The organism is Streptomyces sp. PL-25, from assembly GCF_058344915.1.
In genome coordinates this window covers 3,871,457-3,929,127 of the sequence record NZ_CP136997.1, presented here as the reverse complement: position 1 = coordinate 3,929,127, position 57,671 = coordinate 3,871,457, and the positions used below count along the sequence as shown (strand labels likewise).

Here is a 57,671-nt window from a genome sequence, read left to right as displayed (position 1 = left end):
AGGCGTCGCCCTTGCGGACCCGCAGCAGGGTGGGGATGACGTAGGCGATGTAGAGGCCGATCACCGCGATCGACGTCACGGCGGCGTACGCGGTCTCGTTGATCAGGTAGGGCAGGCCGAGGACGAGGGCGCCGAGCGCGGCCAGCCACACCGCGGCGACGGGGGTGCGGGTGCGCGGGCCCACGGTGTGCCACAGGCGGGAGAAGGGCAGCGCGCCGTCGCGGGAGAAGGCGTAGATCATGCGGCTGTTGGCCGTCACGGACGCCATGCCGCAGAACAGCTGGGCGCCGATCACCACGAGCAGCAGCAGCTTGCCCGCGCTCGCGCCGAGGGCGTCCAGCAGGATCTGGGCGGGCGGGGCGCCGGTCGGGGAGTCCAGGGCGCGGCCGTAGTCCTGAATGGCGTAGGTGAAGCCGAGCAGCAGGACAAGCCCGGCGATCCAGGAGGTCCAGATGGAGCGGACGATGCCCTTGGGGCCGGCCGTGGCCGCGTCGTGGGTCTCCTCGGTCATGTGGGCGGAGGCGTCGTAGCCGGTGAAGGTGTACTGGGCCATCAGCAGGCCGAGCAGGACGACGTAGACGCCGCTGCCCCAGCCGGTGTTGTTCACGAAGTGGGTGAGGACGAACGACGTCGAGCGGTGGTGGTCGGGGACCAGGGCGAGCGCGGCCACGATCCCCGCGACGCCGAGCACGTGCCACCACACGCTGACGCTGTTGAGGAAGGCGACGATGCGCACGCCGAAGGTGTTCAGCAGGCCGTGCAGCAGCAGGATCGCCGAGAAGAGGAGGACGGTGCGGCCGGGGGTGACCCCGAAGCCGAACTGGAGGTTCAGATACGCGCCGAGGAAGGACGCGGCGCCGAAGTCGATGCCCGCCGTCACCGCCACCTGGCCCAGCACGTTGAACCAGCCCGTGAACCACGCCCAGGCGGCGGCCGAGCGCGGCGGCGCCAGCCGGTGGGCCCAGAAGTACAGGCCGGCCGAGGTCGGGTACGCCGAGCAGATCTCGGCCATCGACAGGCCGACGAACAGCGTCATCAGACCCACGCCCACCCAGCCCCAGGTGATCACGGCGGGGCCGCCGGTGTTCATCCCGAAGAGGTACAGCGTGAGGCAGCCGGAGAGGACGGAGATGATCGTGAAGGAGACCGCGTAGTTGGCAAAGGCCGACATGCGGCGGGCGAGGACCTGCGTGTAGCCGAGCTGGGCCAGCCGTTCCTCGTCCGACGGCCCGGTGGTGCCGTGCACACTGGCGTCATCATCTGTCATGACCCCAGCAATTCCCTCCCCGAGGGTGTGACATGCCTCACGCGGGGGTCGCACGGGGATACGGAAGGGCCCGTACGACTCGATGTCGTACGGGCCCTTCCGGACAGTCGGCTCACACGGTGTCAGCCGTTGCGCTTCCAGCGCGGCTTGTCCTCGCGGCGGCCGAAGGAGCCGCCGCCGCGGTGGTCGTCACGGCGGCCGTAGGGGCGCTCGTGACCGCCGGTGCGGAAGCCGGGGCGGTCGCCGCCCTGGCGGTCGCGGTTGAACGGACGGTCGCTGCCGCGGTGCCCGCCGCGCTCGTCACGGCGGGCCGGACGGTCGTCACGGCGGAAGCCGCCGCGGTCGTCACGCCGGTCGAAGGAACGGGGGGCGCGGTCGCCGCCGCGCTCACCGCGGTCACGGTCGTCGCGGCGGAAGCCGCCACGGTCGCCCCGGTCGTCCCGGCGCTCGAACGAACGGCCGCCACGGTCACGGTCACGGTCGAAGGAACGGTCCCGGTCGTCCCGGCGGAACCCGCCACGGTCACCACCGCGGTCGTTGCGGTCGTTGCGGTCGTTGCGGTCGAAGGAACGGCCGCCGCGGTCGTCCCGGCGGAAGCCGCCACGGTCACCGCGGTCACGGTCGTCGCGGCGGAAGCCGCCACGGTCGCCCCGGTCGTCCCGGCGCTCGAACGAACGGCCGCCACGGTCACGGTCACGGTCGAAGGAACGGTCCCGGTCGTCCCGGCGGAACCCGCCACGGTCACCACCGCGGTCGTCACGCCGCTCCCGGCGGTCGTACGACGGCGCCGAGGAGGCCGAGGAAGAGGACGGGGAGGAGTAGGACGACGCGGGCGCCGTGCGCTCCTCGCGCTCCGCGCGGTCGACGTCCTGCGCCGCGGGCTGCTCCGGCACCGACACCTCGGCGATCCGCTCGGCCTCGGCCTGCGCCTCGGCCACCGCCGCCTCGGGGTCCTCGCCGCGCTCGCGGGCGACCCGGGCGACCAGCCGGTCGGCCTCCTCGCGCAGCTCGGAGGCGCGCCGCTGCGCGCGCTCCAGCTGCTTGGTGAGGTGGGCGACCTCGCGCTCGGCCTGCTGCGCGGCGTTGCCCGCGGACTCGGCCTGCACCTCGGTCATCGAACGGGCGCCGGTGATCTCGGCGACCTCCGGCTCGAAGGCCGCGCCGCCCTGGATGATGTGGCGCGTGGCGTCGACGCCCGCGTCCTCCATGAGACGGAAGATCTGACGGCGCTGGTGCGGCAGGGAGAGCGAGACGACCGTGCCGGTGCGGCCCGCGCGGGCGGTGCGGCCGGCCCGGTGCAGGTAGTCCTTGTGGTCGCCGGCCGGGTCGACGTTCAGCACGAGGTCGATGCCGTCGACGTGGATGCCGCGGGCGGCGACGTCGGTGGCGACCAGGACGTTGACGTAACCGTCCTTGAAGTCGGCCAGGGTGCGGGTGCGCGCGCCCTGGGTCATGCCGCCGTGCAGCGCGTCGGACTTCACCCCGGCGTCGCGCAGCTGCTCGGCCACGCGGTCCGCGCCGAGCTGGGTGCGCACGAAGATGATGGTGCGGCCCTTGCGGGAGGCGATGGCCGCGGTGACCGGCGCCTTGTCCTTGGGCTTCACGACCAGGATGTGGTGCGACATGGTCGTCACCGCGCCCTGGGCGGCGTCGACCTCGTGGCTCACCGGGTCGGTGAGGTAGCGGTCGACGAGGGTCTTGATCTCGTTCTCCATGGTGGCGGAGAACAGCATCCGCTGGCCGCCCGCCGGGATCTGGTCGAGCAGCTCGGTGACCTCGGGCAGGAAGCCCAGGTCGGACATCTGGTCGGCCTCGTCGAGGACGGCGATCCGCACGTCCTCCAGGGAGCAGGCGCCGCGGTTGATGATGTCGCGCAGCCGGCCCGGGGTGGCGACCAGGACGTCGACGCCCTTCTCCAGGGCGTAGATCTGGTTGCCCATGGAGGTGCCGCCGCAGACGACCTTCATCTTGAGGCCGAGGACGTCGCCGTAGGGCTGGAGCGCGTCGGCGACCTGCATCGCCAGCTCGCGGGTCGGGGTGAGGATGACGGCGCGCGGCTTGTGCTTCTGGGTGCGCCCGCCGGCCAGGGTGGCCAGGGTGGGCAGACCGAAGGAGAGGGTCTTGCCGGAGCCGGTGCGGCCGCGGCCGAGGATGTCCTTGCCGGCCAGGGCGTCCGGGATGGACGCGGCCTGGATCGGGAAGGGGGTGGTCACGCCGTTCTGCGCGAGCTTGCGCACGACACCCTCGGGCAGGCCGAGGTCGGCGAAGGTGATCTCGGGGGCCCGCTCCTCGGTGCCCTCGGGAGCCTCGGCGCCGGCCTGGTCGTCCAGGAGCTGCGGGTTCTCGGGGGCGTCCTCGGTGCTCTCGGGCACGACGACGTGATCAGTACTGGCAATGGACATGCGAATGCGAAACCTTCCGGAGTCTCGTCGGCACGCGCCCGTCAACTCCGTGTTTCGCACCACGACCGCCTCGATGCGGTCCGCCACGGCAAGGGAGAGTACGCGCCACACGGCGCGCTCTTCATGGGCGCCGGGCAAATGGGATCAAACGATCTACTAGCATACGCACCTTCCTCCCCTTGAGGCAAACCGAGCCCGAGGGCGGACGAAGCCGCAGGTCAGACGTGTGCCCGGCCGGGGCGGCGCAGGCTGCCCGGCGCGGGCGCCGGTTCCCGCTGCGCCAGCTGGGTCCCGGTGCCCTCGTGCGCCGAGGACGACGGCTCGGCGACCGTCGGGTCGGGCGAGGCGGGCGGCGACGGCGACGCGGGCGGCTGCTCCGGCGGCGGCGCGGAGGTCTGCGGCGGCTCCGGCACCACCTCGGTGGGCGCCGGGTCGCCCGCGGGCGGCGGACCGCCGGGCCGGCCGGGCGCCGGGGCCGACGCGCTCGGGGCGCCGGTGGCCGGGGCCGGACCGGACGGCTCCCCGCTCGGCGAGCCCTTCTCCTTCTTCCCGTGCCCGTGCTTGCCGTCGCCGGCCCCGGCCCGGTCCGCGGCGGCGCCGGACACCGCCGCCGCGCCGCCGGACACCTCACCGCCGCCATGCGCGGCGGAGTGCGAGGGCCGGGCCCCGCCACCGGCCTCCTCTCCCACGCTCACACAGCCGGTGGCGGCGGCGAGTGCGGCGAGCGCGGCGGCGAGACGGACGGATACGGGCAAGGGGCGCACGGAAGCCACCTCCGGGAGGGAGAAGTCGCCGTGCCCAACTCCCGGCGCCCCGGCGAGGACACGCCGGAGCACCGGACGGACCTCAGCCGTAGCCCAGGGCGTGCAGCCGGGCGTCGTCGATGCCGAAGTGGTGCGCGATCTCGTGCACGCACAACTGCCCGATCGACACAGGTCCGCTTCCGGCTTAGCCTGAGGGGGCCCAAGGGAGAGCACGTGGTGCCACTATCTGAGTTTGCGGAGCGGTTGCTCCGCGCGATCCTCTATCTGCGGATCTCTGACCTGACGGACACTTCAACGTCCATCGAGCGGCAGGAGAAGGCTGGCCGCCGAAAGGCCGACGACCTGTCGGCCACCGTCGTGAAGGTGTTCAAGGATGAGGACAAGTCCGGGTACCTGACCTACGTGCAGCGCCCCGGGTGGGATGCTGCGCTGGACAGGCTCCGGCAGCGCCTGGCGGACATCCTGATCGTCTTCAAGGTCGACCGTGCGACACGCCAGGGCATCCCCCAGGCAGCAGAGATCATCCAAGTCGTCTATCAGACTGGCTGTCGGTTCATCTCCATCGCCGACGGGATCGACAGCAACAACGAGGGCTGGGAACTCCAGCTCACGTTGGCCGCGCACCAGGCGCACACGGAATCCAAGAACACGTCCACGCGTGTCACCGATCTCCGCGCAGACGAGCGGGACGCGGGCCGGTGGATGGGGTCCCGTCCGTACGGGTTCGAGGTCACACCAGAGCGGAAGCTCGCTGTACTCGACGACGAGGCCGACGTTATCCGTGCCGTCGTCGAGCGCCTCCTCCACGCAGACCCCCCGGCTACGCTGCGCGGCGTAGCCAAATGGTTGAACGAACAGAACTTCGACTGCCCCAGGTGGGCGGGACGCAAGCACCGCATCGCCCACCTGGAGGCCAAGGGCGAGCCCCTGAAGGCGCAACGGCTGCGTGAGAAGCCGCTGAAGACGCCGAACTCGTGGTCGTGGCCGACGGTTCGGCAACTCGTCACGTCCGTTGTCATGACGGGGTATCTGCCCCACAAGGGGGAGATCTACCGGCACAGCGAGACAGGCGAGATGGTTCGGATCGGACCTGAGATCATCACCATGACAGACTCCACCCGTCTCCGCGCGTTGTACGGGGCCCGGACGCCGGTTCATTGGACGCGAGGCGCTGTACCGGCCGCGCGCTCCCGGGAAACCAAGAGGCCGGCAACAGGGCTGCTCGTCGACTTCCTGTACTGCGGGGAGTGCGGGGCGCGGGAGGCATACGACGCCTATTGGGTTCGGAACGGGAAGCCGTGGCCACGCTACCGGTGCAGCCGCCGCCACTTCTCCGGACGGTGCCCCGGCACCCTCATGAAGGGCCCGTTCGCGGACGATCTGGTCACCCATGCCCTGTTTGAGAAGTTGGCCAGCATGGACGACAGCGATCCCGGGGCGTTGGCTGTTGCAGCGCGTTGGGCGGAACTCCACCACCCAGACCGGGTGCTCCGTCGCAGGGATCTTGAGGCACGCATCTCCGAAGAGGAACAGTTCCTCTCCCGCCTCGAAGACGAGAAGCTGTCGGGGCTCTTCAAGGGCACGCGCGGCGAAGCCCGGTTCCGAAGCCGGTACGACGCCAGTCAGACCCGCCTGGACCAGTACGAGGCGGAGCTAGACAGCATCCCTCACGCCGCGACGCTGGACGTCACGCCCTTTCACGAGATCGAACTCTTCCAAGATGCCTGGGAGCGGTACGACCTGACGGAGAAGCGGGAAACTCTGGGGCTCGTCCTCAACCGCGCGTGGCTCTTCAAGGCGCCGGCGTCAGGGGTCAAGCCCACGATTGATCGCTTCCGGTTCTGGTGGGTGGGCGAGCCAGAGCCTCAGGGCATCGGCGCGTCGCTGCGGATCACAGACGAGTAGCCGCCCTCCGGTACAGCAGACCCCCGTCTACGTGGCGGGGGTCTGCTGCGTTTCCTCGGTGGTCACTCTTCCTTTGGCGTGCTCCACGGGCCTTTTGGCGGTCTGCTGACGGGCTTCGCTCCGAGGCGTGAGCAGTACCACGCCACAAAGCGTCGGAGGACGTCTGAGCGGTCCGTTTCGTCGGGGACCGCCTCACCGAACGCTGCCCATAGCTCTGCCTCGATGCGGAAGCGACTGATGGGGGTCTTTGGTTGGTTGGGCATGGGGAAACCGTAACAGAGGTGTAGCTACACCAGAAGGGTTGCGGTGTAGCCACACCCATGCCTAAGGTGTAGCCACACCCCGACGCACCAACGACAAAGGGCCCGCGGAATCTTGGCGGATCGACGGGCCCGATGTCTCCATCACTGGAGGACCCCATGGTCGCACACAACCTCACCCCTGCTCAGCCCAACGGCATCCTTCTCGTCGTCGGAGCGACGGAGACCCCTGTCGACTTCGACGACACCCGAGCCTTCGCGTTCGACGCCGCGGACCGCCTCCGCCTCCCCGCCACCGTCGCAGTCGGCACGGACTACGACGTCGCGGAGTGGGAGGCCGTTGTCCTCTGCCAAGGCTGGGAGGAGAGCGCGGACGCCCGGACTCTCGCCGCCCGCACGCTCACCGTCGACATGGCGGTGCTGACGTCGGCCGACGTCTACGCCTACCCGCTCGTCCTTGAGTGCACCCATTGCTGGACCCCAGACGACTCCGTCCGCCCCGCCCTCGTCGACGACCGGACATGGTCCGCCCCGCGCTGCCAGCCGTGCGTACTGGAGGCGGCTCGCCTCGCGGCGACAGGGGAAGCGCACCTCATCTAGGTCACACACAGTGACCAAGGCCCGCGCTGGCTTCGGCTGGAGGCGGGCCTTCGTGTCTTCCTCGACGTCGACGGACGGGATGGTTTGACACCGTCGCGGACCGCCGGACCCAAGGTGCGTGCACAGTGCACCTAGTTAGCCGCTACGCAGCGTGCCCACTTCCGCCGTGATCGTCACCCTGCGTCCATTGTCCCGCCAAACTCAGTGCCAAAGTGTCGAACTAACCCCCTTCTCCAACTTCTCCTTAACGCGCGTTAGAAGAAATTGAGAATGGGGGTTAGTTCGACACTTTGGCCTCCAGTCTGTCCGGTGGACGTCGAGCCGCCCCCTGACGGAGGCCGACGAGGGAGCCGACGGAGGCGGTGCGGGACGAGGGACGCCCGAGAAGGCCCGTAAACGGCCCTCTGGGGTCGCAGGGTGCCTCTCTGGTCCCCGAACTGCCGGAAGCCTCGCGAGTGGGCGTCAGAGGGCTACAGGGGCTTTCCCGCCCCGTAGCCCCATCTCCGGGGCGAGGCGACAGCCAACGCCGCTGATATTACGCAGCGTGAACGCTTCGCGGTCTTAGACCCGCCGGGCGACGGCAGGGCATCCGCGCATCCCGCATTCTGAGACGTCTGCATCGCTTAGGTAACGATAAGGCGTGCTCTATCGCATTTGCCCAGGTCACGCACGCTTTGGACCATCACATGCGCCCCACTACCTATGTAGGAGGGGCGCTCTGTGAGCATCGGCCACAGGCACCCTCCGTCTGCTGCGCCCCCGTAGATGCCTCTCCGGGTGGCGCTAGGTCCGGCACCGTTCGAGCCGGCTGTGTCGACGCGGAGTTCTCTCCTCCTTCGCCGCTCCACGGCCCCGCGCTCCGGTGCCGGACCTTCAAACGATCACAGGCGCTGCCTCCGGGCGGCGCCTCTCTTTTTGCCCCCTTCAGGGAGAAGGACGCCACCGACACCAACGCGGAGACCCCATGGCCCACCTTGACATTCAGCCCGCCGGTTCACGGCCCTGCCCGGAGTGCGGGCTGACGCTTCCCCGTACCCGTGTGTACTTCCACGCCGACCCGAGCTGTGCTGACTTCCTGCGCCGGGTCTGCCGCGACTGCATAAACGCACAGCGGCGCAGGCGGTACCGACGCAACCCAGAGCCCGTCAGAACGCGCGAGAGGCAGCGACGAGCCGCGCGTACGGAGCTGATGAAGAACTCTCCCCAGTGGCAGCCCACAGAGCGCCACACGGCGACTGCCCGGCTCGGGTCGGTCGCCTCTTTCATGCCCCCAGAGAGGCACTGATGACCAATCCCACCCTCGACGCAGCCCGTGCGTCGGTCCTCGCCATCGCAGCCGCAGAGAAGCGGCTCCAGGACGCTCGCAAGCTCCTTGACGACTGCCCGTTCTCCCCGACGCCCGAACAGGCTCGTGAAGCCGTCATGGACGAGGCGGCGGAGGCGTTCACGTCCGGCGGCGCCTGGCCGACGAACGTCGGGAAGCGTGCCGCGAAGGCGTACGACGAGGCGGAGGCGGCGGGCCTGGAGCGCCAGGCACGGCAGCAGACCGTCAGGAGCGCTGAGCACGCCGTGTACGAGGCCGTGACGGACCACACCGAAGAGGCGCTTGCGTTCCTCGGGACGAGGCTGGGGACGCTCCTCGACGACGCCAGGACGGCCCTGGAGACCGTCGGCGGCGCCCAGAGCGCTCAGGACGCGATCGACGCTGGGCCGGACGCTGTAGCGGCCTGGAGCAAGCTGCGGGAGCTGACGCGGCAGATAGCCGAGTTGCGCGGAGCGCAATGGGATCTCCTGAAGGGTCCGCGGATGCCCGGGGCGCCCGCGGGCGGAGACTGGCAGGGCCGGGAGTGGCGTCTCCAGGGGTTCGGCCACGTGAAGAGCACGCACCCCGACGAGGCGCCCGACGATGTCCGTCAGGTCATGCGGGATGTGTCCGGACGCGTGACGCTCGCTTACGTCCGCTGGCTCTGTGGGCGCGACGACGCCTACGTCCCGGCGTCGGCGGAGGAGCTGGAGGCCGACTATCAGGTGCTGACAACTCCCGTCTTCCATGACGACAGTGATCGTCCCCTCGTGCGGGACGTCAGCCCCGTAGAGCTTCCGACACCTGAGGGCCGGCCGTCGAAGATCTTCGAGCACAGCAGGGCGCCGCACCTCGACGCGTCGCAGCCAGAGCTGGCGAAGCCGAAGCCAAACGCGACGGTCGGCGACCCCGTGCCGCGCGTCCCCACCTACTGAGAGGAACAGTCATGGAACAGAACCCTGAGCAGCAGAGCGCCGAGGATCTCCTCAACCTTGCCCGGATCAGCGTCGGCCACGCGGCCGGACTGACGGCGGAGCAGAGCAAGTACCTGCGCGGCAGCACGCCCGAGGAACTCGCGGCCGACGCGAAGGCACTCCTGGCGGAGTTCGGCATCTCGACGACCCGTCAGCCGTCCGGCTCCGGTCCTGACGTCGGCAGTGCGCACGGCAGCATGAACGCCGGGGCGGAGCGGTACCGAGCGAGGCACGGCGACGGACAGAAGTTCGCGCACGCCTCGTACACCGTGGAGAGCGCGTGACGGACCGGGACTAGTGCCGACGTCGGGAAGTCAGCCACTGGCGCAGGCGACGCCAGAAGGTGTCAGCGGCAAGCTGACCAAGGGGCGCCAGCAACGCGGTTATGAGCGCACTGACGATGGTTAGAACGAAGGAAGTCATCGAGGACCCTCGCGGAACGCTGCGGGAGGTCGTTCGACGTGGACCCACCGCAAGAACGAATACGGGTGCGGCGCACTGCGTGTGCGCGTCCACGTGGGTCCCGGCGTGGTCCGGATGAACGGGCAGAGAACTCCCGTTCCGATGAGCCGTCAACATGCATACGGCGCTTACACGGTAGCACAGGAAAGGAGGCAACATGGTTGCCCCGGGTCCCCGAAGAGACCCCACGCGGCAGTTCAGCCGCGCGCACAGGGACGACAGGAAGCAGCCTCGCGCCGGCGTCGTCGTCCTCCCGCTGTCAGGCTGCGACCTCCCCGTCCCACCGATGCCGCCAGGGCGAGCGTGGACAGAGGCGGAGGAGGTCATGTGGGTCGACCTGTGGGAGAGCCCGCAGGCGACGCAGTGGTACGACGCGTACGTCCCTATCGTCGCGACGTACGTGCAGATCGTGTGCCAGTCGCTCAGCGGCAGGGCGACGGCCGGACTGGCGCAGGAGGCGCGGCACCTGGCCGACCACTTGGGCCTGTCGCCCGCGGGCATGCGCACGCTGGGGTGGCAGATGGAGCAGGTCGACGCACACGGGGCTGAGCTGCACGCGCTACCCGCACCCACGTTGGACATCGACGAGCGGCGGACAAGGCTGACGTCGTGAGTGAGCGCATGCGCGCCATGCTCGCGCGACGGACAGCAGCGCGGACGCACAGCACGGACGGACCGTCCTGCCCGCGGGAGCTACGCACACCGTGCGTCGTGTGGGACTGGCTGGAGCCCGACGAGGCGCCTGACGTCCAGCGTCACGGCATGAACTCCATCTTGGTCATTCGCGCTTGGCGACGTTGGCAGGCCGCTCGACGCACGTACGCGGAGGGTCTGGGGTTGAGCGAGGCAGCAGCGTGCGGACCGGCAGGTCGTCCGACGCTCGGTGACCGCTAGCAAATTCAGACATACCCACCCATACCCCCCGTCTGGGGTCCCTTTTCGCACCGTCTAGGTGCTGGGCGGCGCTGTCTGGCAACCGGTTAGAGGTCTAAGCGGCAGCCCTCAAAACCCCCTCTCGGCGGCCTCTGGCGTTCCGCTGTGTGCCCCGCCAGAGGGCGGACGAGGTGGATCGTGTCCGCCGAATGATCAAGCCGCAGGCGTGATGAGCAATCTCGTCAACTAAAAACCACAGGTCAGAGCGCATCTAAGTGTGACGCCGTCAATAAGAGCCCCGGAGGAATCGCCCTCCGGGGCTTTGTCATTCCCGGAATGAGATCTCATGAGCGGTACAGAAGATATCTGCGCGAGGGAAGGCTGTTCCTTCCACGCAGAAATAGGGATGGCCGGTGATGCGCCGTTGTCCCTTGTTTACTGCGGTGATGCATGCGCCGACTTCGAATGGCTCCGAAGAAAGCTGGAGGCGGCGGAACTAACGCCCGACGTTGCGGACTGTTTTATGCATCTAAACGCCCTCGAACGGCTACTAAACGCGCGTTGTGAGCCGTTTGAAGTGGGCACTCTGCTGGGAGCGTTCTATGCCGGATCTTGACATTGTCGGAACCGTCGCGGTCGACGTCATACCGATTGCCCCGAACCTGCACAACAAGCTCAAGGCCATCGTCCTCCCGGCCGCCGACCGGATAGGCGAAGAAGCAGGTCAGAGGCTCGGAGATGCGATCTCCCGCAATATCGTCGTAGCCATCCCCGACGCTGTGACAACTGGCGGGCGGGTCGCCCGCACGGCCGCGACGCGGCAGGGGAACGACGTTGGCGGCGCGTTTAGCCGGTCGTTGAAGGCCAAGTTGGAAGTTGCATTCCGGTCGATGCCACGGCTCAACATCCGACTTGGCGATACCGGGGTGGATGCCGAACTCGCACGCCTCCGTTCTCGCCTGGAACAGCTCTCCAACAAGCGCATCGGCGTTGACGTGGACGCCGGGGCAGCGTTGGCAGAGGTCAATAACATCGACCGGGAGCTTGAAAGGCTCGGCGCCAACCACCCGAATATCGCGGTGCGGGTTGACACGGCTGCTGCACGGGCGGCACTCGACGAATTCCGTCAGGAGATCAACCGCGCCGACCACGACGATATCGACGTCAAGGTGCGCGTCGACACAGGGAACGCCCGCGCCGAACTGATGGCGCTCGGTATCGCCCTGGCGGCAGTCGCAGCTATCCCGGTTGTGCCCGTGGCTGCGTCGGGGCTCGGAAGCATCACAGCAGCCGCACTCGCGGCCGGCGCAGGAGTGGGCGCCCTTGCCCTCGTCGCCATCCCGGCAATCAAGGGAATCACGGAAGCGCTCCAGGCCAAGACTGCTGCGGAGAACGAGTCGAGCGCCGCGACGGACAACGGGGCCGCTAGCGCCGTGAAGGGCGCTCAGCGTGCCCTACAGATGGCGTCAGCTCAGCAGGCACTTGCCTCCGCGCACCGGCAGGCATCGAAATCCATCGAAGCCGCGAACCGCGCGGTAGAAGACGCCGAACGCGCCCTCGGTACGGCTGCCGCCCGCGCCATGGACCAGCGGCGCCAGGCCGCGGAGAACGTCGAGCGAGCCGAACGGTCCCTCACCGACGCCAAGCGCGCCGCACTCCAGGCAGAGCAAGACCTCACACGGGCCCGCAAGGACGCTGCGGCGCAACTCGCGGCGCTGGACGACAAGCTCACTGACGGCAAGCTGTCCCAGCGTGACGCCGCTCTCCGCGTCGAGGAAGCGGAGGCACAGCTCAACAAGACGCGGCTTGACTTCGCGGCCGGCAAGGCATCCGCGCTCGACGTCGAGCGCGCTCAGCTTGGCTACGACCAAGCTGTCCAAGCTCAGAAGGAACAGGCGCAGGCGTACGCCGACCTCCAGAAGCAGGCGGAGGCGGCCCGCAAAGTCGGCGTCAACGGCAACGACGCAGTCAAGGCAGCGGCGGAACGGCTCTCTGACGCCCAACAGAAGGTCAAGGACGAAACCAAGTCTGTTGCCGACGAGCAGCGCAAGGCGGCTCAGGCACAGGTGGACGCCGCGCAGTCGGTCCAGGACGCTCAGCGTCGAGTGGCTGACGCCGTGGCGAACGTCGCTGACGTACAGCAGCAAGCGGCCGACTCCATCGCCTCCGCAGAGAGGGGTGTTCAGTCGGCCCGACTCTCGTCGGTCGACACGACGGCGCAGGCAGTCACGGCCACCGATCGGTACAGGGCGGCCCTGGCCAAGCTGACGCCCGAACAACGGGACCTGTACAACGCACTCGCCGGCCCCAAGGGGCTGACGTCAGCGTTCAAGGACTGGTCGGCGTCCCTGTCCCCGTACGTCTTGCCCTTGTTCACGCGGTCCGTCAACGGTGCGAAGGCTGCCCTCCCGGGGCTCTCGCCTCTCGTTCGTGAGGCGGCCGACGGTGTCTCAGCGCTCCAGGACGCAGCGTCGAAGGAACTCAAAGAGCCCTTCTGGCGGCGCTTCAAGCGGGATATTGAAGGCACCGCGGAACCCTCGATCATCGGGCTCGGTACGACGATCGGTAACACGCTGAAGGGCGCCGCAGGTGTCATCGACGCGTTCCTTCCGTCGATCGACCGGATAACGGATCGGTGGGTCCGCTCGTCCGGCCGGTTCGCAAAGTGGGGAGCGAATCTCCAGGGCTCTCCTGCCTTCGAGAAGTTCATGGCCTTCGCGGACGAGCACGGGCCGAAACTCTCGCGCCTGTTCACCGGGGTCGCTGACGCTCTCCTCCAGATAGGCGAAGCGCTCTCCCCGATATCCGGCCCGGTCCTCGACTTCCTGTCGGGACTGGCGGAGGGAATAGCACTAGTAGCGGATCACGCACCGTGGTTGGTCCAGGCTCTATGGGGCGTCATCGTTGCAACGAAGGTCTTCAATCTGACCCTGCTTGCAACGAACGCGCTTATGAACGCAAACCCAGCCGTGCGCATCGTGACGCTGCTATTCCTTGTGGGCGCAGCAGTCGTCTACCTCTACAACAAGTACGACTGGTTCCGCACCGGGGTTCAGGCGACGTGGCACGGTATCCAAACGGCCGCAACCGTCGCGTGGAGCAGTGGCCTCAAGCCGACGTTCGACTTCATATGGGGCGGCCTCCAGGCCATCGGAAACGGCGCCCTGTGGCTGTGGCGGAGTGCGGTCAGGCCTGCCTTCGACGGCATCGTCCTCGTCGGGAAGTACACCTTCGCCATTCTCTCGACGGTGCTGTTTGTGCCGCTCTACCTGGCGTTCAAGATCGTGGCCGGTCTGGCTACGTGGCTGTACACCGACAGCATCAAGCCGACGTTCAACCTGATAGCCGGGCTGGCTACGTGGCTGTGGGCGAAGATCCTCAACCCGGTGTTCGGATGGATCGGAGCGCGGATCAAGTGGGGCGCAGACCTGTTCCTCTGGCTCTATCGCGGAGCGGTGCAGCCGTCGTTCAACTGGATTGCCAGCAAAGCGGATTGGGTCTGGGCGAAGATCCTTCGCCCCATTCTCGGCTGGATCTACGACAAGCTCAAGTGGCTTGGTTCAGGATTCGTCTGGCTGTATGCCCAGGCAGTGAAGCCGGTCTTTAACTGGATCGGCGACAAGGCTTCCTGGCTGTACGACAAGGGAATCCGTCCCGCGTTCCAGAAGATCCGGGAGGCTGTGGACCTTGTCGTCGACGGCTTCAGGCTGGCGAAGAAGGAAACCAAGATCGCATGGGATGCGGTGGCCGGGATTCTGGCGCGTCCTATCAACTGGATTATCGACTTCGTCTACACCAAAGGCATCAAGGCAGTATGGGACACGGTCGGCGGATTCGTCGGGCTGGACCCGCTGCCGAAGGCGCCTAAGCTCCTCAGCGCCCCGGAGAAATTCGCCCGGGGCGGGCGGACGAGTGGCGGCATCCCGGGCAAGGACTCCATCCCTGCGCTGCTTATGGCGGACGAATTCGTCATGAAGCGCGATTCCGCGCGGAAGATTGGCTTCGACGTCCTCCACCGCATGAACGAGACAGGCGAGATCCCGGGCGTTCAGAAGTTTGCCGGTGGCGGAATCGTCGGTGCGCTGGGATCAGTCTGGGGCGGAATTACGGACACCGTGGGCGGAGCCCTCGGCGGCATCAACGACCTGGCGAAGTTCAACGTCGACCTCGTCCTCCACCCGGGGCAGACGTGGGACAAGCTGGTCAAACCCGTTCTCAGGGCTGCCGCCGAACACCTCGGCGTTTCCGACATGGGGAAGGTACTGGCCAAGTACCCCGTCAAGATGGCGTCCTCCCTGCGCGACATGCTTACGGGGGCCGGGACGGGGACGCTGTCCTACATCGACCGCGGAGGCAACGGCGGGTCCGGCGTGGCTCGATGGAGGCCGACCGTCCTCCAGGCGCTGAAGCTGACGGACAACCCTGCGTCGTACGCCGACCTGACGTTGCGACGGATGAATCAGGAGTCCGGGGGCAACCCGACGATCGTCAACAGGTGGGACAGCAACTGGCAGGCAGGGCACCCGTCAGTGGGTCTGATGCAGGTAATCGGACCCACCTTCCAGGCCTACGCGGGCAAGATGCGCAACGTCGGTCCGTTCTCCTACGGCGTCTCGACGAACCCGCTCGCGAACATCTACTCGTCGATGCGGTACGCGATGTCGGCGTACGGCTCCCTGCCGCGCGCCTACAACCGCCCTGGCGGCTATTTCGCGGGCGGCTTCCCGGCGGCCGGCGAACTGGCGATGGTCGGCGAGCACGGGCCCGAGCTGGTCCGCTTCCTCTCGCCGGCGCAGGTCTACAGCAACGGCGACACCCGCGCGATGGCGCGCCAGGCCGCGAGCCTGACGAGCCTGCACGCAGGCGGCCAGGGGCCGACGGAGCTGCACGCCGACGTGCATGTCTACGTCGGTGACCGCGAGATCACGGACATCGTCGACACACGTATCGAGCTGCGCGACGCAGCAACAGCAGCCGACATCAACAACGGAAGGTGGGTCTGACGTACACCGCACGCACACGGGGCGCTCGTCGACATGGCGGGCGCCCCTTCCCGCAGACCATGACTCCTGAGGAGCAACACATGATGGGCCAGCCGGCGAAGAGCCATGACGTCACCTGCCCGCACTGCAACGCCCTCGTCCCACAGGTACCGGGCGCCGGGCGGGTACGGCTCTACTGCAACGCGGATCACGGCCGTGCCTGGCGCCGTCGCATGCGCCATGCCGGATGGCTATAGGCACTCTTGACGATGCCGCCCCCTCGGCGTGATGGTGCGTAGAACATTGCGCAATCTACGTGACGTTGGAGGTCACCATGACGCTACGGTTCTTCGGGAAGGACCCCACCACGAACGGTGATCACTGCCCGACGGTGTGGCTCGACGAGGAGAAGCAGGAGATCGTGCTCCAGGGGTGGAAGGCGGACGACGTTCTCCAGGCAGAATGCCTTGCGACGGGACCCATTCCCGACCACGAGGCAGTAGTCCGGCTGCCCGTTCGCATGGCACAGCAGATCAGGGAGGCGCTCGATGCGGCAGACGGTTCCGCCGTTCGCTGAGCTACTCGCCGGCTGCACGCGATCCGCGGTCCATCTGGAGACGCGCGACGTCTACGGAGTGGCGGAGGAAGATGCCGACTTCGCGTCCTGGCGTGACGGCTGGAGGTACAACCTCGACGACCGCTCGTCGTGGTGGAACGGCTTCCACCAGTCGGTAGCCGACGCTGTCTCCCGCGGGGTCTCGGTGCGGCGGGCCCGGGTCGTCTCGGAACCGGTGAGCGACTACATCCGCTACGAGCACTCGTGTACCCCGCAGAACCTTGCGGCAGGCGAAGAGGTCCGGTGGCTTCCGCGCCGCCTGGCGTCGGACCTGCTCCTCCCGGGCAACGATCTGTGGATCTTCGACGCACGGTTGATCCGGTTCAGCCTGTTCGCAGGCGACGGGCGGTTCGTTGCTGACGTCCTGGAGGACGCGGCCGACATCGTGAAGCGCCACGTCGAAGCCTTCGATGTCCTCTGGGAGCGCGCCGTCCCGCACGCGGACTACCGGATCTAAGCGACAGGCGCAGATGCAGTCTCCCTACCCGTCCTCGGCGCTGGACGCCGCCCGGCGAGCCATCGCGGACAAGCTCCGCGAGATGCGCCGAGACGCCGGGTTGACGGGTAGGGAGGTTGCAGCGCGGACGGGGTGGCAGCCGTCGAAGGTGTCGCGTCTTCAGAGCGCGACAACGCCACCGTCGGACGACGACATCCGCACATGGTGTCGAGCGTGCGACGCAGAGGACGCGATCCCTGATCTCCTTGCGGCCAACCGGACGGCCGACTCCATGTATCTGGAGTGGCGCCGAGTGCAGCGCACAGGGCTGCGCCGACTGCAAGAGTCCCGGGTCCCGCTGTACGAGCGCACCCGGTCGTTCCGTGTCTACAGCTCCACCGTCGTCCCGGGGTTCCTCCAGACCTACGAGTACGCGGCGGCGCTGCTGAAGGACATCGCGCGCTTCCACGGGACGCCGGACGACGTCGCGGACGCTGCGGAGGCCCGCGTCGAGCGCTCGCACATCATCCGTGAGGGCGGTCACCGGTTCGCGGTCGTCCTGGAGGAGTCCGTCCTCCGCCACGTGGTCGGGGACGCCACGACCATGGCGGGCCAACTGGGCTACGTCCTGTCAGTGATGGCGCTGCCATCCGTTTCCGTCGGGGTCGTGCCCGCGGGAAAGGCACGGGGCATGTGGCCGCTGGAGACTTTCACGGTGTTCGACGAAGACAGGGTGCACGTCGAGCTGCTGACGGCGGCTGTCACCGTGACCACGCCCGGAGAGATTTCTCAGTACGCCGATGCCTTCGACGAGATGTCCTCGTTGGCTGTCTACGGTTCGCGGGCACGGTCCATCATCTCTGCCACCATTGATGCGCTGGACTGAAGTTGCGTAGAACCTCATAGAACTCCGTGGAATCCCGCCGCACCCCGCACCTAGTTTCGAGACATCGGAGCTTGGTGGAGGTGGCGAAATGGCGTTACAGGTGACGCGACGGGACTTCGACATGGGCAGGGCGCAGCCGAAGCCTGTGTCCGGGTGCGACACGTGCACAGCGCTGTTCAAGCAATGGCGCCAGGCAACGGAAGTGGGCGGACCGGCCTACAACCCGTCGCACGCAACGGACCTTGCCGTCGAGATCAGCCGGCACCCGCACGACTGGAAGCTGTCGCGCGACGGACGGCGGGTGCCGAAGTGAAAAGCGACCCGGTCAACCCGTTCCCGGTCGTCTCGTCGACGGAGGAGCTGGAGCAGCTCCATACCGTCCGGTTCGTCGAGTGCTCCGGGTGCATCGACATGCACCGCCTTGACGGCCCGGACCATCTGGACCCGGTCGAGTGGGCGAAGGAGCATCAGCGTCAGCGGCCCTGGTGCTGGCGCTTCCGTGTCTTCGCCCGAACGACCTTCGGTGTGCCGGCCGACGAGACGGCACCCGCGGCCCCCTAGACCCGCGTCCTGGGCGTCCGTGCGCCCGGTACGCGGTGGGGCAGGTGGGGACCACGGTCGGCATACCGGCCCCGCCTGCTCCTGCCCCGCCCCCTCTGCTGCCCCCGTGATGGGGGGGCGGGCTCATGCCCACCCCAGTTCGTGTAGCCGGTCGTCCGGGATGCCGAAGTGGTGGGCCACCTCGTGCACCACAGTCACGGCCACTTCGTCCCGAACCCGCTCCTTAAAGATGGCTTCCGGGGTATCGTGCACCACGGTCACCTCGGTCTCCGCGACGACGTCCTCGCGGGTGTCGCACATGCGCAGCGTCGGCCCCCGGTAGACGGTGATCCGGTCGGGCAGCACGCCCGCGTACCACTCGCCGCGCTCGGTCAGCGGGGTGCCCTCGTAGAGCCCGAGCAGGTCGGGGTCGTCGGCGGGCGGCTCGTCCTCGACGAACACCGCGACGTTGTCCATCAGCCGCGTCAGCTCCGGCGGGATCCGGTCGAGCGCCTCGGCGACCAGTTCCTCGAACTCCTCGCGCGTCATCTCCAGCACACTCCCATTGTCCGGTACGGCGGGGCCGGCGCGGGGTCCGCTGCGCCGGGAACCCGCGTCCGGAGCGGGGCCCGGCCGGTGTCCGCCCGGCGCGCATATCCGCCGACGCGGCCGGGCATACGCGCCCAATGGCTCGCGTCCGCCTCGCAGACCTGGACCTCCCGTACCGCCGCGGCGCCCGGCGCGGCGCCGCCCGTCCCCTGACCGCCAACGCGCCGCATCCCTGGCTCCGGGCCCTGGGCCTGGTGACCGTCGTGATCGCCGGTGCCTGGCTGGGGCTGCTGACCGTCGGCGACGTACGCGTCCCGGTCGGCCCCGTCAACACGACGATGACGCTGCGCCCCTCCCTGAGCGGCGGCACGAAGATCAATGTCTCGCCGCTGGGCGCTCTGCGCCTGGACAGCCACACCGCCCCGGTCCGGCTGGACGTGAACGTCGACCAGCTCGACCCGGAGCGCGCCCAGGCCCTCGTCGACCATCCCGAGCGGCTCTCCGGGCTCCAGGACGAGGTCGCGCACGACGTGGAGCACGGCACCTTCGACCTGGCCCTGCGCTCCACGGTGGCGGTGGTCGCCGGGGCCACCGCCCTGGGCCTGGCCGTCTACCGCCGGCCGCGCCGGGCACTGGCGGCCGGGGGACTGGCCCTGGCCCTGCTCGCCGCGTCCGGGGCGGGCGCGTACGCCACCTGGAACCCGAAGTCGGTGCTGGAGCCGCGGTTCTCCGGGCTGCTCTCCTCGGCGCCCTCGCTGGTGGGCGACGCGCGCAGCATCGTCACCGAGTTCGACGTCTACCAGCGGGAGCTGGCCCGTCTGGTGACGAACGTGACCAAGCTGTACGACGTCACCTCGACGCTCCCCGCCTACCAGCCGGACCCGACGACCATCCGGGTGCTGCACGTCTCCGACATCCATCTCAACCCGGCGAGCTGGAAGATCATCGCCTCGCTGGTGGAGCAGTACAAGGTGGACGTGATCGTCGACTCCGGCGACACGATGGACCACGGCACGGCGGCGGAGAACGGCTTCCTCGACCCGGTGGCCGATCTGGGCGTGCCCTACGTCTGGGTGCGCGGCAACCACGACTCGCTGACCACACAGCACCGCCTGGAGCGGATGAAGAACGTGCACGTGCTGGACGACGGCCGCGCCGAGACGGTGGCGGGACTGCGCTTCGCCGGGATCGGCGACCCGCAGTTCACCCCGGACCGCTCGGCGGCGACGGGCGGTGACGCGGCGGAGCGGCTGGCGGGCGCCCGGCTGGCGTCGGCGCTGCGGGACCAGCGGGCCGCCGGCACCCCGGTCGACATCGCCGTCGCCCATGAACCACTGGCGGCCCGGGAGACGGACGGCGCGGTGCCGCTGGTGCTGTGCGGGCATCTGCACCACGAGGGCACGGAGATCCTCCCCTACGGCACCCGGCTGCGCAGGGAGGGCTCGACGGGCGGCAGCGGACTGCGCGCGGTCGAGCAGGAGCATCCCGCCCCCGTGGAGGCCTCGGTCCTCTACGTCGACCGGGACAGCCGCCGCCTCCAGGCGTGGGACGCGATCAAGCTGGGCGGACTGGGTCTGACGACCGCGGAGGTGAGCCGCCATCTGCCCGAGGAGAACCGGCCGGGCGCCGCCCCCACGCCCTCGGCGCCCTCCTCGTCACCGACCTCGCCGCCACCCTCTTCACCGCCCTCGCCACCGGCTTCGGCACCCTCCCGGGCCGCCTCCCCGCCGGGCTCGTCAACGGTTTTGGCGATACCCCCCGGCATCCCATATGCTTCTCACGTCCCCGACGCGCTGAGAAGCGCCCAGGCGGGCCGATAGCCCTCATCGTCTAGCGGCCTAGGACGCCGCCCTTTCAAGGCGGTAGCACGGGTTCGAATCCCGTTGGGGGCACGCAGTACGGTGTGCGAGACTGATCCCGGTCAGTTCACACACTGCCATATGGTCCTGTGGAGCAGCTTGGAGTGCTCGCCACCCTGTCAAGGTGGAGGCCGCGGGTTCAAATCCCGTCAGGACCGCTGAGGTTTCACGTGAAACCTCGTGGCTGGGTAGCTCAGTTGGTACGAGCGTCCGCCTGAAAAGCGGAAGGTCGCCGGTTCGACCCCGGCCCCAGCCACCGCAGCCCTTCAGGGCATCGAGCCCCTCTCCGAAGTCCTCGGAGAGGGGCTCGTTCGTGTGTGAGAAGGGGACCGGCGTGAAAGCTCTGCACCCCATCGACCCGGTGCGGCCGACCGACCCGAGCCCGCAGCAGGTCTGGTACACCTCCTACGGCTCGAACATGCAGTTGGACCGGCTCGCCTTCTATCTGCGCGGCGGCCGTCCGCCGGGGGCCGGGCGGGACTGCCCGGGGTGCCGTGATCCGCGACTGCCCGCGCGGTCCCTCGCCGTCGAACTCACCGGCGCCCTCTACTTCGCCACCGAGTCGCCGGTGTGGGGCGGGGGCCGGGCCTTCTACGACCCACGGGCCCAGGGGCGCGTCCTGGCCAGGGCGCACCTGCTGTCGGCCGAGCAGTTCTCCGACATCGCCGCCCAGGAGATGTACCGGGAGCCCGGCGGACGCCTCGACCTGGCCGATGTGCTCGCCCACGGCCGGTCCGTGCTGGGCCGGGGCCGCTACGAGACCCTGGTCTGCGCGGGGCGGCTGGAAGGGCTGCCCGTCCTCACGTTCACCGCGCCCTGGGCGATGGACGAGGTGCCCTGGAACACGCCGTCCGCCGCCTATCTCCGGCTCCTGGCCACCGGACTGCTGTCGGCCGGCGCCTGGGACACCGACGCGGTCGCCTCGTACCTCGCCGCCTGTCCGGGCGCGGCGGGGCAGTGGTCCGAGCGAGCCGTCCGCCGACTGCTGCGCCCCGCGCCGTAGCGGGGGCCGCTGCCGCGGTTGCGCCGTCCCCACAACGGACTAGCGTGAAACGTGAGAAAGGCCACACAGGCCACTCATCGATCCCCCGCCCCACCGACCCTAGGGGGCACTCATGTTCGCCACGCACCGGCGAAGGGCCGTCGTCCTGGGCTCGGCCCTCATCGCCACATCGGTCGTTCTCGGTCCGGTGAGCTTCCAGCAGGCAGCCGCCGCGGCACCGGTCGAGACCCACGCCAGTACCAGCGCCAAGGTCCCCCGGTCCGACCGGGACTACCAGCGCGGCTTCAAGGACGGCTTCAAGGACGGCTTCAAACAGGGCCACCGCGGCTGCGACCACAACGGACGCGGCGACCACGACGGGCGCTCGTTCCCCGGCGACCACATGAAGCCCGCCGCCCTCCAGCAGGACCTGCACAAGGACCTGAAGCAGGACGCCAGGAAGGACCTCAAGAAGGACTCCGGGAAGGACTACAACCGCGGTTACAAGGACGGCTTCAAGTCCGGGTTCAAGCAGGGCCACCGCACCTGCTGACCCCGGCCGCCCGCGTCCGGCCCCGGCCGGTCTCCTCCCCGTCCGCCGCGGCCGGACAAATCATTCGCGACAAATCATTCGCGCGAGATTTCCCCGAGGTGAGATCCTGGGATGCGTATGTCTACGCATCCCGCCCCCGCCCTCGGCGCCCTCGCCACCCGTCTGACCGAGCTGACGCTGCGTGACGCGCACCGGCTCGGGCGCAGGCTCGAAGGCGCGCGCAAGATCCGCAAGCCCGAGGCGCGCGCCGCCGTCCTGGCCGAGATCGACGCCGAGGCCGACAAGGCCGCGCGGCGCATGGCCGAGCGGCGCTCGCGCGTGCCCGCCGTCACCTATCCCGCGCAACTGCCGGTCAGCCAGAAGAAGGACGAGATCGCCACGGCGATCCGCGACCACCAGGTCGTCATCGTCGCCGGTGAGACCGGGTCCGGGAAGACCACGCAGATCCCGAAGATCTGCATGGAGCTGGGCCGGGGCGTGCGCGGCATGATCGGGCACACCCAGCCCCGCCGGATCGCCGCCCGCACGGTCGCCGAGCGGGTCGCCGAGGAGCTGGACACACCGCTCGGCGAGGCCGTCGGCTGGAAGGTGCGGTTCACCGACCAGGTCGACCCGGACGCCACCTTCGTCAAGCTGATGACGGACGGCATCCTGCTCGCCGAGATCCAGACCGACCGCGAGCTGCGCGCCTACGACACGATCATCATCGACGAGGCCCACGAGCGGTCCCTCAACATCGACTTCCTGCTGGGCTATCTCGCCCAGCTGCTGCCGAAGCGACCCGATCTGAAGGTCGTCATCACCTCGGCGACCATCGACCCGGAGCGGTTCTCCCGGCACTTCGGCGACGCCCCGATCGTCGAGGTCAGCGGGCGGACGTACCCGGTGGAGGTGCGCTACCGGCCGCTCCTGGAGGAGGACTCCGAGGACGCCGACCGGGACCAGATCACCGCGATCACCGACGCCGTCGAGGAGCTGATGGCCGAGGGCTCCGGCGACATCCTGGTCTTCCTCTCCGGCGAGCGGGAGATCCGCGACACCGCCGACGCGCTCACCAAGAAGCAGTACCGCTCCACGGAGGTGCTGCCGCTGTACGCGCGCCTCTCGCACGCCGAGCAGCACCGCGTCTTCCAGCAGCACACCGGCCGCCGGATCGTGCTCGCCACCAACGTCGCCGAGACCTCCCTGACCGTCCCCGGCATCAAGTACGTCATCGACCCCGGCTTCGCCCGGATCTCCCGCTACAGCCATCGCACCAAGGTGCAGCGGCTGCCCATCGAGCCGGTCTCGCAGGCCAGCGCCAACCAGCGCAAGGGCCGCTGCGGGCGTACGTCCGACGGCATCTGCATCCGGCTCTACGGCGAGGACGACTTCCTGGCCCGCCCGGAGTTCACCGACGCGGAGATCCTGCGCACCAACCTCGCCTCCGTCATCCTCCAGATGACCGCGGCCGGCCTCGGCGACATCGAGAAGTTCCCGTTCATCGACCCGCCGGACCACCGCAACATCCGCGACGGCGTGCAGCTCCTCCAGGAGCTGGGCGCGCTCGACCCGGCGCAGAAGGACCCGCGCAAGCGGCTCACCCAGACCGGCCGCAAGCTGGCCCAGCTCCCCGTCGACCCGCGTCTTGCCCGGATGGTCCTGGAGGCCGACAAGAACGGCTGCGCGCGCGAGGTCATGGTGATCGCCGCCGCGCTGTCCATCCAGGACCCGCGCGAGCGCCCCGCCGACAAGCAGGCCCAAGCCGACCAGCAGCACGCCCGCTTCCGGGACGAGTCCAGCGACTTCCTCGCCTTCCTCAACCTCTGGCGCTATCTGCGCGAGCAGCAGAAGGAGCGCGGCTCGTCGTCCTTCCGCCGGATGTGCAAGCAGGAGTACCTCAACTTCCTGCGCATCCGCGAATGGCAGGACATCTACTCCCAGCTGCGCACGGTCGCCAAGCAGATGGGCATCCACCTCAACGAGGAGGACGCCCCCGGCGACCGCGTCCATGTCTCCCTGCTGGCCGGTCTGCTCTCGCACATCGGCATGAAGGACGTGAAGGAGTCCAAGGACTCCGCACCGCAGCAGGGCCGCAGGGACGGCGGCCGGGGCGAGTACCTGGGCGCTCGCAACGCCAAGTTCGCGATCTTCCCCGGCTCCGCGCTGTTCAGGAAGCCGCCGCGGTTCGTGATGTCCGCCGAGCTGGTCGAGACCTCCCGCCTGTGGGCGCGGGTCAACGCGAAGATCGAGCCCGAGTGGGTCGAGCCGCTGGCCGGCCACCTGCTGAAGCGGACGTACAGCGAACCGCACTGGGAGAAGGACCAGGCCGCGGTGATGGCGTACGAGAAGGTGACGCTGTACGGCGTGCCGATCGTGGCCCAGCGGAAGGTCAACTACGGCCGGATCGACGCGGAGGCCAGCCGTGAGCTGTTCATCCGCAACGCCCTGGTGGAGGGTGACTGGCGCACCCACCACAAGTTCTTCGCCGACAACCGCAGACTGCTCAGCGAGGTCGAGGAGCTGGAGCACCGCGCCCGGCGCCGGGACATCGTCGTCGACGACGAGACGCTGTACGACTTCTACGACCAGCGGGTGCCCGAGCACGTCGTCTCCGGCGCCCACTTCGACTCCTGGTGGAAGCACAAGCGGCACGAGCAGCCCGACTTCCTGGACTTCGAGCGGGAGATGCTCGTCCGGGAGTCGGCCCAGGCGGTCACCAAGGCCGACTATCCGGACTCCTGGCGCCAGGGCGCGCTGAAGTTCCGGGTGACCTACCAGTTCGAGCCGGGCGCGGACGCGGACGGGGTGACCGTCCACATCCCGCTCCAGGTGCTCAACCAGGTCACGGACGAGGGCTTCGACTGGCAGATCCCGGGCCTGCGCGAAGAGGTCGTCACCGAGCTGATCCGCTCGCTGCCCAAGCCGATCCGCCGCCACTACGTCCCCGCGCCCAACCACGCGAAGGCGTTCCTGGAGCAGGCGGTGCCCCTCCAGGAGCCGCTGACCGAGACCATGGCGCGCGAGCTGAAGCGCCGGGTCGGGGTGCCGTTCGAGGCCGAGGACTTCGACTGGGCCAAGGTCCCCGACCATCTGAAGATCACCTTCCGGATCGTCGACGAGCGGCGCCGCAAGCTGGCCGAGGACAAGGACCTCGAAGCGCTCAAGCTGAAGCTCCGGCCGAAGGCGCGCCAGGCCCTGTCCCAGGCCGCCGCGGCGACCGCGGAGCGCAGCGGCGGCGAGTCGCTGGAGCGCTCGGGGCTGACCGACTGGACGATCGGCTCGCTCACCCGGGTCTTCGAGACCCGCCGGGCCGGCCAGCCGGTGAAGGCGTACCCGGCGCTGGTGGACGACGGCCCTGCGGCGGGCACCGTCTCGGTGCGGCTCTTCGACACCGAGGCGGAGCAGGCCGAGGCCATGTGGCGGGGCACGCGCCGGCTGATCCTGCGCAACATCCCGGTGAACCCGGCGAAGTTCGCGTCCGAGAAGCTGACCAACCAGCAGAAGATCGGGCTGTCGGCCAATCCGCACGGGTCGATCCAGGCCCTGTTCGACGACTGCGCCACGGCGGCGGCGGACCGGCTGATCGCCGACTTCGGCGGACCGGCCTGGGACGAGGAGTCGTACCGCAAGCTCTACGACAAAGTACGGTCCGAGATCGTGGACCTGACCGTACGGACCGTGGGCCAGGTGCAGCAGGTGCTGGCCGCCTGGCAGGCGTGCGAACGCCGCCTCAAGGCGGTCCGCAGCCCCGCGCTGCTGGCCAATCTGACGGACGTACGGCAGCAGTTGGACGCCCTCGTGAAGCCCGGCTTCGTCACCGAGGCGGGGATACGGCGGCTGCCCGACCTGATGCGCTATCTGGTCGCGGCGGACCGGCGGCTCCAGCAGATGCCGGCCAACGTCCAGCGGGACACCACGCGCATGGAGAAGGTCCGGGAGATGCGCGACGAGTACGCGTGGCTGCTGGAACAGCTGCCGCAGGGCCGCCCGGTGCCGCAGCAGGTGCGCGACATCCGCTGGATGCTGGAGGAGCTGCGGGTCAGCTACTTCGCGCACGCGCTGGGCACGGCGTACCCCGTCTCCGACAAACGGATCGTGAAGGCGATCGACGCGGCGGCACCGTGACGCCACCGGCACCCTGAGTGAGTTCGACCAGGCGGCCGGCCTCCTGTAGAGTCTCTTCTCGCAGCGCAACGCGAGTTCGGCGCCGCGAACAAGGTCCTGTGGAGCAGCTTGGAGTGCTCGCCACCCTGTCAAGGTGGAGGCCGCGGGTTCAAATCCCGTCAGGACCGCAAGTAGGGCCCGTATCCCCGGTGGATGCGGGCCTTCTTCGTATCCGGGCACACGCCCCCCGCAGGCCGCGCCCGCGCCGCGCTCCGCGCCTTACGTGCCCTACGCGGCCCGCTCCGCGGTCTCTTGACGGGGTCACATTCCCTCGGTACCCCAGAGGCAGGGTCCGTTGCGGCACGGCCCGCTGGAGGTGGCGTATGGCGGCGTCGGCCAGGCACGAGACCCGGGCGCTCCTCCGCGCGCACCTCGCGGCCGCGTCCTCGTACGGCCATCTCACCAGTCGCTGCCCCGCCTGCCACCGGCTGCTGCGGCTGGCGATGGAGAGCGCGCCACGGCCCCCGGCCGCCGCGGCGAGGGCCCCGCGGTTCCCCGACACCCGACAGAAGCCCCTGAGCGGCACCCTGACGCCCCGGGAGGCGGTCGGGGTGCTGGAACCGCCGGAGACGCCCGGCGCGCCTGAGGCCGTGGAACCCGGCCACCCCTCGACCGCGTGAGCGAACGCCCCGGCTCCCGAACTCCCGCCCGCGCAGGGCGCGATGAGACCGGAGGCTTCTTTAACGCACGGCGGCGGCCGGCAACAAGCGCCTTGCGATGTGACGGGTGTCACCGCACGAGTTTTTGAAAGTCCTGTCCTTACACCCCGCCTACAAGCAGTCAATTTAATATGTGCAATTGCACCGCACTCCAGGGCTCCCCACCAGGGATCCGACACGCCTCCCCAGCCTCGGACAAGGCCGCTCACCGGCCCGGCCCGCGCCCCCGCCGACCGCACAAAAAAGATCGCGCTGGACCCGGCGGAGTCCAGCGCGATCGACGACGCACCCTGTTCACTTGCCCGACAAAGCTCTGAAGGCTTGGGCGTGGGACCTGTTGGGGCAGGACCCGCGTCGCTTGGAGCTGTTGGTCCCGGACGCGACGACTGGTTGGGGGACCAGCCGGTTTGCCCGGTTATGAAGTTGTTCAGGCCTCGCTGCGCTGCTGCGGGATGCCCGCGAGCAGAGCGCGGACCTCGGCCTCGCGGTAGCGGCGGTGCCCGCCGAGCGTGCGGATCGACGTGAGCTTGCCGGCCTTCGCCCAGCGCGTGACCGTCTTGGGGTCGACGCGGAACATGGTGGCGACCTCAGCCGGGGTCAGCAGCGGCTCGGCATCAGGGGTGCGAGCGGTCATGAGCGGCCTCCTCGGGAGAACCGAACCTTCTCGGTTCTTTCCTCTAAATTCTGCACCTTGACCCGCGGTGCCCGAAATGGCGGACGCGAGTCGAGTCGGTTATAGGACGAACGGCTTGTCCTCGGCACTACAACTACACCATCTGTCCAGCCGCGTCGGCCAAACCGATGGAATTGCCCTCCCAGGTGTTCATCAGCGACGGATGCCGATGGACCATGCCATAGCGGACAGTCACACCACTGTGACGATCAGTCACAGGGCGATCAGGAAGTCACCAGACCCCCCAAAGCGTGCAATGCTGAGATCCCACCCAAGACGGAGCATAAGCGGGCGGAAGGAGCCCTCCCCGGACTCCTTGTCCTATTTTGGCATGAGGAGGGGCAACCTAGGCAAGGGTCAGGTAAGTGCGGTCCATCACCCTTGACACATACGCCCGGATCGTGCCGTACGTCCCGTCAGCTCCGCTAAAGACCCTTGACCGTACGCTGTTCGACGCCTTTCGAGCCGTGATGCAGGTCACTTGCTGACACGGCGTCAGTTGGCCGACCGCCGGTCGCGCACCGCGCGCCACCGCTCCACGAGCCGTCCGTACGCCTCCGCGGCCGCCGCCCCGTCCCCCCGGCGCAGCGCCTCGACGCCCTCGGCCACGTCCGCGGCCGAGTGGTCGCCCTCCAGCTCGCCGGCCGGCAGCACATGCACCAGACCGCCGTAGTCCAGCTCCACCAGCGAGCGCGGGTGGAACTCCTCCAGCCAGCGGCCCACGTCCACCAGCCCGTCGATCAGCGGCCCCTCGTCGACGGCCTCGCGCAGCGCCCGCAGCGCCCGCGCCACCCGCCGCCGGGCCTGCACCATCGGTGTCCGGTAGCGCAGCGAGGGCTGCTCGTCCCCGAAGGCGGCCGCCGCGTCCCGCGCCCCGGCCGCCGCGCCGCCCACCCCCTTGACGTACTCCCGCTCCTCGTCGGAGACCAGCACGAACCAGTTGATCGGCACCTGCCAGGTGGAGGTGCGGATCCAGGGGCGGGCGTCCGGGTTCCGGGCCAGCCAGCGCTCGTAGTCCTGGGCGGCCTGGCGGCGCACGAGCGGGGGCAGCACCGCGTCCAGGACCACAGCGGGAAGGTCCTCGGCCAGACCGTCCAGGGCCTGCCAGCCGCGCAGCCGGGTCCGCCAGGGGCAGACGCACACCACCCCGTCGACGTCGAGCACGAACGCGTCCCCGCTCTCGTGCACCGGCACCGCCACCGGCGGGGTGGGCAGCAGATCGGCCAGCGAGCGGCGCAGTTCGTCCTGGTAGGAGGGCCGGCCGGGGCGGCGGGCGTAGCGCGCCCAGTGGCTGCGCTCCGGCTCCGGGAAGGCGGCCAGCGGCTCGTAGACGCGCAGATAGGTCGCGTACGGGACGACCACGGACGACACCTTGGGCACGCCTGCTCCCTCCCCAGCCCGCCGGGCGCGAAACCCGCCCGGACCGCGCCCGGACGGACGGAAAACCACGGCAAATCGTCCCACGCCCGGGTGGGACGGTACCCCTAGGGAGGGTGATCCCGACCACTGCGCCGGTGGCGGGGGCGGCCAGGGTCTAATCTCCTGCCACGGCCCCGCCACCCGCACGGGACCGCGACACCACCCGCCGCTACTTACCTGGGAGTCACCACCGTGACCGACGTAACCGGCGCGCACGCTGACGTACTGCACACCCTGTTCCACTCGGAGCAGGGGGGCCACGAACAGGTCGTGCTCTGTCAGGACCGTGCCAGCGGCCTCAAGGCCGTCATCGCCATCCACTCCACCGCCCTCGGACCCGCGCTCGGCGGTACCCGCTTCTACCCGTACGCGAGCGAGGGCGAGGCCGTCGCCGACGCGCTGAACCTCGCCCGCGGCATGTCGTACAAGAACGCCATGGCCGGTCTCGGCCACGGTGGCGGCAAGGCCGTGATCATCGGCGACCCGGAGCTGGTCAAGACCGAGGAGCTGCTGCTCGCCTACGGGCGCTGCGTGGCCTCGCTCGGCGGGCGCTACGTCACCGCGTGCGACGTCGGCACGTACGTCGCCGACATGGACGTGGTGGCGCGCGAGTGCCGCTGGACCACCGGCCGCTCCCCGGAGAACGGCGGCGCGGGCGACTCCTCCGTGCTCACCGCCTTCGGTGTCTACCAGGGCATGCGGGCCAGCGCCCAGCACCTGTGGGGCGACCCGACGCTGCGCGGCCGCAAGGTGGGCGTGGCGGGCGTGGGCAAGGTCGGGCACCACCTGGTGCGGCACCTGCTGGACGAGGGCGCCGAGGTCGTGATCACGGACGTACGGGCCGAGGCCGTGGACCGGATCGTCGCCGCGCACCCCGAGGTGGCACGCGCCGCCGACACCGACGCCCTGATCCGCACCGAGGGGCTCGACATCTACGCCCCCTGCGCGCTCGGCGGCGCCCTGAACGACGACTCGGTGCCGGCGCTGACCGCCGCGGTGGTGTGCGGGGCGGCCAACAACCAGCTCGCGCACCCCGGCGTCGAGAAGGACCTCGCCGACCGCGGCATCCTCTACGCGCCGGACTACGTGGTGAACGCGGGCGGGGTCATCCAGGTGGCCGACGAGCTGCATGGCTTCGACTTCGACCGGTGCCGGGCGCAGGCCGCGAAGATCTTCGACACCACGCTCGCGATCTTCGCACGTGCAAAGGAGGACGGCATTCCGCCGGCCGCGGCGGCCGACCGGATCGCCGAGCAGCGGATGGCGGACGCGCGCGCCGCGCGGTGACCGCGGGCCCTTCGACGGGCCGTGTCCGGGCGGTACCTGCCGGTGGCCGGGTGGAGAGAACTGTCACTTCCACCGGCGGGTCGCTCCCCGATAAGTGGTTAAAATCGCCACTGACCAGCGAGGACGGGGCTCCTCGAAGGTTCTGCGCACACGCGCGTCCTGCGGGCGACGTACCGTATGGCCGCGGGCTCAGGTACCGTGGAAGCCCTACGGACCGGTCTCTCTGCGGAGAGCCCGTTCCAGATCATGAACGCGTGTCAGACTCTGGGGCCGTTGAGCCCCGTCGTTGAGGGGGTCGAGCCATGGGGCGCGGCCGGGCCAAGGCCAAGCAGACGAAGGTCGCCCGCCAGCTGAAGTACAACAGCGGTGGGACTGACCTCTCACGCCTGGCCGAGGAGCTGGGCGCATCGACGTCGAATCCGGCGCCGCCGACTAACGGCGACCGTTTCGAGGACGATGAGCAAGACGACGACCTGTACGCACGGTACGCCGACCTCTATGAGGACGACGACGAGGACGAGCGCGGCGACTCCTCACAACACCGTCGCGGCGCCTGACATCCGCGGTCGGTTCTGCCGTCCCACGCGCGTCGCCAGGGTCCTTCACTCACCCGGTCCGGTGCTTCCAGCGCCGGACCGGGTTTTGTGCTGCCCGCACCGGCCGCTCAGGCGTGGTCGCCCACCAGGGCCGCACCCGTGGTGTGCTCGCCCCGGGCGGTGATCTCACCGGCGACCCAGGCGTCGACCCCGCGGTCGGCCAGCGTGGTCAGAGCGGCGTCGGCCGACTCCTGCGGCACGACCGCGATCATGCCCACGCCCATGTTCAGGGTCTTCTCCAGCTCCAGCCGCTCCACGTCACCGCTCCGGCCGACCAGGTCGAAGACCGGGGCCGGGGTCCAGGTGGAGCGGTCGACCACGGCGTGCAGTGTGTCCGGGATCACCCGGGCCAGGTTGGCGGCCAGCCCGCCGCCGGTGATGTGGCTGAAGGCGTGCACCTCGGTGGTCCGGGTCAGCGCCAGGCAGTCCAGCGAGTAGATCTTGGTCGGCTCCAGCAGCTCCTCGCCGAGGGTGCGGCCGAAGTCCTCGATGTGCGCGTCCAGGGACAGACCCGCCCGATCGAGCAGCACGTGCCGCACCAGCGAGTACCCGTTGGAGTGAAGTCCGGAGGCCGCCAGGGCGATCACCGCGTCGCCCTCGCGGATGCGGTCGGGGCCGAGCAGCCGGTCGGCCTCCACCACGCCCGTACCGGCGCCGGCGACGTCGAAGTCGTCCTCGCCGAGCAGGCCGGGGTGCTCGGCCGTCTCGCCGCCCACCAGGGCGCAGCCGGCCAGCACACAGCCCTCCGCGATGCCCTTGACGATGGCGGCGACCCGCTCGGGATGGACCTTGCCGACGCAGATGTAGTCGGTCATGAACAGCGGTTCGGCGCCGCAGACCACGATGTCGTCCATGACCATGGCGACCAGGTCGTGGCCGATGGTGTCGTACACGCCCAGGCGCCGGGCGAGGTCGACCTTGGTGCCGACGCCGTCGGTGGCGGAGGCGAGCAGGGGGCGCTCGTAGCGCTTGAGGGCGGAGGCGTCGAAGAGGCCGGCGAAGCCGCCGAGGCCGCCGAGGACCTCGGGGCGCCGCGTCTTCCTCACCCACTCCTTCATCAGCTCGACGGCGCGGTCGCCCGCTTCGATGTCGACGCCCGCCGCTGCGTAGCTGGCCCCGGTGGTCTCAGACATGACGATGAGAACTTTCGTGTCGTACTGCGGGTGTGACGGGCTGACTACGGGCGACGGATGGCGTCGGCCGCGGCCGTGGCGGCGGGCCCTGCGGCCAGCTCGGTCTCCAGCAGCTGCTTGCCGAGCAGCTCCGGGTCGGGGAGTTCCATCGGGTACTCGCCGTCGAAGCAGGCACGGCACAGGTTCGGCTTGGCGATGGTGGTCGCCTCGATCATGCCGTCGATGGAGATGTACGCCAGGGAGTCGGCGCCCAGCGAGGTGCCGATCTCGTCGATGCTCATGCCGTTGGCGATCAGCTCGGCGCGGGTGGCGAAGTCGATGCCGAAGAAGCACGGCCACTTCACCGGCGGCGAGGAGATCCGGATGTGGACCTCGGCGGCGCCGGCCTCGCGGAGCATGCGCACCAGGGCGCGCTGGGTGTTGCCGCGGACGATCGAGTCGTCGACGACGACCAGGCGCTTGCCCCGGATGACCTCCTTCAGCGGGTTCAGCTTCAGCCGGATCCCGAGCTGGCGGATGGTCTGCGAGGGCTGGATGAACGTCCGTCCGACATAGGCGTTCTTGACCAGGCCGGCGCCGAAGGGGATGCCGGACGCCTCCGCGTAGCCGATGGCGGCGGGGGTGCCGGACTCCGGCGTCGCTATGACGAGGTCGGCCTCGGCGGGGGCCTCCTTCGCCAGCCGGCGGCCCATCTCGACCCGGGACAGATAGACGTTGCGACCGGCGATGTCGGTGTCGGGGCGGGCCAGGTAGACGTACTCGAAGACACAGCCCTTGGGCTTCGCTTCTGCGAATCGCGACGTACGGAGGCCGTTCTCGTCGATGGCGACGAACTCGCCCGGCTCGATCTCGCGCACATAGCTGGCGCCGCAGATGTCGAGGGCGGCGGACTCGGAGGCGACCACCCAGCCGCGCTCCAGCCGGCCGAGGACCAGCGGGCGGATGCCCTGCGGGTCGCGGGCGGCGTACAGCGTGTGCTCGTCCATGAAGACGAGGCTGAAGGCGCCCTTGACCTGCGGGAGGACGGTGTGGGCCGCCTCCTCGATGGTCAGCGGCTTGCCGTCGGCGTCGACCTGGGCGGCCAGCAGGGCCGTCAGCAGGTCGGTGTCGTTGGTGGCCGCGACACGGGTCGAGCGGCCGTTGGTGTCCTTGGGCAGTTCGGCGACCATCTCGGCGAGCTGAGCCGTGTTGACCAGGTTGCCGTTGTGGCCAAGCGCGATCGAGCCGTGCGCGGTGGCGCGGAACGTCGGCTGGGCGTTCTCCCACACGGAGGCGCCGGTGGTCGAGTAGCGGGCGTGTCCGACCGCGATATGACCCTGGAGCGAACCGAGCGAGGTCTCGTCGAAGACCTGGGAGACAAGGCCCATGTCCTTGAAGACGAGGATCTGGGAGCCGTTGCTGACCGCGATTCCCGCGGATTCCTGGCCCCGATGCTGGAGGGCGTAGAGCCCGAAGTACGTGAGCTTTGCGACCTCTTCGCCCGGAGCCCAGACACCGAAGACGCCGCATGCGTCCTGGGGGCCTTTCTCGCCGGGGAGCAGATCGTGATTGAGTCGACCGTCACCACGTGGCACGGCTCCGAGTGTAGGCGAGGTCGACCACTGGTCCGAATTGGGGAATGTCAAAAAAACATCGCCCCGCCGCGTCCCATGGCTGCGACCACTGCCCAACTCTCGGTATTGCCCCAGGTCAGAGGGGTCACTCTGGGGGGCATGGGCGGAACGTCCGGTTGACGCGTCCCGGGCGGCGGGCCCCCTAGGGGCCAGGACGAGTGAGGTGTCGCACATCCCGCGGCGCGCGGACGCCCCTCAGGACGTCGGCTCGGGACATCGGCTCAGGACGTCGGCTCAGCACATCAGCGGCAGCAGCGCGCCGAGGTCGGCCCGCTCGCCGCTCGCGGTGGTCCCGGGCCGGGCTAGCGCGTCCCGCCAGGCGAGACGGCCGGTGGCGAGGCGGAGCCAGGTCAGCGGGTCGGTCTCCACGACGTTGGGCGGGGTGCCGCGGGTGTGCCGGGGACCCTCGACGCACTGTACGACGGCGTACGGCGGGATCCGCACCTCGGTGGAACCGCCGGGCGCCTTGTGGGCGAGGGCGTCGGCGAGCAGGCGGGTGGCCGCGGCGAGCGCCTGGCGGTCGTACGGGACGTCCAGGCCCGGCACCGCGGCGTTCAGGTCGTCGGTGTGGACGACGAGTTCGACGGCGCGGGTGACGAGGTAGTCGGCGAGCGGCAGGGCGCCCGCGTTGGTGGCCAGCAGGCGGTTGCCCGGGTGGGCGTCCAGCCGGGCGCGCAACTCCTGCCCCACACCGTCGAGATAGGCGCCGGGGTCGGGGTGCTCGGCGGCGAGCCGCCGGGTGAACGCGTCGATGGCCGGGGCGCTGTCCGAGGTCGCGAACGGCCAGTCGAGCAGGGCGGCGTCCTGCCGGGCGGGCTCGGGCAGGTCCAGGGCGCGGCCGATCGCGGTGGCCGCCATCCCGATGTGCGCGATCAGTTCCCGGACCGTCCAGTCCCCGAGCCGGGTGGGCGACGCGAGGTGTTCCGGGGTGAGACCGCGCACGGCGTCCCGTACGGCGTCGAGCTGGGCGAGGACCGCCGTGCGGGTCCGGATCGGGTCGTAGGTCCTGGTGCGCTTCTTGGCCGGGGGCATGGCGGTGAGCCTATGCCGTGACGGCACGGGCGCTCAGGGCCTTTTCGGCGGGGGCGGGGGCGCGTTCGCGGTCGGCGGGGGCCGGTGCGTCGCGCCGCTCGGCGCCGCGCCGGACGCCACCGGGCCGGACCTCGCTGGACGGGACGTTCGCCGGGCCGGACGCCACCGGGCCGGACGTCGCTGGGGCCGGCGGGCACCGCACCGGTCGCCCGTACGCCGCAGCGGGTTCGGCGGGCAGCAGGGCCCGCCCGTTCCCGATGCCGGCGCTCGGGTGCTTCCCGTCGGCCGGGCAGGTGCACCGGGTGCCGCGCCGCCCGCTGGGGGAAGGCCGTCGGCGGCACCCCGCTGGTGCCACCACGGCCGGGCGGGCGGGCGTACCGCGCACGTGTCCCCGGGCCGGGTCCGGGCACGCCGCAGGGCCCGGCCGCCGGAGCGACCGGGCCTCGCGGCCTCCGCACGCGGCGGACCGGCTCAGGCGAGCAGCGCCGGGATGGTGCCCTCGTGGGCCTCGCGCAGCTCGTCCAGCGTCAGCGCGAACTCGCCCTGCACCTCGACCGTGTCGCCGTCGACGACACCGATCCGGGTGGCGGGCAGGCCGCGCGCGCCGCACATGTCGGTGAAGCGGACCTCCTCCGAGCGCGGCACGGAGACGATCGCGCGCCCGGCCGACTCGGAGAGCAGGAAGGTGAACGCGTCCAGGCCGTCCGGGACGACCAGCCGCGCGCCCTTGCCGCCGAGCAGCGCGGACTCCACGACGGCCTGGACCAGGCCGCCGTCGGACAGGTCGTGCGCGGAGTCGACCATGCCGTCGCGGGAGGCGGAGATCAGGATCTCGGCCAGCAGCCGCTCGCGCTCCAGGTCGACCACGGGCGGCAGACCGCCGAGGTGGTCGTGGACCACCTGCGACCAGGCCGAACCGCCGAACTCCTCGCGGGTGTCGCCGAGAAGGTAGATCAGCTGGCCCTCCTCCTGGAAGGCGGCCGGGGTGCGGCGGGCCACGTCGTCGATCACACCGAGGACGGCGACGACCGGCGTCGGGTGGATGGCCACCTCGCCGGTCTGGTTGTAGAGCGAGACGTTGCCGCCGGTCACCGGCGTGCCGAGCTGGAGGCAGCCGTCCGCGAGACCGCGCACGGCCTCGGTGAACTGCCACATGACCGCCGGGTCCTCGGGCGAGCCGAAGTTCAGGCAGTCGGAGACCGCCAGCGGCCTGGCGCCCGTGGTGGCGACGTTGCGGTACGCCTCCGCCAGCGCGAGCTGCGCACCGGTGTACGGGTCGAGCTTGGCGTAGCGGCCGTTGCCGTCCGTGGCGAGGGCGACGCCGAGGCCGGTCTCCTCGTCGATGCGGATCATGCCGGAGTCCTCGGGCATGGCCAGCACGGTGTTGCCCTGCACGAAGTGGTCGTACTGCTGGGTGATCCACTTCTTGGACGCCTGGTTGGGCGAGGCCACCAGCTTCAGGACCTGCGCCTTCAGCTCCTCGGCCGACTCCGGCCGGGGCAGCTTGTTCGCGTCGTCGGCCTGGAGGGCGTCCTGCCAGGACGGGCGGGCGTAGGGGCGCTCGTAGACGGGGCCCTCGTGCGCGACCGTGCGCGGGTCGACGTCGACGATCTTGCCGCCGTGCCAGTAGATCTCCAGGCGGTCGCCGTCGGTGACCTCACCGATGACGGTGGCGATGACGTCCCACTTGGCGCAGATCTCCAGGAACCGGTCGACCTTCTCCGGCTCCACGACCGCGCACATGCGCTCCTGCGACTCGCTCATGAGGATCTCCTCGGGCGAGAGCGTCGAGTCGCGCAGCGGGACGTCGTCCAGGGTGACGCGCATGCCGCCGGAGCCGTTGGAGGCCAGCTCGGAGGTGGCGCAGGACAGGCCGGCCGCGCCGAGGTCCTGGATGCCGACGACCAGCTTCTCGGCGAACGCCTCCAGGGTGCACTCGATGAGCAGCTTCTCCTGGAAGGGGTCGCCGACCTGGACGGCGGGGCGCTTGGACGGCTTGGCATCGTCGAAGGTCTCGGAGGCGAGGATGGAGGCGCCGCCGATGCCGTCGCCGCCGGTCCTGGCCCCGTACAGGATGACCTTGTTGCCCGCGCCGGACGCCTTGGCGAGGTGGATGTCCTCGTGCTTCATGACGCCGATGGCACCGGCGTTGACCAGCGGGTTGCCCTGGTAGCAGGCGTCGAAGACGACCTCGCCGCCGATGTTGGGCAGGCCCAGGCAGTTGCCGTAGCCGCCGATGCCCGCGACCACGCCGGGCAGCACCCGCTTGGTGTCGGGGTGGTCGGCGGCGCCGAAGCGCAGCGGGTCCACGACGGCGACCGGGCGGGCGCCCATCGCGATGATGTCGCGCACGATGCCGCCGACGCCGGTGGCCGCGCCCTGGTAGGGCTCCACGTACGAGGGGTGGTTGTGCGACTCCACCTTGAAGGTGACGGCGTAGCCCTGGCCGACGTCCACGACACCGGCGTTCTCGCCGATGCCGACGAGCATCGCGTCGGACTCGGGGGCCTTCTCGCCGAACTGGCGCAGATGGACCTTGGAGGACTTGTACGAGCAGTGCTCGGACCACATCACGGAGTACATGGCCAGCTCGGCGCCGGTCGGGCGGCGGCCGAGGATCTCCACGACCCGCTCGTACTCGTCCTTCTTCAGGCCCAGTTCGGCCCAGGGCAGCTCGACGTCGGGGGTCGCGGCCGCGTGCTCGACCGTGTCCAGAGGCGTCCTGCTCATGCGGTGACCAGCTTCTTGAGGATCGAGGTGAAGAACGGGAGGCCGTCGGTGCGGCCGGTGCCGATCAGCGGCTCGGTGGCGTGCTCGGGGTGCGGCATCAGGCCGACCACGTTGCCGGCCTCGTTGGTGACGCCGGCGATGTCGTTGAGCGAGCCGTTGGGGTTGACGTCGAGGTAGCGGAAGGCGACCCGTCCCTCGGCCTCCAGCTTGTCCAGCGTGTACCGGTCGGCCACGTAGCGGCCGTCCATGTTCTTCAGCGGGATGTGGATCTCCTGGCCGGCCGTGTAGTCGGCGGTCCAGGCGGTCTCCGCGTTCTCCACCCGCAGCTTCTGGTCGCGGCAGATGAAGTGCAGGTGGTCGTTGCCGAGCATGCCGCCGGGGAGCAGGTGGGCCTCGGTGAGGACCTGGAAGCCGTTGCAGATGCCGAGGACCGGCAGACCGGCCTTCGCCTGCTCGATGACGGTCTCCATCACCGGCGAGAAGCGGGAGATGGCGCCGGCCCGCAGATAGTCGCCGTAGGAGAAGCCACCGGGCAGGACGACCGCGTCGACCTGCCTGAGGTCCTTGTCCTTGTGCCAGAGGGCGACCGGTTCGGCGCCCGCCAGGCGGATCGCCCGCTGGGTGTCGCGGTCGTCGAGGCTGCCCGGGAAAGTGACGACGCCAATACGAGCGGTCACTTCGCGGCCCCCGCAACCACGTCGTCGGACTCGACCTTGACGGTGAAGTCCTCGATGACGGTGTTGGCGAGGAAGGATTCGGCAAGATCGTGAATGCGGGCGAGCGCGGCCTCGTCGACGGGCCCGTCCACTTCCAGTTCGAATCGCTTTCCCTGACGTACGTCGGAGATGCCGTCGAAACCCAGGCGCGGCAGTGCGCGCTGCACCGCCTGGCCCTGGGGGTCGAGGATCTCCGGCTTGAGCATGACGTCGACTACGACGCGTGCCACTGGCACTCCCGGTGTGTGGTGCTGAGCAGGTTCCTTCAGACTACCCGTACGAAATTTCTACGCGGGTAGACCTGTAGGAAAGTACGTGATGCCGGTCACGATCGGGCCTCGATCGGGGGGCTTCGTGAAAAGTTCTGGGAAAGTTCGGCGTTCCGCCCCGCATCGGGTATTGCGCTGTGCCACGCGGGGACACGCGGACAGATTTAGTCGGGGCTTCACTTCACAATGCTCGGCACTGTACAAATGAATTGGCAACAGCCGATACTTTTCCCGATAACCGGCGGACAGCCGGCATCTCCGAACGTCCCCGCATGTCATGGCGGAGCAGATGGGCGCGGAGGTGCCGAACGAAGGGACCGATATTCGTGGCGCAGCGTGTCGTGGTCACTCTCTTTGACGACATCGACGGCTCGGAAGCGGCGGAGACGATCGCCTTCGGACTCGACGGCAGGTTCTACGAGATCGACCTGAACCAAACCAATGCCAAGAAACTGCGTAAGGCGCTGCAGCCCTACGTCGAGGCGGGCCGCAAGCGGTCCAGGTCGGGCAAGGCCTACCGGCAGACGGAGGTGGCCCCCGACCCGGCCGCCGTCCGGGCCTGGGCACAGGCCAACAAGATGGACGTACCGGCCCGCGGACGCATCCCCAAGAAGGTCTACGAGGCGTTCAGCGCGGCCCAGTGACGGGCGGCGGTCCGCCCAGTGACGGGCGGCGGTCCGGGCCGGCCGCCCGGACGGACGCCGCGGGAGCGGCCCCAGGGACCGTCAGCGGCCCCTGGGAGCAGCCGACTTGCGCTACCCCCCTGCTGATCAGCTAATGTCTGGAGCACGCCGAGGGGCGAGGCCGAAAGGCCGAGACCCACGGAGTACATGCGGGTGTAGTTCAGTAGTAGAACATCCCCCTTCCAGGGGGAAGGCGCAGTGTGCGATCCCTGTCACCCGCTCTGCACCGCCGGTCCGACCACGCGAGTGGATCAGGTAGGCTGGTGCCCGCGCCGATCGGTGAGAGCCGGTCGGAGGCAATGCGGACGTAGCTCAGTTGGTAGAGCGCAACCTTGCCAAGGTTGAGGTCGCGAGTTCGAGCCTCGTCGTCCGCTCGGGAATGAGACCCCGGTCCATCGGACCGGGGTCTTTTCGTGTCCCGTCCCCGGGTCCGCGCACTCTTCCCTGCCCGTTTCCCGCTCACGCCCTGCCCGCTTCCCTGCTCGCGACTGACATTTGTCATTCCGTCCGATGACATCGCGCACTGCGCGGAGCCCGCGTCCGCCCCGACGCTGGAGCCATGGACAGGAACGAACACGAGCACGTGATTGAGGTCACCGACCTACGACGTGTGTACGGGGGCGGGTTCGAGGCCGTACGCGGCATCACGTTTCACGTGAAACAAGGAGAGATCTTCGCCCTGCTCGGCACCAACGGCGCCGGAAAGACCTCGACGGTCGAGGTACTGGAGGGGCTGGCCGCGCCGTCCGCGGGACGCGTCCGGGTGCTGGGCCACGACCCCTTTACCGAGCGGGCCGCCGTACGGCCGCGTACCGGCGTGATGCTCCAGGAGGGCGGCTTCCCCTCCGAACTGACCGTCAGCGAGACCACACGGATGTGGGCGGGCTGTGTGAGCGGAGCCCGCGACCCCCGGGAAGCCCTCGCCCTGGTCGGTCTGGAGCGGCGCGCGGACGTCCGGGTGAAGCAGTTGTCCGGCGGTGAGCGGCGCCGACTGGACCTGGCGCTCGCCCTGCTCGGCGACCCCGAGGTGCTGTTCCTGGACGAGCCGACCACCGGGCTGGACGCCGAGGGCCGCCGGGACACCTGGGACCTGGTCCGGGCCCTGCGTGACGCGGGCACCACCGTGCTGCTCACCACGCACTACCTGGAGGAGGCCGAGGGCCTCGCCGATCGGCTCGCGATCCTGCACGAGGGGCGCATCGCCGTATCCGGCACCCCGGCCGAGGTCACGGCCGCACAGCCGTCCCGGATCTCCTTCGAGCTGCCCGCCGGCTACTTCCCCGGCGACCTCCCGCCGCTCGCCGCCCTGGGTGTGTGCGGGCACGACGTGCAGGGCCGCGTCCTACGGCTGCACACCAGGGAGTTGCAGCGCACCGCCACCGAACTGCTCCTGTGGGCCCGGCGGTCCGGGCTCGCCCTGCACGGCCTGGACGCCCGGTCGGCCTCACTGGAGGAGGCGTTCCTGACCATCGCCCGAGAGGTATCGGCACCCGGCGAGCCCGCGGAGCCGAGGAAGCCGGAGCACGCCGTATGACCAGCATCGCCACCCCCACCGGCACGGCCCGCGCCGACCGGGCGTCCAGCACACCGCGGAGCCGTATGGCCGCCCTCGCCCGCGCCGAACTGACCCTGTTCGTACGGAGCCGGAGCACCCTCGTCGCCGCCGGACTCGTCCCGCTGGTGCTACCGCTCAGCCTCCACTCGGCGGCCGAGGGGATGAACCTCAAGGACGCCGGGCTCACCGTCGGGCTCGTCATGCTGCCCGCCGCCCTCGGCTTCTCCCTGCTGTTCGCCGTGTACTCCACGCTCGTCGGCGTGTTCGTCGCCCGGCGCGAGCAGCTCGTCCTCAAGCGGCTGCGCACGGGTGAGGCGCGGGACACCGAGATCCTGGCCGGGACCGCGCTCCCGGCGCTCGTCACGGGGCTCGGGCAGTCGCTGATCCTCATTGCCGCCTGTACGGCCCTGCTGCATGTGCCCGCCCCGCACGCGCCCCACCTCGCCGTGCTCGGGCTGCTGCTGGGGCTGGCGCTGTGCCTGACCCTGGCTGCGGTCACCGCGGGCCTGACCCGCACCACGGAGAGCGCCCAGGTCACCTCGATCCCGCTGATCATGGTGTCGGCGGTGGGCTCGGGGATCGGTGTCCCGCTGGAGGTCCTTCCCGACCGGCTGGCCCACCTGTGCGAACTGCTCCCCCTGACCCCGGCGATCACCCTGCTGCGCGGCGGCTGGACCGGCGGGCTCAGCGGGTTCGAGGTGCTGCGGGCCCTGGTACTCGCCCTGGTCTGGCTGACGCTCGCGGTGTTCGCTGTGCGACGGTGGTTCCGCTGGGAGCCCCGGCGCTGAGACACGGGCCGGAACGAACGGCACGAAGCCAACGGGCGGAACGGGCGGAACGGATGGACGGAGAAGCGCGGTGTTCGACGGCATCCGGCGGTGGCAGCGGCGGCAGTGGCGGGAGCGCAGCAAGGCGGAACGGGTCGAGCTGCACAGCGTGATCATGCTGTGCGCGGCGGAGTGGGTGTTCTCGCTCACCTGGATGGCGCCCCCGGTCGTCGCCGGGGTGCGTCACCGGCCGCTGCCCCTCGTCCTCGCGGGGCTGCTGATCGTCGTCGGTGTGCTCCAGTGCGCGGCCGCCAACCGGCTCGCCCAGCCCGCCTTCGACCACTTCCTGGGCCGCAGCCGGCTGTCCGGACGCGCGCTGAGCACCTCCTTCGGACTGTTGGTCGCGGCGCTCGTCCTGCCGTTCGCGCTGATCGCCGCCGACGGGCTCGACCCCTGGGCGGCCCGGCTCGCGGTCGGCGCCGCCCTGCTGATGTTCGGCCTCGTCTACGCGCTGATCGTGTCCGTCCCCGTGTTCCTGCGCCGGTCCGCCGTGGTGGGGCTGCTCGTCATGGCGGCGGACGCCCTCACCGTCCAGGAACCCGCCGACGTCCTGATGATCGCGGTGCTGGTCGCCTTCACCATCGGCTTCGCGCTGCTGGCCGCGCGTTGCAGCGCCTGGACGCTGTCCGTGCTGTGGGAGGCCGAACGCGCCCGCGAGGTCGAGGCGCGGCTGGCCGTCGCCGAGGAGCGGCTGCGCTTCGGACGGGACCTGCACGACGTGCTGGGCCGCAATCTCGCGGTGATCGCGCTGAAGGCCGAGCTGGCCGTGCAGTGGGGGCGGCGCGGACGGCCCGACGCGGTGGAGCAGATGATCGAGGTGCAGCGGCTGGCGCAGGAGTCCCAGCGGGAGGTGCGTGCCGTGGTCCGCGGCTACCGGGAGGCCGACCTCGGGGCGGAACTCGCCGGTGCCCAGGGGGTGCTGGCCGCCGCGGGCATCGACTGCGCCGTCACCGGCTCGGCCACCCGGCTGCCCGCCGCGGTGCAGTCCGCGCTCGGCTGGGTGGTCCGCGAGGCCGCCACCAATGTGCTGCGGCACGGCGACGCGCGGCAGTGCGCCATCTCCCTGCGGGTGCGCGACGGGCGGGCCGAGCTGACGGTCGAGAACGACGGCGTGCCCGAGACGCCGCCCGGCGGCCGGCCGGGCTCCGGCCTCGCGGGGCTGCGCGAACGTCTCTCGGAGCTCGACGGCCTGCTGCACGCGGGGCCCGCGGGCCCCGGCCACTTCCGGCTGACCGCCGAGGTGCCGCTCCCGGCCGAGGCGGGCCGGACACGGTCCGGACCGGAACCGGAGTCGGAGTCGGTGGAGGGTGCCATGGCGGAGGAGACACGGTCGGTGCGTGAGGCCGGTGGGATCGGCAGATGACGACGCACCGCGAGGCCGGGCCCGTACGGCTGCTGCTGGCCGACGACGAACACCTCATCCGGGGCGCGCTCGCCGCGCTGCTCTCGCTGGAGGACGACCTGCTGGTGGTCGCGGAGGCGGCGAGCGGCCCCGAGGCACTGGCCATGGCACGGGCGCACGCACCCGATGTCGCCGTGCTGGATCTCCAGATGCCGGGCGCCGACGGTGTGAAGGTCGCCACATCGCTGCGCACGGAACTGCCCGGCTGCCGGGTGCTGATCGTGACCGGCCACGGCCGCCCGGGGCATCTGAAGCGGGCGCTGGCCGCAGGTGTGCGCGGCTTCGTGCCCAAGACGGTCAGCGCCCAGCGGCTCGCCGAGATCATCCGTACCGTCCACGGCGGAAACCGCTACATCGACCCGGAGTTGGCCGCCGACGCGATCTCCGCCGGTGACTCCCCGCTGACCGCGCGGGAGGCGGAGGTGCTGGAACTGGCGGCGGACGGCGCCCCCGTCACGGAGATCGCCGAGCGGGCCGCGCTCTCCCCCGGCACCGTCCGCAACTACCTGTCGTCGGCCGTGACCAAGCTGGGCGCGGAGAACCGGCATGCCGCGGTGCGGCTCGCCCGCGAGCGAGGTTGGGTATAGTTGCTCTCGCGCCACGGCGCACTGCGGACGTAGCTCAGTTGGTAGAGCGCAACCTTGCCAAGGTTGAGGTCGCGAGTTCGAGCCTCGTCGTCCGCTCCAGCAAGAAGCCCCCCGGTCTCGGCCGGGGGGCTTCTTCGTGCGCTAGGACCAGCTCGTACCGGTCAGCCGCTCGTACGCCTCCACGTACTTGCCCCGGGTCGCCTCCACCACCGCAGCGGGCAGCGGCGGCGGGGGCTGCTCACCGGTGCGGTCCCAGCCGGACTCCGCGGAGGTCAGCCAGTCCCGCACGAACTGCTTGTCGTACGACGGCTGCGCGCGCCCCGGCTGCCACTGGTCGGCGGGCCAGAAGCGGGAGGAGTCCGGTGTCAGCACCTCGTCCGCGAGGACCAGCGTCTCCCCCTCGAAGCCGAACTCGAACTTGGTGTCGGCGAGGAGGATCCCCCGCCTCCGGGCGATGTCCCGGGCCCGGCCGTAGACGGCGAGGGTCGTCTGGCGCAGCTGGGCGGCCGTCTCGGCGCCGACCTGGCGGGCCACCTCCTCGTAGGAGACGTTCTCGTCGTGCTCGCCGACCTCGGCCTTGGTGGCCGGGGTGAAGATCGGGGCGGGCAGCTCGGAGCCGTCGACGAGGCCCTCGGGGAGGGCGAGGCCGCACACCGTGCGGGAGGCGTTGTACTCGGCCAGGCCCGAGCCGGTGAGGTAGCCGCGGGCCACGCACTCCACCGGGACCATCCGCAGCGACTTGCAGACGAGCGTGCGCCCGGCCCAGTCGGCGGGGGCGCCCTCGGGGACGTCGGTGCTGATGACGTGGTGGGGGACGAGGTCGGCGAGCCGGTCGAACCACCACAGGGAGAGCCGCGTGAGAATGCGCCCCTTGTCGGGGATCTCGGTGGGCAGCACCCAGTCGTAGGCGGACATGCGGTCGCTGGCGACCATCACGAGGTCGCCCGCCTCGTTCTGGTACAGGTCGCGCACCTTGCCGGTGTGCAGATGCACCAGACCCGGAACCTGGATCGGCTCGGGCTTTTCGACGAATCCGGACACGGTTCCTCCCCGTGGTTCTGTCCAATGGCTCGATTCTCCCGTATCGGACACGGGCCGCGGACAGCGGGTGGAGCGCGGGTCAGTCGCGTTTGCAGATGCGGTCCAGAAGGTTGGCCGTGGCCCGCTGCACGCGCGCGTCGACATGGCCGGGGCGGTCCAGCGCGGGTGACCAGGCGAACGTCCCGGACGCGAAGACCAGGGCACCGGACGGCGCCCGGTACAGGGACGTCTCCTGGTGGCGCGGGACGCCCTCGCCGTCGGTGTACGGGGAGTGCGCGAGGAGGATGCGGCGCTGGTGGTCGGGGAGCGGGGTGCGCGGGAAGTAGCGGTCGGCCTCGCCCGCGACCAGGCCCTCGATCGCGTCGCCCTCCCGGGCGCCGGTCGCCTCCCACAGCCAGTGGCCGGCGTTGCGCACGATCAGCGGGTGCGGATCGGGGACACCGCCCGCGTACTGGATGCCGATCAGCTGCTGCTCGGGCCGGTCGATCTCCCGCCACAGCACCGGGCGGCCGGGGCCCTTGCGCTTGCGGCAGGTCAGCAGGCGGTCGGGGACCCCGGCCGGGGAGGGGCCCAGTTCGACCTGCCAGTACATGGTGTTGGCGGACAGGAAGACCAGGGACGTGCCGTGCTCGCGGGCGCGTTCGGCGGTGCGGCGCATCGGGACGGACCAGTACTCGTCGTGGCCGGGGAAGACCAGGCCGCGGTAGCGGGTGGGGTCGACCCGGCCCGCGTGCAGGTCGCGGGCGTCGGCGTAGGCGAGGTCGTAGCCGTAGCGCTCGGCCCAGCGGATGAAGTCGTAGGCGTGGCCCACGTGCATCGGCAGGCCCGCGCCCGCGTACGGCCGGTCGAAGGAGACCGTGGTGGCGGCGTCGGCCTCGCCGAGCAGCCGGCCGTCCTCGTCCCAGGCGTGGTAGAGGCTGGCGCCGGTGCGGCCGTCCTCCGGGTAGAGGTTGTAGGCCTGCCAGGTGACGTCGGGCAGCAGCAGGAGCAGATCGGCGGGGTGGCTGTCGCGGACGGTGAAGGGGATGTGGGAGCGGTAGCCGTCGGCGGTGGTCAGTACCGCGACGTACGCGCCGATGCTCCAGTACGAGGGGATCTGCAACCGCCACGACAGCCACCAGTGGTGGCAGGACACGGTGCGGTCGGCGGTGAGCGGCGGCGGCTGGACGATGCCGGACAGCCGCGGGCTGGTGGTGATCTTGGCCGCCCCGTCGCCGCCGTAGTGGCCGATGCGGTAGACGTCGACGCCGAATTCCTGGGGCGGGTCCACGGTGACGTGGAAGTCGATCGCCTCGCCGGGCGTGACGGCGCCCGTGGAGGCGAAGCCCTTGATCTGACGGTGCACGTCGTCGGCCGAACGGGGGCCGACCTCGGCGGGCCGGGGCGCCGGGACGCGGGACGCGGTGCCGCCCGGCCCGTCGCCGGGGGCGGACGGCGCGGCCGGGTCGACGTACCAGGGCACGACATGGCCGCTGTCGTCGAAGTACGTCTCGCTGCCCCGCAGCCAGGGCACGGGACCCTGGCCGAACGGATCGGTGACGGCGTGCGCGAGTGCTCCCGACTCCCAGCGGCGGACACGGTCCGGTCCCATGGCTGTTCCCCTCCCTCGTCCCTCGTGCTCTGTCGTGACCGGCGGGGCGGTGCGGTGCGGATGCGTTTCTGCGCTTCCGTCCGGCCGGTGTGTCCGTGCGCCCTGGTGGGTGTGCGGTGCGTCCTGATGTGGGTGTGCGGTGGGTGTGTGCGGTGCGGGTGCGTCCTGCTGCCGGGTGCCGTGGTCCGGGTCCGTGTCCGGACGGCTGGGGTGGCCGGTGGCCGGGTGGTGTGCCGACCGGTCCGGCGCGCCGTGCGTCCTGGTACGGGCGGGCAGCGCGGGACGGCGCCCGTCTGTCGTATGTCGTGTGCGATTGCCACGTGCGCGGTCGGTCCCAGCACATCACATGACGCACGCATGCTGTCACTACTCGTTGCGAATTGACCGAAAGTGGAAGTCGGGGGTCCGGTAGGCCGCCCTCCGGATCCGCGTCCGCCGGGTTCAGGCCAGCCGCACCGGCTTTTCCGGCCGTATGCCCGCGTCGATCAGCCAGGTCCGCAACGGGCCCGGATCGCCGTCCTCGACCAGGGCGAGGACCTTGGGGCCGAGGTCGGCGGCTCTCTCGCCGTCGATCAGCAGGGAGGGGCCGTCGAGCCAGTCGAGGCCGGGGGCGGCCCCGGCGGTGTCCATCGCGGCGCAGCACACCATCGCGGTGACGTGGTCGGCGAGGAGCTCCCGGCCGGTGCGCGGCGGCTGGAGCGGGAGGAGGGGGAGCGCGCCCTCGTCCCAGGGAGGTGCGGCGGGGGTCTGTCCACCGCTCTCCGCCGACGTCGGGGCGGCGGGCGCGGCGGCCTCCTCCCGGGCCAGCTCCGCGCTGAGTCCGGCGGCGAGCGCGGCGCCGCGCTCGGTGCCCGGGTCGGACTCGTCGTCGTCCGGCCCGTACGACTCGTCCGGCCCGTACGACTCGTCCAGACCGTATGCCTCGTCCGGGCCGTACGGCTCATGCGGCTCGTCCGCCCCGGCCGGTCGTCCGGCCGCCGGGGCGGCCTGGGCCTTCTCGACGGATCCGGCGGGCCCGGGGGCTCCGGCGGGCCCGGCAAGTCCAGCGGGTCCGGCAGGTCCGGTGGGCTCAGCCGGTCGGGGCGCTTCGGCCGTTCGGGTGGGTTCAGCCGTGCCGGGGGGCTCGGCCGGTCCGTGCGGCGGGGACGCGAGGAGGTGGTCGGCGGAGAGATGCCGCAGGACCCGTTCCAGCGTCGCGCCGTGCGGGTCGCCGGCCGGGGAGCCGGGGGCGCGGCGGACGCCCAGCGCGTCCAGTACGCGGTGCAGGCGGGCGGCGTCGGTGCGCCACTTGCGGTCGACGACCTCCTCCGGGTAGTCCGCCCAGTCCACCGGGGCCCAGTCCGGACCGGTCCCGGCCGGACCGCCGTGGAAGAGCCGCGCCGCCAGCAGCGAGGTCGCCTCGTCCACCGTGCCGGGCTCCTCCAGCAGGTCGCAGGCGGGCCGCTCGCCCAGCCGCGAGGCGAACCCCTCGGCCAGGCGGTCGCGCCGGGACAGCTCCGTGAGGGCCGCGACGACGCCCGCGTCCAGCCGGGACGGCCAGCGGCCCATCCGCCAGGCGGGCAGCGCCACCCGGGTCAGCAGCCGGTCCCAGCCCGCGTACGCAAGGCCCACCTGCTCCTGGGCGACGATCCGCAGCCCGTAGTCCACAGCCTGTGCACGGTCGGCCGCCGCCGCGGCCACGCCCCGTTCCATCAGGGCCGCGTCCTCCCGGCAGCCGCGGAGCATCAGCCGGGCCACCCAGCCGACGGCCGCGCACACCGCGTGGGACAGCGGACACCGCCCGGAAGTCGAGGCGGCGGCCACCGCCGCGTCCAGCCCGCGGACGAACCGGCGGGCGGCGGCTATGTCGGGGTGCGCCGAGGGGCCCGTACCGGCCACGACCGGGGCGAGGACGGCCCGCAGCTCGCCGACGCGCATCCACCACAGGAACGGGGAGCCGATGACCAGCACCGGCGCGGCCGCCGCCCGGCGGGAGCGGCCCGCCGGCAGGGCGCCGGGTCCGTCCGGCTCGTCCCGGTCGGCGCCCGCGGGGGGTCCGTGGGCCGGATGCGTACGGTCCTCCAGCCAACTGTCGCAGTCCGGGGTCAGCGCTATGGCGGACGGGGCCGGGACGTCGAGCCGGTCGGCGAGGTCGCGCACCAGACGGTACAGGTCCGGGGCGGACTCCTCCGGGACCGGGACCGTGGGGCTCATCGCGGGGCGGGCGCGGGCGACGACCGCCCCGATGCCGACGGCGGCCAGCAGGACGACGACCGCCACGGCGCCGACCACCCACCGGGCGAGGTCCCAGCCGTGGCCCACGAGATGGCCGGTGGAACCGCCGACGAGCAGGACCACGGCGACGGCGGCGGGCAGCAGGGCGACGGCCAGCGCGCGTCCGCGGACACGCAGCACGGCCAGGGCCCGGGAGCGCGCCGACTGCGCACTGCCTTCCACACCGGTTCCGGTCACGACCGGACGTCACCCCCTCCCGACTGTCCTGAACTGCCCTGTGGTGCTCACTCCCCCACTGTGGCACCCGCCACTGACATCGCAATGCCGGTGGGCCAAGTGCCGGAACGCTTGCGCCGCACCCTAGTTGGGGGTCCGGCCCACGTCAGCCGGATGGGCCATTGCTCACTCGATGGAATGGCTTTGGTCAGAGGTGGATGACACAGAGCAAAGATCAGGCCCCGGATTCTGTCCGGGGCCTGATCATCGGAAAAGGGTGCCTGAGGCCCTTGGCTAGGCGCCCGCCGCCTTGGCGGCGATGTCGGTGCGGTGCTGGGAGCCGTCGAGGCGGATGCGGCCGACCGCCGTGTACGCGCGTTCGCGCGCCTCGGCGAGGTCCTTGCCGACAGCCGTGACGGACAGGACGCGGCCGCCCGCGCTCAGGACGGCGCCGTCCTCCTGCCGGGTGCCTGCGTGCAGGACGTAGGCGTGCGGGGCATCCTCGGCGGCCACCTCGTCGAGACCCGTGATCGGGTCGCCGGTGCGCGGGGTGCCGGGGTAGTTGTGCGAGGCGACGACCACGGTCACGGCCGCCTCGTCGCTCCAGCGCAGCGGCTCCAGGTCGCCGAGGGTCCCGGTGGCCGCGGCCAGCAGGACGCCCGCCAGCGGGGTCCGCAGGCGGGCCAGGACGACCTGGGTCTCCGGGTCGCCGAACCGGGCGTTGAACTCGATCACCCGGATCCCGCGACCGGTGATCGCGAGGCCCGCGTAGAGCAGCCCGGAGAACGGGGTGCCCCGGCGGCGCAGCTCGTCGACGGTGGGCTGGAGGACGGTCCGCAGCACCTCGTCCACCAGGGTGGGTTCGGCCCAGGGCAGCGGCGAGTACGCGCCCATGCCGCCCGTGTTCGGGCCCGCGTCGCCGTCCAGGGCGCGCTTGAAGTCCTGGGCGGGCTGGAGCGGGAGCACCGTCACACCGTCGGTGACGGCGAAGAGGGAGACCTCGGGGCCGTCGAGGAACTCCTCGACGACCACGCGGTCACAGGCGGCGGCGTGGGACCTGGCCGCCTCGATGTCGTCGGTGACGACGACACCCTTTCCGGCGGCGAGCCCGTCGTCCTTGACGACATAGGGAGCGCCGAAGGCGCCCAGCGCCGCGTCGGTCTCCTCGGCCGTGGCACAGACGTAGGACCGGGCCGTGGGGACGCCGGCCCCGGCCATCACGTCCTTGGCGAACGCCTTGGAGCCCTCCAGCCGCGCGGCCTGACCGGACGGCCCGAAGACCGGGACGCCCGCCTCGCGCACGGCGTCGGCGACCCCGGCGACCAGCGGCGCCTCGGGCCCGACGACCACCAGATCGGCACCGAGCCGGGTGGCCAGCGCTGCGACGGCCGCGCCGTCGAGGGCGTCGACCTGGTGCAGCTCGGCGACCTCGGCGATACCGGCGTTGCCGGGCGCGCAGTGCAGCGCGGTGACGTCGGGGTCGAGGGACAGGGAACGGCACAGGGCGTGCTCACGAGCACCGCCGCCGATGACGAGGACCTTCACGGGGTCAGCCTAACGGCAGAGCGCGGCACCCCCTTGTGCGGGTTGCCGAGGGGGCGGAGGCCAGGTGCTCGTACGTTCCTCCGAAGCCGGCGAAGCCGGTAGGACCCGGTGGGGCCCCGCCGCCCGCTACTCCTGCTCCGTTACTCCGTCGGGTACTCGTCGACGACGGTCGCGCCCAGCTCCCGCACGATCAGGTCGTGGCCGGACAGGGCCGACTCGTCGAGGTCCGGGTCGTCGTCCTCGGGAATGTCGTCCTCGGGGGCCACGGGCGCGGGCTCGGGGGCGGCGGGCCGGGCCGGGCGGGCCGACTGGGGCGCAGCCGGGGAGCCGCCGGGGCCCGGGGCCGCCGTACGCGCCGGGGCCGGGCGGTCCGCGGCCGGGGCGGACCCGGGAGCCGCGGATCCGGCCGGGGAGCCCGCCGTACGCTGCGGGGCCGCGCCGCCGCCGGGGAAGGCACCGCCGCCTCCGCCGAACCCGCCGCCGCCGTAGCCGCCGACGGGCTGCGGGACGGGGGCGCCGCCGCCCGACGGGTCGACGACCGCCTCGACCTTCCACTGGACGTTGAACTGCTCGGCCAGTGCCTGCCGCAGCACGTCCTCGCTGCCGCTGCCGGCGAAGTTGTCGCGGGCGCCCGCGTTGACGAAGCCGAGCTGGAGGGTGGTGCCGTCGAAGCCGGTGACCTGCGCGTTCTGGCTGAGCAGGATCCAGGTGAAGCGGCGGCGGTTCTTCACCGCCTCCAGGATGTTGGGCCACAACTGGCGCGGGTCGAGCCCGCCGCCCGCCGGGGCGGACGCGGCGGCGGCCGGAGCCTGGGGCGCGGGGGCGGCGGAGGCCGCCTGCGGGGTGTGCGCGGGGGCCGGGGCCGCGCCGGGCCGGGCCGCGGGCTGGCCGCCACCGGGTGCCGCGGCCGTGGGCCAGCCGCCGGGCCGCCGGGCACCGGATCCGGCACCGGCACCGGCGCCGGATCCCGCACCCGCTCCGGCGGGCGCCGCCGTGGGCCAGGCGCCGGGCGCGGCCGCGGGAGCCGACGCGGGCGCGGCCTCCGGGGACGGCGCGACGGCCGGGGCCGGGGACTGCTGCGGTGAGGCGGCGGGAGCCTGCGGCGCCTCGTGCGCGGGCGCTCCCTGGGGCTGAGGGCGGTCGGCGGCGGGCGCGGCGGACCCCTGGCCGTACTCCCCGGCGCCCGCGGGCACGGCCGCTCCGCCCGGCGCGGCAGGAGCGGCGAGGGGAGAACCGTCCGCCCCTCCGGCGCCACCGGGCGCTCCCTGGGACCCCGGCACACCGGGCGACGTCCCCTGGGGCCCCGGTGTCCGCACCGCCGCGCGGGCCGCCGCCGCACCGCCGCCGGGCGGCACCGGGACACCGGCCGCGGCGGCTCCGCCGTGGGCCTCGGGTCCGGGCACGTACCCCATCGCGGGGGCTCCGGCGCCGGTGCTGAAGTGCACGCCGCGCTCGATGCGGTCGAGGCGGGCCATCACGGACCGCTCGTCGCCGTACGCGGCGGGCAGCAGCACGCGCGCGCAGATCAGTTCGAGCTGGAGGCGGGGCGAGGTGGCGCCGCGCATCTCCGTCAGTCCCTCGTTGACCAGGTCGGCGGCGCGGCTCAGCTCGGCGGCGCCGAAGGAGCGGGCCTGGGCCTGCATGCGCTCGATCACGTCGGCGGGCGCGTCGATGAGGCCCTTCTCGGCCGCGTCGGGCACGGCGGCCAGGATCACCAGGTCCCGCAGCCGCTCCAGCAGGTCGGCGACAAAGCGCCGCGGGTCGTTGCCGCCCTCGATGATGCGGTCGACGACCTCGAAGGCACCGGAGCCGTCCCCGGACGAGAACGCCTCGACCACCGAGTCGAGCAGTGAACCGTCCGTGTACCCGAGGAGCGAGGTGGCCATGGCGTACGTCACACCGGCCTCGCCCGCACCGGCGAGCAACTGGTCCATGACGGACATCGAGTCACGCACGGATCCGGCACCGGCCCGCACGACCAGCGGAAGCACCCCGTCCTCGACCGGGATGGCCTCCTTCCCGCACACCTCGCCCAGGTAGTCCCGCAGGGTGCCGGGCGGCACCAGCCGGAAGGGGTAGTGGTGGGTCCGCGAACGGATCGTCCCGATGACCTTCTCGGGCTCCGTGGTGGCGAAGATGAACTTCAGATGCTCCGGCGGCTCCTCCACCACCTTGAGCAGGGCGTTGAAACCGGCCGACGTGACCATGTGGGCCTCGTCGATGATGTAGATCTTGTACCGGCTGCGCGCGGGCCCGAAGAACGCCTTCTCGCGCAGGTCACGGGCGTCGTCCACACCGCCGTGCGACGCGGCGTCGATCTCGATGACGTCGATGGAGCCGGGCCCGTTGCGCGCCAGGTCACGGCAGGAGTCGCACTCGCCGCAGGGCGTGGGCGTCGGGCCGTTCTCGCAGTTCAGGCAGCGGGCGAGGATGCGTGCGCTGGTCGTCTTGCCGCAGCCGCGCGGACCACTGAACAGATACGCGTGATTGACCCGGTTGTTCCGCAGCGCCTGCTGCAGCGGGTCGGTGACATGCTCCTGTCCGATGACCTCGGCGAAGGACTCCGGTCGGTAGCGGCGGTACAGCGCGAGAGACGACACGCATACGAGGTTATAGGCGCCCACCGACAACCGGCGTGGCCCGCGGATCCACCCGCCCACGCAAGGGCCCCCCACGCACCCGCCAGAGCCGACCTACCCTTGCTGCCTTCCGGCCCTGGGGGAGTTCAGTCAGATAGCGCCGCGTGAGGGGCTGCCGAAAGACTACCCGATCCCGGGGGCCGAGAACGAGTTCGCGAGCACTCCTCCGCGTCATGTAATGTTCCCAGCGGAGGATTCGCCTAGAGGCCTAGGGCGCACGCTTGGAAAGCGTGTTGGGGGCAACCCCTCACGAGTTCGAATCTCGTATCCTCCGCCAGTGCCTCACCGGGCACGATGTCGAAGGGCCCCCTGGAAACAGGGGGCCCTTCGGCGTTGGTGGTCTCGGTTGCGGCCATCCCTCTGCCGCTTTATCCGCTCTCCGCTCTCCGCTCTCCGCTCTCCACTCTTCGACAAGGATCACGAATGACGCAGAGCACACCCGGCCCGGTCGGTCGCTTTCACTCGGGGCGTGTGGTCGAGGGGCGCCCGCAGGCTCTGGACGCCTGGCGTGTCACGACCGGCGACGCGGAGGTGGCCGCCCGCGTCGCCGGTCTGCTGGGCGGTCGGCCTCAGCCGAACGAAGGGGGAGAAGGACTCACCCACGAAGTGCTGACGAAGACGGAGACGGTACGCGTACTCCTGGAGGGACCCGACGCGGTGGCGTCCCACATGGTGCTCTGGGGCAGCAAGGGGATTGTCCACCGATGCGACCGGCCTGGAGTTCCTGTCGCCGAAGGAGAAGAAAGGCCAGCCGTGCGGCTGCCCTCCGCTGCTTGCGGACAGGAGGCTGGCGGCCAGGGAAGGGCGCGGCCCGTCGCCGTCCATCAGCCTCACCTTCCGGATCGCCGCGGAACCCGCGCTCGGCGAGTTCCGCTTCATGAGCGGCTTGTGGCAGTTGGCCGTGCAGCTCGCCGACCTGGCGGACGCGCTGGAGCGGGTCGACGGCCCGGCCGTCTGCGACCTCACCCTGGAGCTCGTCGTCTGCACGACCAAGGCGGGGAGGAGTGTCTGCTACCGAAAGCCGGTGGTCACCGTGCTCGGCAGCCCCGGTGCCGTTGCACCCCAGTCCCCGCCCCCGGCTGCCGAGCCCGCGCCTGCCCCCGCGCCCTCTCCGCTCCGCCGCAGGGCCAGGCCGGCCCCCGAGTCCACGGCCCCCGAACCCACCGTCCCGCCCTCGCCCGAGCCGAGCCGCACGGTCAGCGTGGACGCCGCTCTGCTCCGCCGGGCCGCCGAGGTGCTCGGCACCGACGGCCACGAGGAGACCGTCACCGCCGCCCTGTCCGAGATCGTGGCGGGACGGCGGCGGACCGCGGAACTCGTCCGGCTGCGCGAGCAGGTCGGGCGGATCGCCGCCATCGCGGGGCAGGCACTCCAGGGCCGGGATCCGTCACTCACCTGATCGGTTCCGGCCGTCCCTGACGGGCGATGAGGCTCTCCGGCGCAGCCGGGTCACGGGCGGGGTCAGTTCGTGCCGATGTCGACCTGCGAGGTGGGGAAGCAGCTCGGGGCGGGCCGGGTCAGCATGTAGGCCATGCTGCCCACGGACTTGTGCAGGGCGCTCCCCGGGGCTTCGTCGACGATCAGCAGGGTGTCGCCGTGCGGGATCGCACCGGGGTCGAGGAGCGCGACGCGGCCGTTCTCCGGGTCAAGGGACATCGCCGCGCCGAGGTGGCCGGTGTCGACCGGGGTGACCTTGGAGTCACAGGTGGCCGAGGGGGTCAGGACGACGGCGGGCAGGCCCGCCCGCCGCAGCGCCGCCTGGAGCCCGGAGAGCTTCGTACCGACGATCTTGAGCGCGACGACCTTGTCGGGGCGGACCGTCACCGAGTAGTCGACGTTGGCGAAGGCGGGCGCGGAGCCGCCGCCCGTGGTCGGCGGAGCGACCGACGTCGCCTGCGGCGCGGCCGGACCGCTGCCCGCCTGGGTGCCCAGGACGACGGCGGTGACGGCGGCGGCCAGCCCGACCGAGGTGACCGCGATACGGCGGGTGTGGCGCGGCCGGACCGGGGCCGGGGAGGGGACGGGCAGGGCTGTGGCGCGGGCCGCCAGTTCGTCGCCGAGCCGCTGCTGGAAGTTGACGGGGACGTTCACGAGGCGGCCTCCAGGAGGGCGTTCAGGGACGGGTTGGACGGCGGGGTGGCGTTGCGCAGGGCCTTGCGGGCCCGGTGCAGGCGCATCCGGGCGGTGGCGGTGCCGATGCCCAGGGCCTGGGCGGCCTCCCGGGTGGTCAGGCCGTCGACGGCCACCAGGTCCAGCACGGCGCGCAGCGGTTCGGACAGCGCGGCGTGGTGCCCGGCCAGCTGCCGGGCGGCGCGGTCCGCGTCGATGCGCGACTCGATCGCGGCGGCGTCCTGCTCGTCCAGCAGCCGGTGGCCGGCGATCCTGGAGACGGCGCGCCGCTCCCGGGCGCTGCCGCGGAAGTGCGCGGCCAGGACGTTGCGGGCGATGCCGTACAGCCAGGCGAGGGGTGTGCCCCGCCGGGCGTCGTAGCCGTCCGCCCGTTCCAGCGCGGTCAGGAAGATGTCGGCGGTCAGGTCGGCGGCCAGATGCACGCTGTCGGTACGCCGGGTGACGAAGCCGAGGACCGCGTCGAAGTTCTGCCGGTAGAACTCGGCGAACCCGGAGGGGTCTCGAACAGGCGGGGATACAGGTGGGGACATCGGGTGCTCCGTGGGCACGGACGCTCCTTGCGACGGGCGGGTCACTGCCTTACACCCCTACTTGGCTCCGGCGCCGCAAAGCGTCACATGGCCCCCGCCGGTGTGCGGCCGGGCCGAGCGTCCGCCGGGGTCAGTGGACGCGGTAGACGCGGCCCGTCTGGGCACCTTCGACGGAGCGTACGTAGGCCGTGGCCACGCGGGACACGGGGACGGCTTCCATGCCGGGGAAGAAGGGACCGTAGGCGGGGAGGGACTCCTCGACGACGGTGGGGCTCACGGCGTTGACGCGCTGGGGGGCGAGTTCGATCGCGGCGGCGCGGACGAAGGCGTCGACGGCGCCGTTCACCGCCGAGGCCGCCGCCCCGGAGGCGATCGGCTCCTCGGAGAGGATGCCGCTGACCAGCGTGAAGGAACCGGTCGGCGCGATGTGGCGCGTGCCCTGGCGGACCAGTTCGATCTGGCTGAGCGCCTTGCCGCGGAAGGTCGCCGCGAAGTCCTCGGCGGTCAGGTCGGCCAGCGGCCCGAAGACCGCGTCGCCCGCCGCGACCGCCACCGCGTCCAGCCGGCCGGTACTCGCGTAGAGCCGGGCCACCGCCGCGGGGTCGGTGACGTCCGCCTTCACGTCGCCGCCCGAGCGGCCCACACCGATCACCTCGTGCCCGCGCTCCGCGAGTGCCCGGCGCACCGCGCCGCCCAGCGTGCCACCCGCGCCGACCAGCAGAATCCTCACGACAAGCCACCGTCCTTCGTGCCAGAGAGATAGAAGAGAAGAGAGGTAGGGGGATAGGGAGATGGAGATGGGGAGATAGGGGAGATAGAGATAGGGGGAGGTAGAGAGAGTGAGCGAGAGGAGCAGCCCGGGATGTCCGGGCCTCTTCGACGCTAGAGACTCCGGGTCCGGTCGCGGAAATGCCGTCTGGGCAGGGACTATGCTCCGCAGGCATGAACGATGACGTGGAGCTGCGCCATCTGCGGGCCCTGGACGCGGTGGCCGCGGCCGGCACCGTCACGGCCGCTGCGGCCCGGCTGCACATGACGCAGCCCGCGCTGTCCCGGACGATCGCCCAGCTGGAGGCGCGGGTCGGCGTCCGGCTGGTGGACCGTTCCTCGCGGCGTCTGGCGCTGACCTCGGCCGGGACGACGCTGCTCGGGCACGGGCGGGCGATCCTCGCGCACCTGGACTCCGCGCTCGCCGACACCCGGGCCGTCTCGCGGCCGCTGCGCCTCGGGTACACCTGCGCGGTGCTCGGGCAGCAGACCGTGCCGCTGCTGCGCTCCTGGCGGCGGGCCCATCCGCATGTGCCGCTCGACGTGGTCCGGCAGGACAACAGCACCGCGGGCCTGGCCACCGGCGACACCGATGTGGCGGTGCTGCGCACCGTTCCCGCCGATCCGCGCATCCGCACCGAGGCCCTCTACCGGGAGGACCGGGTCGCCGCGCTCCCCGACGACCATCCCCTCGCGGGCCGGGAGCGGGTGCGGCTGGCCGAGCTGACCGCGGACCCGGGCCTCCCGCTGGCCCTGTGGCCCGACGCCGGCACCGCCTCGCCGGAACTGTGGCCGCCGGAGCGGCGTCCGGCGGCCACGGTCGAGGTGGGCAACGTGGACGAGTGGCTGAACCTGATCGCCACCGGCGCCGCGTTCGGGCTCGGCGCGGCGGGCACGGCCGAGAGCCACGGCCATCCGGGGGTGCGCTTCGTCCCGGTCTCCGACGCGCCCGCCGCCACGGTCTATCTGGCCCGCCCCGCCCATCCGACCCACCCGCGCACGGAGGAGTTCCTGGCGGCGGTGCGGGACGTGGTGAGCGCCTGAGCACGGCAGGCCCCGGGAAGGGGTGACTGCCGGGACGCCCGGGTCCTCAGGAGGGGGAAACCGCCGCCGCCGGGGTGGTGCGGGCGGCGGGTGCCGGCTCGGTCTCGGCGGTGTCCGGCCGGGGGACGCGGTGCACGCGGTGGCGCGGCGCCGTGCGGCGGGGCGGGCGGGTCAGCGTGATCTGGCGTACGAGCTGCTGGAAGCAGGCCAGGGACGCCAGGCCCGGCAGGGCCGCCGCCGACATGTCGATGACCGTCCTGGGCGCCTGGATCACGCACAGGAGCATCGCGATGGACGAGAAGAGCAGCACCACGCACCAGGAGTGCACGGCCCGGCGGCGGTGCAGCGCGGCGCGCAGGACGGACAGGGACGCCACGAACCAGGGCCCGTAGACCAGCAGCGGCCACCAGGAG

Annotated in this window: 48 protein-coding genes, 8 tRNA genes and 1 other RNA gene (2 of these 57 running past the window's edge); 34 read left to right on the top strand and 23 right to left on the bottom strand. The window is 71.1% G+C overall.

Going from position 1 to position 57,671, the window contains the following annotated elements; genetic code table 11:
• The 4 genes from R4Z62_RS17670 to R4Z62_RS17655 all read right to left on the bottom strand — a co-directional run.
• Positions 1–1,267: the 5' portion of an amino acid permease gene (locus R4Z62_RS17670; RefSeq protein WP_064533932.1), read on the bottom strand. Its footprint begins 263 nt before the window's first position; the window shows 1,267 of its 1,530 coding nt (coding positions 1–1,267); it begins with the start codon at positions 1,265–1,267; its stop codon lies off the left edge, out of view.
• A gap of 122 nt (positions 1,268–1,389) precedes the next feature.
• On the bottom strand, positions 1,390–3,669 hold the full coding sequence (locus R4Z62_RS17665; protein ID WP_491520280.1) for a DEAD/DEAH box helicase: 2,280 nt from the start codon (positions 3,667–3,669) through the stop codon (positions 1,390–1,392).
• Positions 3,670–3,887: 218 nt separating this feature from the next.
• Complete coding sequence (locus R4Z62_RS17660) at positions 3,888–4,433, bottom strand: hypothetical protein (protein WP_491520279.1); 546 nt, start codon at positions 4,431–4,433, stop codon at positions 3,888–3,890.
• Positions 4,434–4,515: 82 nt separating this feature from the next.
• Positions 4,516–4,602: a metallopeptidase family protein gene (locus R4Z62_RS17655; RefSeq protein WP_491521889.1), complete on the bottom strand. Its 87-nt coding sequence runs from the start codon at positions 4,600–4,602 to the stop codon at positions 4,516–4,518.
• A 47-nt stretch (positions 4,603–4,649) separates the two neighbouring features.
• Between R4Z62_RS17655 and R4Z62_RS17650 the strand changes: the two genes are divergently transcribed.
• The 12 genes from R4Z62_RS17650 (at position 4,650) to R4Z62_RS17595 (ending at position 18,291) form a co-directional block, all read left to right on the top strand.
• Positions 4,650–6,338 (top strand): recombinase family protein, encoded by a 1,689-nt coding sequence (locus tag R4Z62_RS17650; protein WP_491520278.1) that lies wholly within the window; start codon positions 4,650–4,652, stop codon positions 6,336–6,338.
• A 419-nt stretch (positions 6,339–6,757) separates the two neighbouring features.
• The gene (locus tag R4Z62_RS17645; RefSeq protein ID WP_491520277.1) at positions 6,758–7,198 is read left to right on the top strand and encodes a hypothetical protein; all 441 of its coding nucleotides are present in this window, start codon (positions 6,758–6,760) and stop codon (positions 7,196–7,198) included.
• 1,284 nt (positions 7,199–8,482) lie between these two features.
• Positions 8,483–9,436, top strand: coding sequence for a hypothetical protein (locus R4Z62_RS17640; protein ID WP_491520276.1), 954 nt, complete (start codon positions 8,483–8,485; stop codon positions 9,434–9,436).
• Positions 9,437–9,447: 11 nt separating this feature from the next.
• Positions 9,448–9,759: a hypothetical protein gene (locus R4Z62_RS17635; RefSeq protein WP_491520275.1), complete on the top strand. Its 312-nt coding sequence runs from the start codon at positions 9,448–9,450 to the stop codon at positions 9,757–9,759.
• Between the two features lie 503 nt (positions 9,760–10,262).
• Positions 10,263–10,550, top strand: a complete 288-nt coding sequence (locus R4Z62_RS17630) for a hypothetical protein (protein ID WP_491520274.1) — start codon at positions 10,263–10,265, stop codon at positions 10,548–10,550.
• Positions 10,551–11,156: 606 nt separating this feature from the next.
• Entirely contained in the window at positions 11,157–11,426 is a 270-nt protein-coding gene (locus R4Z62_RS17625; protein ID WP_491520273.1) for a hypothetical protein, read from the top strand.
• Positions 11,413–15,813 (top strand): transglycosylase SLT domain-containing protein, encoded by a 4,401-nt coding sequence (locus tag R4Z62_RS17620; RefSeq protein WP_491520272.1) that lies wholly within the window; start codon positions 11,413–11,415, stop codon positions 15,811–15,813. Before R4Z62_RS17625 ends, R4Z62_RS17620 begins: the two co-directional genes overlap by 14 nt.
• Before the next feature lie 313 nt (positions 15,814–16,126).
• Positions 16,127–16,369, top strand: coding sequence for a hypothetical protein (locus tag R4Z62_RS17615; protein WP_491520271.1), 243 nt, complete (start codon positions 16,127–16,129; stop codon positions 16,367–16,369).
• Positions 16,341–16,865 carry a DUF6879 family protein gene (locus tag R4Z62_RS17610; RefSeq protein WP_491520270.1) on the top strand — a complete coding sequence of 175 codons (525 nt, stop codon included), beginning with the start codon at positions 16,341–16,343 and terminating at the stop codon, positions 16,863–16,865. Before R4Z62_RS17615 ends, R4Z62_RS17610 begins: the two co-directional genes overlap by 29 nt.
• A gap of 13 nt (positions 16,866–16,878) precedes the next feature.
• Positions 16,879–17,730 carry a helix-turn-helix domain-containing protein gene (locus R4Z62_RS17605; protein WP_491520269.1) on the top strand — a complete coding sequence of 284 codons (852 nt, stop codon included), beginning with the start codon at positions 16,879–16,881 and terminating at the stop codon, positions 17,728–17,730.
• A gap of 88 nt (positions 17,731–17,818) precedes the next feature.
• Complete coding sequence (locus tag R4Z62_RS17600) at positions 17,819–18,043, top strand: hypothetical protein (RefSeq protein WP_491520268.1); 225 nt, start codon at positions 17,819–17,821, stop codon at positions 18,041–18,043.
• Positions 18,040–18,291, top strand: coding sequence for a hypothetical protein (locus R4Z62_RS17595; RefSeq protein ID WP_491520267.1), 252 nt, complete (start codon positions 18,040–18,042; stop codon positions 18,289–18,291). Before R4Z62_RS17600 ends, R4Z62_RS17595 begins: the two co-directional genes overlap by 4 nt.
• Before the next feature lie 123 nt (positions 18,292–18,414).
• Here the strand turns inward: R4Z62_RS17595 and R4Z62_RS17590 are convergent, their stop codons facing one another.
• Positions 18,415–18,828, bottom strand: a complete 414-nt coding sequence (locus R4Z62_RS17590) for a metallopeptidase family protein (RefSeq protein WP_491520266.1) — start codon at positions 18,826–18,828, stop codon at positions 18,415–18,417.
• Between the two features lie 128 nt (positions 18,829–18,956).
• Between R4Z62_RS17590 and R4Z62_RS17585 the strand changes: the two genes are divergently transcribed.
• The 9 genes from R4Z62_RS17585 (at position 18,957) to R4Z62_RS17545 (ending at position 26,979) form a co-directional block, all read left to right on the top strand.
• On the top strand, positions 18,957–20,639 hold the full coding sequence (locus R4Z62_RS17585; RefSeq protein WP_491520265.1) for a metallophosphoesterase family protein: 1,683 nt from the start codon (positions 18,957–18,959) through the stop codon (positions 20,637–20,639).
• Positions 20,639–20,711: transfer RNA gene (locus R4Z62_RS17580), tRNA-Glu, on the top strand. Before R4Z62_RS17585 ends, R4Z62_RS17580 begins: the two co-directional genes overlap by 1 nt.
• Before the next feature lie 50 nt (positions 20,712–20,761).
• Positions 20,762–20,836: transfer RNA gene (locus R4Z62_RS17575), tRNA-Asp, on the top strand.
• Between the two features lie 24 nt (positions 20,837–20,860).
• A tRNA-Phe gene (locus R4Z62_RS17570) sits at positions 20,861–20,934 on the top strand.
• Positions 20,935–21,012: 78 nt separating this feature from the next.
• Positions 21,013–21,681, top strand: a complete 669-nt coding sequence (locus R4Z62_RS17565) for a histone deacetylase (protein WP_389599764.1) — start codon at positions 21,013–21,015, stop codon at positions 21,679–21,681.
• Positions 21,682–21,793: 112 nt separating this feature from the next.
• Positions 21,794–22,213, top strand: coding sequence for a hypothetical protein (locus R4Z62_RS17560; protein WP_491520264.1), 420 nt, complete (start codon positions 21,794–21,796; stop codon positions 22,211–22,213).
• Between the two features lie 117 nt (positions 22,214–22,330).
• Positions 22,331–26,320, top strand: coding sequence for an ATP-dependent RNA helicase HrpA (hrpA, locus tag R4Z62_RS17555; RefSeq protein WP_491520263.1), 3,990 nt, complete (start codon positions 22,331–22,333; stop codon positions 26,318–26,320).
• 92 nt (positions 26,321–26,412) lie between these two features.
• Positions 26,413–26,487: transfer RNA gene (locus R4Z62_RS17550), tRNA-Asp, on the top strand.
• A 195-nt stretch (positions 26,488–26,682) separates the two neighbouring features.
• A complete protein-coding gene (locus R4Z62_RS17545) occupies positions 26,683–26,979 on the top strand; it encodes a DUF6274 family protein (protein WP_491520262.1) in 297 nt (98 codons plus the stop codon).
• 466 nt (positions 26,980–27,445) lie between these two features.
• Here the strand turns inward: R4Z62_RS17545 and bldC are convergent, their stop codons facing one another.
• Positions 27,446–27,652 carry a developmental transcriptional regulator BldC gene (gene bldC, locus R4Z62_RS17540; RefSeq protein WP_003949541.1) on the bottom strand — a complete coding sequence of 69 codons (207 nt, stop codon included), beginning with the start codon at positions 27,650–27,652 and terminating at the stop codon, positions 27,446–27,448.
• 534 nt (positions 27,653–28,186) lie between these two features.
• Entirely contained in the window at positions 28,187–29,071 is an 885-nt protein-coding gene (locus R4Z62_RS17535) for a DUF8083 family protein (RefSeq protein WP_018566388.1), read from the bottom strand.
• Positions 29,072–29,302: 231 nt separating this feature from the next.
• On the opposite strand from R4Z62_RS17535, the gene R4Z62_RS17530 reads away from it, so the two are divergent.
• A complete protein-coding gene (locus R4Z62_RS17530) occupies positions 29,303–30,397 on the top strand; it encodes a Leu/Phe/Val dehydrogenase (RefSeq protein ID WP_037894662.1) in 1,095 nt (364 codons plus the stop codon).
• A 302-nt stretch (positions 30,398–30,699) separates the two neighbouring features.
• Positions 30,700–30,954, top strand: a complete 255-nt coding sequence (locus R4Z62_RS17525; RefSeq protein WP_018566386.1) for a DUF3073 domain-containing protein — start codon at positions 30,700–30,702, stop codon at positions 30,952–30,954.
• Between the two features lie 107 nt (positions 30,955–31,061).
• Here R4Z62_RS17525 and purM read toward each other — a convergent pair whose 3' ends face one another.
• The 6 genes from purM to purS form a co-directional block, all read right to left on the bottom strand.
• Entirely contained in the window at positions 31,062–32,126 is a 1,065-nt protein-coding gene (gene purM / locus R4Z62_RS17520) for a phosphoribosylformylglycinamidine cyclo-ligase (RefSeq protein ID WP_064533946.1), read from the bottom strand.
• A 44-nt stretch (positions 32,127–32,170) separates the two neighbouring features.
• Entirely contained in the window at positions 32,171–33,700 is a 1,530-nt protein-coding gene (gene purF / locus R4Z62_RS17515; RefSeq protein ID WP_037894661.1) for an amidophosphoribosyltransferase, read from the bottom strand.
• 273 nt (positions 33,701–33,973) lie between these two features.
• On the bottom strand, positions 33,974–34,771 hold the full coding sequence (locus tag R4Z62_RS17510; RefSeq protein ID WP_491520261.1) for a maleylpyruvate isomerase family mycothiol-dependent enzyme: 798 nt from the start codon (positions 34,769–34,771) through the stop codon (positions 33,974–33,976).
• Positions 34,772–35,242: 471 nt separating this feature from the next.
• Complete coding sequence (purL, locus tag R4Z62_RS17505) at positions 35,243–37,501, bottom strand: phosphoribosylformylglycinamidine synthase subunit PurL (RefSeq protein WP_064533948.1); 2,259 nt, start codon at positions 37,499–37,501, stop codon at positions 35,243–35,245.
• Positions 37,498–38,178, bottom strand: coding sequence for a phosphoribosylformylglycinamidine synthase subunit PurQ (purQ, locus tag R4Z62_RS17500; RefSeq protein WP_018566381.1), 681 nt, complete (start codon positions 38,176–38,178; stop codon positions 37,498–37,500). The genes purL and purQ overlap by 4 nt, the downstream gene beginning before the upstream one ends.
• A complete protein-coding gene (purS, locus tag R4Z62_RS17495; RefSeq protein ID WP_018566380.1) occupies positions 38,175–38,447 on the bottom strand; it encodes a phosphoribosylformylglycinamidine synthase subunit PurS in 273 nt (90 codons plus the stop codon). The genes purQ and purS overlap by 4 nt, the downstream gene beginning before the upstream one ends.
• 365 nt (positions 38,448–38,812) lie before the next feature.
• On the opposite strand from purS, the gene R4Z62_RS17490 reads away from it, so the two are divergent.
• The 8 genes from R4Z62_RS17490 (at position 38,813) to R4Z62_RS17455 (ending at position 43,639) form a co-directional block, all read left to right on the top strand.
• Positions 38,813–39,130 (top strand): histone-like nucleoid-structuring protein Lsr2, encoded by a 318-nt coding sequence (locus R4Z62_RS17490; RefSeq protein ID WP_491520260.1) that lies wholly within the window; start codon positions 38,813–38,815, stop codon positions 39,128–39,130.
• Positions 39,131–39,318: 188 nt separating this feature from the next.
• Positions 39,319–39,390 (top strand) — tRNA-Gly (locus tag R4Z62_RS17485).
• 80 nt (positions 39,391–39,470) lie between these two features.
• A tRNA-Gly gene (locus R4Z62_RS17480) sits at positions 39,471–39,543 on the top strand.
• A gap of 185 nt (positions 39,544–39,728) precedes the next feature.
• Positions 39,729–40,703, top strand: coding sequence for an ABC transporter ATP-binding protein (locus R4Z62_RS17475; protein ID WP_064533950.1), 975 nt, complete (start codon positions 39,729–39,731; stop codon positions 40,701–40,703).
• Positions 40,700–41,512, top strand: coding sequence for an ABC transporter permease (locus tag R4Z62_RS17470; RefSeq protein WP_491520259.1), 813 nt, complete (start codon positions 40,700–40,702; stop codon positions 41,510–41,512). The genes R4Z62_RS17475 and R4Z62_RS17470 overlap by 4 nt, the downstream gene beginning before the upstream one ends.
• Before the next feature lie 70 nt (positions 41,513–41,582).
• Complete coding sequence (locus tag R4Z62_RS17465) at positions 41,583–42,914, top strand: sensor histidine kinase (RefSeq protein WP_491520258.1); 1,332 nt, start codon at positions 41,583–41,585, stop codon at positions 42,912–42,914.
• Positions 42,911–43,540: a response regulator transcription factor gene (locus R4Z62_RS17460; protein ID WP_064533953.1), complete on the top strand. Its 630-nt coding sequence runs from the start codon at positions 42,911–42,913 to the stop codon at positions 43,538–43,540. Before R4Z62_RS17465 ends, R4Z62_RS17460 begins: the two co-directional genes overlap by 4 nt.
• A gap of 23 nt (positions 43,541–43,563) precedes the next feature.
• A tRNA-Gly gene (locus tag R4Z62_RS17455) sits at positions 43,564–43,639 on the top strand.
• 42 nt (positions 43,640–43,681) lie between these two features.
• On the opposite strand, the gene R4Z62_RS17450 is transcribed toward R4Z62_RS17455, so the two are convergent.
• From R4Z62_RS17450 to ffs, 6 genes are all read right to left on the bottom strand, one after another.
• Complete coding sequence (locus tag R4Z62_RS17450) at positions 43,682–44,581, bottom strand: phosphoribosylaminoimidazolesuccinocarboxamide synthase (protein WP_491520257.1); 900 nt, start codon at positions 44,579–44,581, stop codon at positions 43,682–43,684.
• Positions 44,582–44,660: 79 nt separating this feature from the next.
• Entirely contained in the window at positions 44,661–46,172 is a 1,512-nt protein-coding gene (locus R4Z62_RS17445; protein ID WP_355477716.1) for a N,N-dimethylformamidase beta subunit family domain-containing protein, read from the bottom strand.
• 441 nt (positions 46,173–46,613) lie between these two features.
• A complete protein-coding gene (locus tag R4Z62_RS17440) occupies positions 46,614–48,623 on the bottom strand; it encodes a hypothetical protein (RefSeq protein WP_491520256.1) in 2,010 nt (669 codons plus the stop codon).
• A 273-nt stretch (positions 48,624–48,896) separates the two neighbouring features.
• Positions 48,897–50,147, bottom strand: a complete 1,251-nt coding sequence (purD, locus tag R4Z62_RS17435; protein WP_491520255.1) for a phosphoribosylamine--glycine ligase — start codon at positions 50,145–50,147, stop codon at positions 48,897–48,899.
• A 140-nt stretch (positions 50,148–50,287) separates the two neighbouring features.
• Positions 50,288–52,747, bottom strand: a complete 2,460-nt coding sequence (locus tag R4Z62_RS17430) for a DNA polymerase III subunit gamma and tau (protein ID WP_491520254.1) — start codon at positions 52,745–52,747, stop codon at positions 50,288–50,290.
• 60 nt (positions 52,748–52,807) lie between these two features.
• An RNA gene (gene ffs, locus R4Z62_RS17425) (signal recognition particle sRNA small type) lies at positions 52,808–52,902 on the bottom strand.
• Positions 52,903–52,975: 73 nt separating this feature from the next.
• On the opposite strand from ffs, the gene R4Z62_RS17420 reads away from it, so the two are divergent.
• Both R4Z62_RS17420 and R4Z62_RS17415 read left to right on the top strand, forming a co-directional pair.
• Positions 52,976–53,063, top strand: a tRNA-Ser gene (locus tag R4Z62_RS17420).
• Positions 53,064–53,480: 417 nt separating this feature from the next.
• A complete protein-coding gene (locus R4Z62_RS17415; RefSeq protein WP_491520253.1) occupies positions 53,481–54,185 on the top strand; it encodes a hypothetical protein in 705 nt (234 codons plus the stop codon).
• Positions 54,186–54,247: 62 nt separating this feature from the next.
• Here the strand turns inward: R4Z62_RS17415 and R4Z62_RS17410 are convergent, their stop codons facing one another.
• The 3 genes from R4Z62_RS17410 to R4Z62_RS17400 form a co-directional block, all read right to left on the bottom strand.
• Positions 54,248–54,877: a hypothetical protein gene (locus R4Z62_RS17410; RefSeq protein ID WP_064533959.1), complete on the bottom strand. Its 630-nt coding sequence runs from the start codon at positions 54,875–54,877 to the stop codon at positions 54,248–54,250.
• A complete protein-coding gene (locus R4Z62_RS17405; protein ID WP_064537512.1) occupies positions 54,874–55,446 on the bottom strand; it encodes an RNA polymerase sigma factor in 573 nt (190 codons plus the stop codon). Before R4Z62_RS17405 ends, R4Z62_RS17410 begins: the two co-directional genes overlap by 4 nt.
• A gap of 130 nt (positions 55,447–55,576) precedes the next feature.
• Complete coding sequence (locus tag R4Z62_RS17400; RefSeq protein ID WP_491520252.1) at positions 55,577–56,176, bottom strand: short chain dehydrogenase; 600 nt, start codon at positions 56,174–56,176, stop codon at positions 55,577–55,579.
• Between the two features lie 212 nt (positions 56,177–56,388).
• Here R4Z62_RS17400 and R4Z62_RS17395 point away from each other — a divergent pair, with 212 nt between their 5' ends.
• Positions 56,389–57,258, top strand: coding sequence for a LysR family transcriptional regulator (locus tag R4Z62_RS17395; RefSeq protein ID WP_064533961.1), 870 nt, complete (start codon positions 56,389–56,391; stop codon positions 57,256–57,258).
• 46 nt (positions 57,259–57,304) lie between these two features.
• Here R4Z62_RS17395 and R4Z62_RS17390 read toward each other — a convergent pair whose 3' ends face one another.
• On the bottom strand, positions 57,305–57,671 hold the 3' portion of the coding sequence (locus R4Z62_RS17390; protein ID WP_491521888.1) for a DUF2637 domain-containing protein. It continues 509 nt past the right edge of the window; only the last 367 of its 876 coding nucleotides appear in the window; its start codon lies beyond the right edge, outside the window — the gene reads right to left on this strand; the stop codon is at positions 57,305–57,307.

Bases quoted from the DNA above. Each gene is read 5' to 3' on its own strand.
- R4Z62_RS17475 (WP_064533950.1), top strand. From the start codon at position 39,729: ATGGACAGGAACGAACACGAGCACGTGATTGAGGTCACCGACCTACGA.
- R4Z62_RS17545 (WP_491520262.1), top strand. From the start codon at position 26,683: ATGGCGGCGTCGGCCAGGCACGAGACCCGGGCGCTCCTCCGCGCGCAC.
- R4Z62_RS17625 (WP_491520273.1), top strand. From the start codon at position 11,157: ATGAGCGGTACAGAAGATATCTGCGCGAGGGAAGGCTGTTCCTTCCAC.
- R4Z62_RS17470 (WP_491520259.1), top strand. From the start codon at position 40,700: ATGACCAGCATCGCCACCCCCACCGGCACGGCCCGCGCCGACCGGGCG.
- R4Z62_RS17605 (WP_491520269.1), top strand. From the start codon at position 16,879: ATGCAGTCTCCCTACCCGTCCTCGGCGCTGGACGCCGCCCGGCGAGCC.
- R4Z62_RS17445 (WP_355477716.1), bottom strand. From the start codon at position 46,172: ATGGGACCGGACCGTGTCCGCCGCTGGGAGTCGGGAGCACTCGCGCAC.
- purL (WP_064533948.1), bottom strand. From the start codon at position 37,501: ATGAGCAGGACGCCTCTGGACACGGTCGAGCACGCGGCCGCGACCCCC.
- R4Z62_RS17460 (WP_064533953.1), top strand. From the start codon at position 42,911: ATGACGACGCACCGCGAGGCCGGGCCCGTACGGCTGCTGCTGGCCGAC.
- R4Z62_RS17610 (WP_491520270.1), top strand. From the start codon at position 16,341: ATGCGGCAGACGGTTCCGCCGTTCGCTGAGCTACTCGCCGGCTGCACG.
- purM (WP_064533946.1), bottom strand. From the start codon at position 32,126: ATGTCTGAGACCACCGGGGCCAGCTACGCAGCGGCGGGCGTCGACATC.
- R4Z62_RS17405 (WP_064537512.1), bottom strand. From the start codon at position 55,446: ATGTCCCCACCTGTATCCCCGCCTGTTCGAGACCCCTCCGGGTTCGCC.
- R4Z62_RS17665 (WP_491520280.1), bottom strand. From the start codon at position 3,669: ATGTCCATTGCCAGTACTGATCACGTCGTCGTGCCCGAGAGCACCGAG.
- R4Z62_RS17645 (WP_491520277.1), top strand. From the start codon at position 6,758: ATGGTCGCACACAACCTCACCCCTGCTCAGCCCAACGGCATCCTTCTC.
- R4Z62_RS17585 (WP_491520265.1), top strand. From the start codon at position 18,957: ATGGCTCGCGTCCGCCTCGCAGACCTGGACCTCCCGTACCGCCGCGGC.
- R4Z62_RS17620 (WP_491520272.1), top strand. From the start codon at position 11,413: ATGCCGGATCTTGACATTGTCGGAACCGTCGCGGTCGACGTCATACCG.
- R4Z62_RS17635 (WP_491520275.1), top strand. From the start codon at position 9,448: ATGGAACAGAACCCTGAGCAGCAGAGCGCCGAGGATCTCCTCAACCTT.
- bldC (WP_003949541.1), bottom strand. From the start codon at position 27,652: ATGACCGCTCGCACCCCTGATGCCGAGCCGCTGCTGACCCCGGCTGAG.
- R4Z62_RS17600 (WP_491520268.1), top strand. From the start codon at position 17,819: ATGGCGTTACAGGTGACGCGACGGGACTTCGACATGGGCAGGGCGCAG.
- hrpA (WP_491520263.1), top strand. From the start codon at position 22,331: ATGTCTACGCATCCCGCCCCCGCCCTCGGCGCCCTCGCCACCCGTCTG.
- R4Z62_RS17510 (WP_491520261.1), bottom strand. From the start codon at position 34,771: ATGCCCCCGGCCAAGAAGCGCACCAGGACCTACGACCCGATCCGGACC.
- R4Z62_RS17630 (WP_491520274.1), top strand. From the start codon at position 10,263: ATGTGGGTCGACCTGTGGGAGAGCCCGCAGGCGACGCAGTGGTACGAC.
- R4Z62_RS17640 (WP_491520276.1), top strand. From the start codon at position 8,483: ATGACCAATCCCACCCTCGACGCAGCCCGTGCGTCGGTCCTCGCCATC.
- R4Z62_RS17615 (WP_491520271.1), top strand. From the start codon at position 16,127: ATGACGCTACGGTTCTTCGGGAAGGACCCCACCACGAACGGTGATCAC.
- R4Z62_RS17525 (WP_018566386.1), top strand. From the start codon at position 30,700: ATGGGGCGCGGCCGGGCCAAGGCCAAGCAGACGAAGGTCGCCCGCCAG.
- R4Z62_RS17560 (WP_491520264.1), top strand. From the start codon at position 21,794: ATGTTCGCCACGCACCGGCGAAGGGCCGTCGTCCTGGGCTCGGCCCTC.
- R4Z62_RS17395 (WP_064533961.1), top strand. From the start codon at position 56,389: ATGAACGATGACGTGGAGCTGCGCCATCTGCGGGCCCTGGACGCGGTG.